Raw genomic sequence first — 56,026 nt, 5'->3', positions numbered from 1 at the left:
AGAATAGAAGAGGAGAAGCGGCTATGCCCCGACGTGTCCCCCGTCTCCGGCCGCTTCCCCTCAACTAGTTTTCCCCCAAGGGCGTCGCCTTCGTCCCTGCGACGTGAGTCCATAGTGCCCGGTGTCGGCGTAGCGCAATACCGACTTTGGTCTAGTCGGTTACCCCGAAATCGAGTGACGGACGTCCCCCTCGGCCCGGATCGCGCGGCTGAGGAGCCCCGATCCGGCCGTGCGTCGCGCCTGTTGCGCCCTGTTGCTTCCCGTTGCCCGAGTTGTGCCCGTGACCGGCGATTTTCGGTCACCCGGTCCCCGGCGGGGAGCGGGTCGCAGTCCGTACCCTTGCAGGAGCCGAACTGCGCTGCCGACGACCAGAACGGATGTCCATGATCGAGTGGCTGAACACGATCCCGTCCGGGGTGATCTACCTGGTGGTCGCGGGCATCATCGGGCTGGAGAGCGTGGGGATCCCGCTGCCCGGTGAGATCCTGCTGGTCAGCTCGGGTGTTGCCGCTTCGCACGGGGTGATCAACCCGGTGCTGCTGGCGACCTTCGCGGCGACGGGCGCGATCATCGGCGACTCGATCGGCTACGCGATCGGCAAGCGCTACGGCCGCAAGCTGCTGACCTGGCTGGGCACGAAGCTGCCGAAGCACTTCGGGCCCAAACCGCTGGCCCAGGCGGAAGGGCTCTTCGAGCGCTGGGGCGCCTGGACGGTCTTCGGCGGCCGCTTCGTGGCGCTGCTGCGGATCCTCGCCGGGCCGCTGGCGGGCAGCCTCGGCATGCCCTACCGCAAGTTCCTGTTCGCCAACGCCACCGGCGGTATCGCGTGGGCGGGCCTGGTCACCGCCCTGTCCTACGCGTTCGGCCTGGTCGCGGGGCAGTGGTTCCACCGCTTCTCGTGGATCGGCCTGGTCATCGCGGTGGCCTTCGCCTGGTGGAGCACCCGCATCATCCAGAAGCGCGTCGAGCGCGCCGAGGCAGAAGAACCAGAACCCGCCCAGTCCGCCTGACAGGACTATTAGGGCATTTCAGTGTGCGGCGGTAGCCGCTGTTTCAGGTGTGGGACTCAGCCGGCACCGCCGCGGGTTCTGACACGTCGTCTGGGTGAGGACGCCACGACGCCGTGTATTGGCATACATCAGTCGTGGTGCCCGGAGGCCAGACGACGTGTCAGGTTCCGCTACCCGCACCGCCAAGCAAGCCGACTTCTGGGAGGGCTGCTCAGCGGGCTGCGCGGTTGGCGGCTGAGACGACTGCGTTGAGCATCGCCGCGATGGTCGAGGTGTCCACGCCAACGCCCCAGAAGACGTCGTCGCCCACGGCGCACTCCAGGTAGGCGGCTGCGCGCGCGTCGTCGCCCGAGGTGAGCGCGTGCTGGTGGTAGTCCAGGACGCGGATGTCGTAGCCGACCGTGCTCAGGGCGTCGACGAACGCCGACACCGGGCCGTTGCCGCGACCGGTGACCTCGCGCCGCTCGCCGTCCACGACCACCGTGGCGGTGATCGACTCGTCGCCGGACTCGCCGGACGAGCTCTGCCGGACCAGGTGCAGCGGTGCGTCGGTTTCCAGGTACTCGGCGGAGAACGCCGTCCACATGTCGGCCGGGCTGACCTCGCCGCCCTCGCCGTCGGTGTGCGCCTGCACCGCCTTGGAGAACTCGATCTGCAGCTTGCGCGGCAGCTCCAGCTGGTGCTCGGTCTTCATCACGTAGGCCACGCCGCCCTTGCCGGACTGCGAGTTGACCCGGATGACGGCCTCGTAGCTGCGGCCCACGTCCTTGGGATCGATGGGCAGGTAGGGAACCTCCCACGGGTGCTCGTCGACCGAGGTTCCCGCCCTCTCGGCCTCGACGCGCAGCGCGTCCAGGCCCTTGTTGATGGCGTCCTGGTGGCTGCCGGAGAACGCGGTGTAGACGAGCTCGCCGCCCCACGGGTGGCGCTCGCCGACCGGCAGCTGGTTGCAGTGCTCGACGGTGCGCTTGACGTAGTCGATGTCGGAGAAGTCGATCTGCGGGTCGATGCCCTGGCTGAACAGGTTCATGCCCAGCGCGACCAGGTCGACGTTGCCGGTGCGCTCACCGTTGCCGAACAGGCAGCCCTCGATCCGGTCGGCGCCGGCCTGGTATCCCAGCTCAGCTGCGGCGATGCCGGTTCCGCGGTCGTTGTGCGGGTGCAGCGACAGCAGCACCGAGTCCCGGCGGGCCAGGTTGCGGTGCATCCACTCGATGGAGTCCGCGTAGACGTTCGGGGTGGCCATCTCGACGGTCGCGGGCAGGTTCAGGATGACCGGCCGCTCCGGGGTGGGCTGCCAGATCTCGGTGACCGCGTCGCAGACCTCGACGGCGTAGTCCAGCTCGGTCCCGGTGTAGGACTCGGGCGAGTACTGGAAGCGGAAGTCGGTGTCCGGGTACTTGCCCGCCATCTCCAGGGCCAGCTCGGCGCCCATCTTGGCGATCTTCTTGATGCCCTCGCGCTCCTCGCGGAACACCACGCGGCGCTGCAGGATCGACGTCGAGTTGTAGACGTGCACGACGGCCTTCGCCACGCCCTCCAGGGCCTGGAAGGTGCGCTCGATCAGCTCCGGGCGGCACTGGGTCAGCACCTGGATGCGCACGTCATCGGGTACCGCGCCGTCTTCGATGATCTCGCGGACGAAGTCGAAGTCGGTCTGGCTGGCGGCCGGGAACCCGACCTCGATCTCCTTGTAGCCCATCTGCACGAGCAGCTCGAACATGCGTCGCTTGCGCGCGGGCGACATCGGATCGATCAGCGCCTGGTTGCCGTCGCGCAGGTCGACCGCGCACCACAGCGGCGCGCGCTCGATGCGCTTGTCCGGCCAGGTGCGGTCCGGCAGCGACACGTCTTCGACGAGCTCGTGGAAGGGCTTGTACCGGTGGAAGGGCATCGAACTGCCCTGCTGGGGGTTCCACGACGGCTGATCGGTCGGGGCGGCCTTGGCTGGCTTGCGCACGCGACCTGCGAAGGGGGCCTGCGGATCGGGGGTGTTGCTGCTCATGAGAGACGTTCTCCTGATCGCTTACCGGGTCTCGGGCTTGGCTGGAGACCGGCGCGTTCGTACCCCGCGACGAGGGGCCGGTCTAGGAGACCCCGTCGCGGCGGCGAAGCAGGAGAACGCGAGCCACGGAGCAAGGCTAACCGCAACGGGGGCCTGCAGTGCAAGCCGCCTTCCCAGATCGTGAGAGCTCCCGGTGGTTCGGCGGGCGAAGAACCCTGCCGAAATCGCCGGTTCTCGTGCAACACTGTGATCGTGACTGAGGATGTTCGTGCGGGCGCCCACGAGGGCGGAGTTCGGCGCGCTGACCTGCGACGCGGCTGGAGCCGCTTCGTCGACGTGCTGATCCAGGTGGTGCGTTGGGCGGGTCTGGTGTGCGCCGCGCTGCTGGCGATCCATGTGATCCTCACCATCGGCAACGCGAACCCGGACAACGGCATCACCCAGTTCGTCGCGTCCGTCGCCGATCCGCTGGCGCTGGGCTTCCAGGACCTGTTCACCCCGGAGGACCCGCAGCTGGCGGTGCTGCTCAACTACGGGATCGCGGCCCTGTTCTGGCTGATCATCACCTCGATCGCCAGGCGAATCCTCGTCGCCCTGCGCTGAGCCGTCGGAGGCCTCTGAGGGTCAACCGATCTCGTGGAGGGTGGCGTGCAGGCGCTCTGCGGCCTGCCAGACGTCGACGTAGCTGAGCCAGGCCGGCGCGAAGTTGAAGCGCAGCAGCCCGGGTTCGGCGTACTCGACCAGCACGCTGCGGTCCGACAGCAGGTCGGCGATCCGCTGCGCCTGCTCGTGCCGGAGGCAGACCTGCGCGCCGCGCTGCTCATCGGCGGCGCGCACCTCGATCGCGGCCTCCGGGCAGAACTCGGCGATGCGCTCCAGGAACAGCCCCACGAGCCCGGCCGTCTTCGCCGCGAGCTCGCCGACCGGGACTCCGTCGAGGATGGCCAGCACATCGCGCAGCTCGGTCGCCGCGAGCGTCGCGGCCGGTCCGGCGAAGCCCTCCGCCAGCGGATGCCGCAGACCGCCGGTCGGCGACGACTCGAGGTGCCGTTCGGCCACGAAGCCGAACGACGGAGCGGTCGCGCTGCCGCCGAGGTACTTGTGCCCGCAGCCGATGGCGAAGTCCGCGTTCCAGCCGTGCAGGTCCACGTCCAGCGCTCCCGCCGAGTGGCTGAGGTCCCACAGCGTCAGCGCGCCGCTGCCGTGGATCTGCGCGGTGATCGATTCAGCGTCGCGCACGGCACCGGATCGCAGGTCGACGTGCGACAGCGCGACCACCGCCACCTGACCCATCGGCAGCGCGGCGAGGCCTCCGACGCCGTCGATCAGCTGCAACCTGCCGCCGATGTGGTCGGCGGCGGACTGGGCCAGGCAGCGGTCGGTGGCGAAGCAGTCGCGCCCGACGGCGAGAATCGGCCGCCCGGTCCGGAGCTTGGCCGCGGCGACCAGGGTCTTGAACAGGTTGATCGAGGTCGACTCGGCGATGGTGAGCTCGCCGGCGGCCGATCCGACCAGCGGGGCCAGCGCGTCGGCGGCGAGCCGCGCTTCGCGGGCCCAGTCCGGCTCGCCGGAGGTGCGACCGCTGCGCGGTTCCCAGCGGTGCTGGACGAACCGGCGCAGGCGCGCGGGGGAGGTGCGGGGCATCGGTCCGCCGCTGTGGCCGTCGAGGCGGATGACTCCGGGGACGAGGTCGTAGCGCAGGCGCAGTCCGGCTAGCACGTCGGCGTCATCGAGCGCTTCCGCAGGAGTCCTGATACTCGTCCACACGAGTGAAGTCTTACCTCATGAATGAACCACATGTAACCAATGCGGTGATCATTTGCGGAAAATGGAAGTGGACCTGATGCGACCGGACCACTCGTCTGGTCCGTTCAGAGCTGGTGCGTTGCGGTGAGCGAGGAATCCCGCCGGTTCTCATCCGGGTCCGGATGATTCATCCGCGGTTCACCAGGCTTGCGCCGCGCATTCACGGCAGGTCTTCGCCGAGTTGGCCAGCGCCGAATGCGCCGCGAGCGTGCCAGCGGCGATGATCAGCAGCAACGGCCAGTTGTCGGCCAGCGGTAGCGCGGTGGCCACGGCGATCGTGGTCAGCGGCATCGCGATGCTCGCGGCGGTGCCGGTCCACGCCATGACGATCGGGAGGCCGTCGGGCACCGAGAGCCGTCTGGTGATCAGCAGCGCGGCGCAGCCCATCACCGCGGCGGTGCCCGCGATGGCCGCCAGCAGCTGCGCGGTCTGCGAGGGAGGGATTCCCTGGTCCCGGCCGATGGTCCAGGCCAGGCGCCAGCAGCCGAGCAGCACGGGCACCGTCACCAGCAGCGCGAACGCGGTGTGGCGGGTCTGGGCGACGGTCAGCTCCCGCTGGCAGCTGGGCGCGACCTCCGCGGGCGTGCCGAACTCGCGCACCGCGTCCCGCGCGGCAGCCTCCGGCGGCAGTCCGGCCTCCAGGCGTGCGTCGAGGGTGTCGGCCAGTCCGTCGCGGATCTCCCGGATCATGCGCGCTTTGATGCGTGCGGGTCCGCGCAGGTCGGCTTCGAGCTCGTCGACGTAGCTCTCGATCGGGTTCACGCCTTGCTCCCGGGGTTGAGCACGGCGCCGATGGCGGCGGTGAAGTCCCGCCAGTCGGCGCGTTCCCCGGCCAGGCTGCGCCTGCCGAAGTCGGTGAGCCGGTAGCAACGCCGACGCCGTCGTTCACCGACCGATTCCCATCTGCTGGCGAGCATTCCGAGTCGTTCGAGTCGCTTGAGCGCGGGGTAGATCGTCCCGGTGCGCAGTTCGAGCGCTCCGCCGCTGCGGCTCATGACCGAGGTGATGATCGCGTAGCCGTGCAGCGGTCCGGGTTCGAGCACGGCGAGCAGCAGTCCGTCCAGGTGCCCTCGCACCGCGTCCGCCTTCATGCGGCTCATCCTAACGAGTCAGTAGCTGGCCAATGCATTGGTCACGTATATATTGCCTGCCAACCTATATGTCGGAGGTCCCTCGATGACCGCGCTGCTGCTGTCGGTCCACGTCCTGGCCGCGATCGTGCTGATCGGGCCGATCGCGGTCGCCGCCTCGCTGTTCCCCCGCTACGCCCGCACCGAACCGGACTCGGGCGCGCCTCGGCTGCTGCACCGGATCTGCCGGGGCTACGCGCTGGCCGGCCTCGCGGTCCCGGTGTTCGGCCTGGCCACCGCGCTGCAGATGGGAGTCGTGGCCGATCCCTGGCTGCTGATCTCGATCGGGCTGACGCTGATCGCGGCCGCGCTGCTGGCGCTCGTGATCCTCCCCGCGCAGTCCGCGATGCTCACCGAGCCCGTCGCGGCGACCGCCAAGCGGCTGACGATGACCACCGAGATCTTCAACCTGATCTGGGCCGCCGTGGTGGTCCTCATGATCGTGCGCCCCGGCTCGTCCACGGGGGCCTGACCGTGCGCGCGCTCAAGATCGCCGCGATCGCGGAAGCGCTGACGCTGGCGCTGCTGCTGGTCAACCTCGTCACGATCCACGTGCCCGCGATCAGCTCACTGCTGGGCCCGCTGCACGGCACGGCCTACCTGATCACGATCGCGGCAGCGCTCACCGCGATCCCGGCCCGAGCCCGCTGGCTCGCCCTCATCCCGGGAGTCGGAGGCGTTGCGGCCCTCGCACGACACCAGGCCGAGTGAGGGGTTCGAATTTCGCGCGAAATTCGAACCCTGCGGGAGGTGATGGTCAGAAGCGGGGAGCACCCCAGGATTCGGTGAAGACGAGGTCGCTGAGCGGCTTGCGGGAGCGGGGCCGGAGCTCCTTCTCGACGAGCCGTTCCGGCATGTCGTCGAGGTTGCCGAGGTCGCCGATGGCGATCGCGACCAGCGGCTCGAAGTCGTCCGGGATGGCGAACTCCACGCGGGCCGCCGCGCGGTCGAAACCGGCCATCTGGTGCGCGTGGAAGCCCTCGGCGACGGCCTGCAGGACGAGGTTCTGCGCGGCCAGCCCCAGCCCGTACTCGCCGTAGGGCATCGGCTCGCCCTCCTCGTTGACCGACTGCGCGACGCCGATCGCCAGCGCCGCCGCGTCGCCGGCCCAGCCCTTGTTCCCTCGGGAGAGCGTGCCGTGGATCCGGTCGAAGGCCGGTTCGCCTCGTCGGGCGGCGATGAACCGCGCGGGCTGCGTGTTCCCCCAGGACGGGGCCCACCTGGCCGCCTCGAACAGCGCGGTGAACTGCGCGTCGCCGATCGTCGCCGCGGGGTCCAGCGCGCGCGGGCTCCAGCGCTCGGCCAGCAGCGGGTGCAGCGGGACGGAGGAGTCCGCCGTCTTGTCCGGTCCGGTCACCGAAACCTCCAGAGTCGTTCAGCGAGCCCGTCTCAGATGGCGTAATCCCATGCGGTCAGCGAGTAGGCGCCGAGCCAGGAGCCGAAGAACACGAGCAGCACCGCCGTCGTCACGGCCGTCGCCGGAGTGCGCTTGCTCAACCCGATCGCCACCGGGATGAGCAGCGGGAACGCCGGCAACATCAACCGCACCTTGGAGTACATCAGCCCGTCCGAGCCGAGGTCCAGCACCAGGACGGCCGCGGCGAACAACACCAGCGGCCACGGCAGCCGGTGCCAGACGCACAGCGCCAGCAGCACGACCGCCGCCAGCACCACCCAGACCGTGAACGTCTCGAAGACCGACTTGTCCTCGGTCAGCGCTTCCACCACGAACTGCGCGGTCTTGGCGCCGCCGTCGAACGCGGACGACCAGCCGCGCGCCTGGAGCTCGAAGTAGCCGGTGAGCTTGTGGGTCTGCAGTCCGACCCAGCCGATGTAGGCGAGCATTCCCATCGGGGCCACCAGGACCGCCACCCACGGCCGCCAGGAGTCCTTGCGCTGCACGATCGCGATCACCGCGGCCAGCCCGACCACGCCGATCAGCGCGGCGGCGGTCGGCCGGATCAGGCCGGCGGCCGTGCAGCAGAGCCCGGCCAGCGGCCAGTTGCGCTCGACCACGCCGATCAGCGCCCAGATGGACAGCGCGCAGAACAGGGCCTCCGAGTAGGCCATCGACAGCACGACCGACATGGGTGCCGCGGCGAACAGCACCACCAGCAGCAGGCCGACCCGGCGGGTCCCGCCGAGACGCTCGCCCAGCCGCGCCAGGCCGTAAGCGGCGACCACACCGCAGATGAGGCTCGCGATGATCGCCGCGCCGAGGGTGGTCACGCCCGGGAGCAGCTCGACGGCCATGATCAGCAGCGGATATCCGGGGAAGAACGCCAGCGGGGTCTCCGGGTTCCGGTTCCCGAAGCCGTCCACCATGCTCCGGTTCACGCCGCCGTAACCGTGGGCCGCGATCTCGGTGTACCACTGCCCGTCCCAGGCGTTGAGGTTGTCCAGCAGCGAGTCGTCGTTGACCGCGGAGAGCCAGGACAGCACCAGCAGTCCCACGAGCCGGATTGCGAGGTAGACCACAGCCGGGGTCAGCGCGATGATCAAACGGCGTTGCTGCGGTGTGCCCAGCGAAGCGCGACCACTCGTCGTCGAAGTCCGTTGTTTCCGCTGCGTAGCCGCAGTGTTTCCGGTATCACCCAGGGGTGGTTCCAGCGCGCCTCGCGTGGTGGACAACCCTACGCTCCGCTCTTGTCGACAATCGCGTCCAACAGGGTAGACGTGACGTTCGTGATTGGGGTTCACCCCCGGTGGTCGGTAGGCTAGTCCGGCAGCGGAGCGACCTGGTAGAAGGCCGTTTCGGTCGTGATCGACCGACGCTGCCTCCCGCCGGTCGCGGGGCGGAGGGCGCATCCCACACCGGGTGTCCCGATGCTCTTCGTCCACCCGGTGTCAGCGCGGGGACAACCCGTGCCCGGGACGGCCGCAGCGGTCGAGGAGGTTTGTTTCACGTGGCGCTCGTCGTCCAGAAGTACGGCGGTTCCTCACTCGAGAGTGCTGATCGCATCAAGCGGGTTGCCGAACGCATCGTCGAGACCCGCAAAGCGGGCAACGACGTCGTGGTCGTCTGCTCCGCGATGGGTGACACCACTGACGAGCTGCTCGACCTCGCCAAACAGGTCAACCCGGCACCGCCGGAGCGGGAACTCGACATGCTGCTGACCGCGGGGGAGAGGATCTCCAACGCGCTGGTCGCGATGGCTGTCGAGTCGCTCGGCGTGGAAGCCCAGTCGTTCACCGGCTCGCAGGCCGGCATGGTCACCACCTCGGCGCACCAGAACGCCCGGATCGTCGACGTCACGCCCGGCCGCATCCAGGAGGCGCTGGCCGAGGGCCAGGTCGCGCTCGTCGCCGGGTTCCAGGGCGTGTCGCAGGACACCAAGGACATCACCACGCTGGGTCGTGGCGGTTCGGACACCACCGCGGTCGCGGTGGCCGCTGCCATGAACGCCGACGTGTGCGAGATCTACACCGACGTGGACGGCGTCTACACGGCGGATCCGCGCATCGTGCCCGACGCGAAGCACCTCGACCACATCACCTTCGAGGAGATGCTGGAGATGGCTGCCACCGGCGCGAAGGTGCTGCACCTGCGCGCGGTGGAGTACGCCCGCCGCTACGGCGTGCCGCTGCACGTCCGCTCGTCTTACTCGCCCAAGCCCGGCACGACAGTGTCCGGTTCAGTGGAGGACCTTTCCGTGGAACAGGCGATGATCACCGGCGTCTCGCACGACCGGTCGGAGGCCAAGGTCACCGTGCGCGGTGTGCCGGACAACCCGGGCGTCGCGGGCCGCATCTTCCGCGTGGTCGCCGACGCCGAGATCGACATCGACATGGTGCTGCAGAACGTCTCCGGCACCGCGTCCGGCAAGACCGACATCACCTTCACGGTGGCGCGCAGCAACGGTGAGCTCGCCGTCGCCGAGCTCGAGAAGATCTCCTCCGAGGTCGGTTTCGAGGAGGTCGTCTACGACGACCAGGTCGGCAAGGTCTCGCTGGTCGGCGCGGGCATGCGCTCGCACCCGGGCGTGACGGCGACCTTCTGCGAGGCGCTGTCCAACGCGGGCGTGAACATCAACATCATCAACACCTCGGAGATCCGCATCTCGGTGCTGATCCAGGACACCCAGCTCGACACCGCCGTGAGCGCGCTGCACTCGGCGTTCGGGCTCGGCGGCGACGAGGAAGCGGTCGTGTACGCGGGGAGTGGTCGCTGATGAGTTCCGGTCCCACGCTCGCGATCGTCGGCGCCACCGGTGCCGTCGGCACCGTCATGATCGACATCATCAACAACCGCGGCTCGGTGCCGTGGGGCGAGATCCGGCTGATCGCCTCGCCGCGCTCGGCGGGCAAGAAGATCACCGTCCGCGGTGAGGACAACACCGTGGTCGCCCTGGCCCCGGAGGCGTTCGACGGCGTGGACATCGCGCTGTTCGACGTGCCGGACGAGGTCTCCGCCGAGTGGGCACCGATCGCGCACTCGCGCGGTGCCATCGCCGTGGACAACTCCGGCGCCTTCCGGATGGACCCCGAGGTGCCGCTGGTGGTGCCCGAGGTCAACCCCGAGAAGGTGCACGAGCGCCCCAAGGGCATCATCGCCAACCCCAACTGCACGACGCTGTCGATGATGGCGGCGCTGGGCGCGCTGCACCGCGAGTTCGGTCTGCGCGAACTGGTCGTCTCCTCCTACCAGGCCGCTTCCGGCGCTGGTCAGGATGGCATCGACCGGCTGTACGCGGAGCTCGAAGCGGTGGCGGGCAAGCAGGTCGGCGTCCGCGGCGGGGACGTCGCCGACGCCCTGGCCGCGGCAGGTCTGTCCGCCGAGACCCCGTTCAAGGCGCCGCTCGCGCTCAACGTGGTCCCGTGGGCGGGTTCGCGCAAGGACGACGGCTGGACCTCCGAGGAGCTCAAGGTCCGCAACGAGTCCCGCAAGATCCTGGGCATCCCGGAGCTGAAGGTCTCCGCGACCTGCGTCCGCGTCCCGGTGCTGACCACGCACTCGCTGGCGGTGCACGCCACCTTCGAGCGCGAGGTGTCGGTCGAGAAGGCGCACAAGTTGTTCTCCGACCAGCCGACGATCGTGCTGGACGACGACCACGACAACGAGGTGTTCCCGACCCCGGCGGCCGTCGTCGGCGGCGACCCGACCCACGTCGGTCGCGTCCGCCAGGCGCTGGACTTCCCGAACACGCTCGACTTCTTCGTCTGCGGGGACAACCTCCGCAAGGGCGCGGCGCTCAACACCTACGAGATCGCCGAAACCCTCGCCAAGTGACCTGATCACTTTCGCCGATAAGGGCGCCTTCTCCCTGGCCGCAGGGGGTGGGCGCCCTTATTGTTGCTGTGCGGTGGATTCAAAGAGCACTCGAACGTGCGTTCGTTCTCCGCGGAGCTTGGAGCGCGTGATCGGCGCGGTTATTAGTGGAGGCATGTCCGTGATGACCTGGCCCGACCACCTGATGACCTTGGCGGAGTTCGACGTGCTCCCCGAGGACAACTCGCGGCGCTACGAGCTCCAGGAAGGCGTCCTCCAAGCGACCCCGAAAGCCATCAGTTACCACCAACTCGCCATCAAACGTCTCACCCATGCCCTCGACCAGGTCTTGCCTGAGGGCTGGACTTCCCTCCCCGAGGCGGAAATCGTGCTCACGGAAAGGTATCCGCCAACCGTGCGGATTCCGGATGTGGTTGTCATGAGCGAGGACCGGGCGGAGGAGGGAATCAAGCTGTACGGGCAGGACGTGGCGCTGGCAGTAGAGGTGCTTTCGCCCGGAACTCAGCGGGTCGACAATCTCGTCAAACGTGCCGAGTACGCGGAGGCAGGCATTCCGGCGTACTGGATCCTCGACGTCGAATCGCGTCCGAAGCTGACGGCGAACGTACTCGTCGACGGTGTGTACAAGGAGATCTTCAACGGTACGGGTGTGTTCATGACGGAGCGGCCTTTCGACCTGCGGGTCGATCTTGATGTGCTCCGAAAGCGGGCCGGGTCGTCGAAGCGGGAGTGATCCTGGGCACCCTGCCTGGGCTGAGCTGGTGCGATCTGGGCGGATAGGTTCGTGGCATGAGCTCTGTCCCGGTCGTGCTGGGTGTCGATCTCGGCACCACCGCCACCAAGGTCGTCGCCGCGGGAACCGATGCGCGGGTCCTGCACACCACCGAGCGCGGGTATCCGCTGCGCACCGACGAACAGGGTGAGGCCACCCAGGATGCCGCCGAGGTGCTGAGGGCCGCGATCGAGGCGCTGACCGAGTGCGTGGCGTGGGCCCGGGAGCAGGGGCACGAGGTCGCCGGGCTGTCGTTCAGCAGCGCGATGCACACCTTGGTCGGGCTGGATTCCCGTGGCGAGCCCGCCACGCGCGCGTTCAACTGGGCCGACACGCGCTCTTCCGAGGTCGCCGCGCGACTGCGCGCCGAGCCGGAGACGTCCTCCGCGCTGCACCGGGCGACCGGAACTCCCGTGCACACCCAGTCGGTCATGGTGAAGCTGGCCTGGCTGACCTCGGGCGGGGGTGAGATCGGCGAGGTCGAACGCTGGTGCGCGCTCAAGGATTTCGTGGTCACCGCGTTCACCGGCGAATTCGTCACCGAGCACTCGCTGAGCTCCGGCAGCGGTCTTCAGGACATGCGGTCGTTGACCTGGCACGAGCCTGCGCTGCAGGTCGCCGGGATCCGCGCCGAGCAGCTGCCCGAACTGCGCGATCCGACCGCGTCCGTCCCGCTCGGATCGCAGGTCGCCGAGGCCGTCGGACTCCCGGCCGGACTGCCGGTGGTGCTCGGCGGCGGTGACGGTCCGCTGGCCAACCTCGGTGTGGGCGCGGTGTCGCCCGGCGTGGCCGCGCTGTCGCTGGGCACCAGCGGCGCGCTGCGGGTGACCAGGGAGAAGCCGGGCGTGGACGAGCGCTGCCGCACCTTCAGCTACGCGCTGGCCGACGGCCTGTGGGTGATCGGCGGCGCGGTGAGCAACGGCGCCGTCGTCGGCCAGTGGGCCGCGGAGACGTTCGGTGTGGACGTCGCGGACCTGCTCGACGAAGCCGCCGGGGTCCCGGCGGGCGCTGACGGGTTGATGGCCCTGCCGTACCTGCTCGGCGAGCGCGCCCCCTGGTGGGAACCGGGTCTGACCGGTGGTTTCCTCGGTCTTCGTCGCTCGCACGGTCGCGCTGAGATGACCCGTGCCGTCATCGAGGGAGTCGCCCAGCAGCTCGCCCTGGTTCGCGACGCGGTGATCGACACCGGCGCCGAGGTCAGCGCGGTCCGCGCCACCGGCGGTGGCTTCCGCAGTCCGGTCTGGGCCGAGACCATCGCCTCGGCCCTGAACATGGACGTCGACCTGGCGGAGGGCAGCGGAGGATCGGGTCTCGGCGCGGTGCTCCTCGCATGGCGCGCCCTGGGCGAGATCGATTCCCTCGCGCACGCCGCCGAACTCGTCGCCGCGGACTCCCAGGTCGCCCCCGACCCCGCGGCCGCGGACCTGCTCGCACGCCGCCGGCCCCTCATCGACCAGCTCCACCGAACCCTCAGGGACCTACCCCTCTAGGGACTGTTGATGGGTTGTTTTGCGTGGCGGTGCGGGTAGCGGAACCTGATCGCCTTCGTGGACTCCGTGCGCCGCTCCTTGAGTATTCCGCTTACCCAGGGGGCGGACATACGCGTCCCGGCGTACTCGCCACGAAGGCGATCAGAACCCGCGGCGGTGCGGGCTGAGTCCCACACCTGAAACGGCGGCTCTGCCGCATTCCTCAACAGCCCCTAGACCGCTTCGGAACCGTGGGTTCAGTTCCGGGAGTGCCGGCCTGAGGGGGTCGGGTCGACGTGGTGGGAGGGCGCGTCGGGGTCCGGTTTGGCGTGGCTGCCCGTGGGTTGGTTGACGCTGGAGCGGGACCGGCCGGCCCGCTCGTCGGGCTCGGGGGCCCGCCGTCGGCCGCCCGTGCTGGTCGCGTTGCTCGCGCCTTCGCGGAGTGCGCGGCGTCCCGTCGGGCGGTCGTGCTGCTGCAGGAACTGGGTGGCCGGGGTCCTGCTGGGGTCGTCCGCGCTGCGGGACTGGTTCGCCCACTCGGCGGCTTGGCGTGCCTGCTCCGCTTCCGCCGCCTGGCGAGCGCGCTCGGCTTCGGCGGCTCGGCGGGACTGTTCGGCCTGACGGGCCTGTTCGGCCTCTGCTGCTTGGCGGGCCTGCTCCGCTTGACGCGCGCGTTCGGCTTCGGCGGCCTGACGCGCCCGCTCCGCTTCGGCGGCCTGGCGGGCCTGTTCGGCTTCCGCAGCGCGCCGCGCCTGCTCGGCCTCCGCGGCCTGGCGGGCGCGCTCCGCCTCGGCCTGCTGCTGCGCTTGTGCCTGTTGGGCCTGTGCCTGCTGGCCTCGGTGGGCGGTGTGGGGTTGCGGCTGGCCCTGGTTCTGGATCTGGTGCAGGATCACGCGTTCCGCGCTGCGCAGGACGGTCCGGACGGCGTCGCGGTGCGCGCGGTCCAGGAGCGGGTTGACCGCCTGTTCGCGCCAGCGCGACAACGTGGTGGTGGCCTCGTCGGCGAGGTCCGCGCCCATCGCCGACCCGTCCAGGCCGAGGCGGGCTTGCGCCGAATGCCCCGAGGCGCCGAGCAGCCGTTTGGCCTCGGCCTGCAACGGGCGGGAGAACCTGACCTGCCCCGAGTCCAGCGCCGACAGGACGCGCAGCTCGTTCCACTCGTGGGCGTTGCTGAGCACCCGCTCGAACTCGCCGAGCAGCTGTTGCACGCCGGGCCGCGGGTTGGCGCGCAGCACCATGTCCACCGCCAGCAGCGCGGACCGGGCGCGCAGCGCGTCCTGGCGTTCCACGAACTGCGAGTGCACCGTCTCCTGCAGGGTCGTGAGCCCGCTGATCTCCAGCAGCTCCTGCTGCAGCTGCTGCGCCGTGTCGGCGCCACCGCGCACCAGTTCCAGCGAGCGGGCGATGCCGAAGTGACCGAAGCGTTCCAGCAGCCGCTGCCGGATCTCCGACGGCACGGCCTCGAGGCCGGCCTTGATGAACCGCTCCGCCGACAGCAGCAGCGTGTCCCGGTCGTTGTCGGACAGCCGGGCCAGGTAGGCGAGGACCTTGAAGTCGTCCTCGGTCATCGTCGACGACGCCTGGCCCAGCAGGCCGACCACCGGGATGAAGTGCTGCGCGAACGCGCTCAAGGTCGGGTCGGTGCGGTAGCGCTCGGCGATCCGCTGGGCCGCCGCGAGCGCGTCGCTGCCACCGTCGCCGGTCTCGTCGGCGCGTGAGAACGCGACGACGGTGTTGATCGGAACGCTGCGGGCGGTCTGCAGCTCGTTGACCGATTGCAGGAACTGCAGGTCGGTCTGCCGCGGGTAGCGGGTCAGGTAGAGGACGGCGTCGGACTCGGAGAGGATCTGCGCGAGCGCGGAGCGACCGGTCTCCTGCACCGCGGCGGAGGCGACACCGGGCGTCTCGATCAGCGTGATCGCCTGCAGCCCCGGGGTCGGGGACTCGATGACCAGCCGGGAGACCTCGTCCGGCCGCCAGTGCTGCAGGTCCCTGATCGTCGTGGAGTCCAGTGTGGACACCGGGATGTTCTGCACCGCGCCGTGCGGCGTGTGCACCATGATCTTCGGTTCCGGGCCGTACTGGTAGAACGTCGTGACCTGGGTGCGCTCCTCGGCGTCGGTCGGTGCCAGGTCCGTGCCGATCAGGGCGTTGATCAGCGTCGACTTGCCCGACTTCACCCGCCCGCTCACCGCGATCCGCAGCGGTTGGTCGAGCCGTTCCAGCCTGTCGCGCAGCCACGTCGACGTGCGCGGGTCGTCGCGGTAGAACGTCATCGTCCGCAGCAGCAGGCCCTTCGCCCGCTCCAGCAGTGCTTCAGCGCTCATGCGGCGGTGATCCGGTTCTGCGTCAGCTGGGTGACCCGCCGGCGCAGCACCGTGATCTCCTCCAGCTTCTGCTTGATCTCGCGCGCCCGCTGGTCGCGATCGACCGCGCTGCGCTCGGCGGACCGCTTGATCGCCTGGATGGACTGGCTGATGTCCATCTGGGCGTCCTCGGTGATCCGGGTGAAGTGCTTGTGGAGAGTCTTGTGGATCGCGCGGATGGTGTCCTTCGAGTCCTTGTTGACCTGGAAGATCACCTGCTCGATGTGCCGCTGCACGTTGCTCCTGGCCTCGGTCTGGCGGCGGCGCAACCGCATGTCCTTCTCTTCCTTGAGGCTCTTGCTGCCCAGCAGGACACCGGCCGAGATCGACACGACGTTCACCAGCGGGAGGTTCGCCGCGGTGGTGATCAGCCCGAACATCAGCACGCCGCCGTAGGAACCGCGCAGACCCGTGAGGGCCTGGTCGAACTTCTTGTAATCGGCGCCGGTCGGCAGCTTCGGTTCGGGGATGTCGTCGAACGGGTCCGGGGGGAGCACCTGGTTCAGGTCGGGCGGACCGCTCTGCTGCTGCGGTGGCATCTGATCGGCCACGGTCTCGGCGAGCCGCAGCTGCCGCTGCTCCAGCCAGCCGAAGGATTCGGTGATCGCGTCGGTGAGCCGGGCTTGCAGCCAGCGGGTGAAGTCGTCCCAGATCGTCACCGGGTCGGCGACCTCGAAGATCTCGTTGACCTCGTGCAGCACCGCCCAGGTGCGCTCGCGGAAGTCGTACTCGATGTCGGTGAACAGCTCGGAGATGCCGTCGTTGAGCGTCTTCTGCCAGTGCTGCGAGATGCGGCGCAGGTCCTCGGCCCTGCGCTGCGCGGTTTCCAGCTCGACCAGCGTTTCGGCGGCGGTGCGCGGGTTCTGGGCCGCGAGTTCGGCCCGCAGCGAGTCGTTGATCTGCGTCAACGCCTCGGAGACGTTGTGCGCCACCAGTCGTCGGGTGAACTGCTCGTGCTGGCCGGCGAGCTCGGTCTGCAGGAACTCCAGCAGCTGCGGGAAACCGGACTCGGCGTTGAGGTTGGTGTTGCGCGACTGCATCGCGCGCATCCGGATGTCCGCCGAGACCGGGAAGAGCTTCGCCGAGACGCCCGCGTTGCTCAGGTGCTTCCGGTTGACCTCCAGCACCTTTCGCCAGTGCGGGGTCCGGTCGATCTTGGGCATCACCAGCGCGATGTTCGGGCACAGCGCGGTGGCCTGCTTGAGGAACGCGAGCTCGTTGGTGGTCAGTTCCTGGGTGGAGTCCGACACCATCAGCAGCGCGTCGGCCTCGGCGACCACGGAGAGTGTTGTGCTGGTGAGGAACGATGAGATGCTGCCCACACCTGGCGTGTCCATCAGCGCCAGACCGTTCTGCAGCACCGCGCGGGGGATGCCGATCTCGCCGCGGGTCACCGGCCGGCCGTTCGCGGCGGCGCGCTCCATGTGCTCGCGGACCTGGTCGATCGGCACCGGAGTGCGGTCCAGGGCCAGCGGGCCGCGCGCGGGTTCCTGCTCGATCAGCTGCGCGGTGGGCTCGTCGGAATAGCGCACGAGCGTGGGCACCGTGGTGGTGACGTCGTCGCCCGACGGGCAGACGGGCGCGTTCACGACGGCGTTGACCAGCGCGGACTTTCCCTGCTTCGACTCGCCGACGACCAGCACCAGCTGGGTCGGGTCGAGGACTCTGGTCCTGATCTGGCGCAGGCGGCCGTGCAGATCGGCGCGCTGCTGCTCGGCGCACTCGGCAGTAGCGCGATCGATCAGTTCCACCAACGCCGTCTCGATCACGGCGGCCATTGTGTCGTGCCGGGGCAGTTAGAGAAACCCAATAGGTTGAACTCGCATGGTTATCGAGCACTCGGCGTGTTGTTGAGAACCCGAAATGTGTCGGAATGTGAAAAATGCCGGGATCCGCTCAAGGGGGCGGATCCCGGCATTCTCAAGGCTCAGTCGCGGAGAGCGATCAGAGCAGGCCGTCCAGCGGCAGCGCGTCCGTGGCGGTGTTGGTCAGGTCCTCGAGCGGCTCGCCGACGATCGGACCCGCGACCGGCAGGTCGCTCGGGGCCGGCAGGTGCGAGACCACGTCGCCGACCGGGGCCAGCGGAGCGGCGTCGCCCAGCGGCAGGGCCGAGGTGACGTCCTCGACCGGCAGCGCGTCGGTGGGCAGCGCGGAGCCGAGGTCGTCGACCGGCAGCGCGGAGACGTCGCCACCGGCGACCGTGTCGGTCACGGAGCTGGCGAGGTCGCCGGCGACCGGGACGTTGGCCACGGCGTCGGTGACCGTGCCGGTGACGCCGCCGAGGGCGTCGCCGCCGAGGGCGTCGCCCGCGACCGGCAGGTTGTTGACCAGGTCGCCGCCCGCGGCACCCGCGGCCACGTCACCCACGACCGGGACGCCGCCCAGCGTGCCGGTGGCGGTGTCGGCGACCTCGCCGACGACCGGGACGTTGCTCACGGCACCGGTGACGTCGCCCGAGGTGACGTCACCCAGCGCGTCGCCCACGAGCGGGACGTTCTGGCCGGCGTCGGTCAGCGTGCCCGCAACGCCCGCGGCGTCGCCGGAGGTCACGTCGCCCACGACGTCGCCCACGACCGGGACGGAGCCGACGGTGCTGGTGGCGGTGGACACGACGTCGCCCACGACCGGGACGCCGGCCACGACGCCCAGCGGGTCACCGCTGGTGGCGGCACCGGTGGCGGCACCGGCCAGGTCGCCCACGACCGGGACGTCGCCCACGGCGCCGGTCACGTTGCCCACGACGTCGCCCACGACCGGAGCGTCGGAGACGGTGGAGGTGAGGTCGCCGGCGATGCCGGTGACGTCGCCCGAGGCCACGTTGCCGACCACGTCGCCCACGACCGGAGCGTCGGAGACGGTGGAGGTGAGGTCGCCGGCGATGCCGGTGACGTCGCCCGAGGCCACGTTGCCGACCACGTCGCCCACGACCGGAGCGTCGGAGACGGTGGAGGTCAGGTTGCCGGCGATGCCGGTGATGTCGCCGGAGGTCACGTCGCCCACGACGTCGCCCACGACCGGGGCGTCGCCCACGGCCTGGGTCACGTTGGCGGCCACGTCGCCCACGATCGGCGCGTTGTTGACCACGTCGGTGACGTCGCCGGAGGTCACGTCGCCCACCACGTCGGTGACGTTGCCCGAGGCCACGTCGCCCACGACGTTGGTGGCGTTGCCGACCACGTCGACCGAGCCGTCGAAGACGTGGGTCGCCGTGCTGGTGACCGAGCCGACGGTCGAGGACAGGTCGAGGCTGTCGCCGATGTTGATGTTGTTGCCCGACAGGATCTCGTTGCCCGAGAGCACGTCGTGCACGTTGACGACGTTGTGCGAGTCGACGTCGTTGTGCTCGATGTCGACGTTGGTGTCGCCGCTCGGAGCGGGGGCCGGGGCAGGCAGCTGGGCGTCGACGTCGCCGCCGGGGCCGAAGTCGTCAGAGGGGGTGTTCTGCAGCATGCTGAGTTCTTCCTGCTCGTGTGGATGTGCGGGATGCATTTCAGTGATCGCGACGTGCTGGTTGCTCGCGGCGTACTTCTCGACGCTGCTCGAAAGTGAGCGGTCGTACGCGTTGACCACCTCGACCGGCGCGTAGTCGAGGACCAGCGACGTGGCTTGAAGCACGTCTGTCGCGCTCATTTCCCCGAGTCCGACCTGGTCCAGCGTGGATTGCGGATCAGCGTCGAAGGCCGACCGTGCGGCCGGGTCGCTGACGAGGCGCGTGAGGAACTCGTGCAGCGTCGGTTCCGCGGACAGGCCGGAGTTGGAGTGCGTCCCGGGGTCGGAGATGGGGGACTCGGCTTGACCAGAGGGGTGCTGAGGGTTCGCCATCGTCGGACCTCCCGATGCTCAGCGGTACTCGGCTAGGTGGACCGAGTGAGGTCGTGCCGTTCCCTCACTCCTGTGTTGATCACCGTAGGGACGACCGGCCCCCTAGCCATCGGGTACGACTCCTAGTCATCGAAATCTCTATTAGGGGATCGGTTGGGTAGCCCGTTGGGGGGTAGTGAGGGGAGTCAGGAACCGCTCCGTAATCGGATGCGGCTAAATTGTGTACACCCCAGCCGTGCGCTAGACCCTCGATCGGGGAACCTGGCACGCGGCCAGCCGGTGATACGAAGGGATTGCATGCCTTACGTCCTGGGCGTTCACCTGGGCGCGACGGTGACGACCGCTGCAACCGCCAGGCGCAACGGTGGTCGCTGGACGGCCACGGCGCCCGTGCCCCTGGCGACCAGCGGTCCGGTGGTGCCCACCGTGCTGTGCAAGGTCCAGGACGGATCTTTCGTGGCAGGGGAGGCCGCCGCCCGGCAGGAGGTCAGCCACCACGAGTGGGTCGCCCGCGGTTTCACCGGCCGGCTCGGCGACGACCTGCCGCTGGTGGTCGGCAGCGACTTCGTGCCGGCCCAGCGCCTGGTCGCCGCGATGATCGAGTGGGTCTCGGACACCGTCACCCAGCGGCAGGGGCACCCGCCCGAGCACATCGCCGTCGCCCACAGCTCGACCTGGGGTCCCCACCGCGTGCACCTGGTGCAGCAGGCGCTGGCCCAGCTCGGGCTCACCGACGTCACGCTGATCCCCGAGCCGACGGCGGTCGCCCTCGACTACGCGAGCAAGCAGCGCGTGGAGGAGCAGCACCCGCTCGTCGTCGCCAACATCGGTGGCAGCGGCTTCGACGCGACCGTGCTGCGCCGCCGTCAGCGGACGTTCGAGGTGGTCGGCTCGCCGCTGACCAGCGACCACCCCTCCGGCCAGGACCTCGACGACGCCCTGTTCGAGCTGGTCGGCGAGCAGTTCTCGACGCAGCTCGGCGCTCTGGACGCCTCCGACGTCAACCAACGGGCAACGCTGGCCCAGCTGCGCGCCGAGTGCGTGCGGGCGAAGGAGGCGCTCTCGCACCAGGCCGGGGTGTCGATGTGGGTGGACCTGCCCGGCGTCCGCACCGAGTTCGCCATTTCCCGAGCCCGGTACGAGCAGCTGGCCCGTCCGCACCTGGAGCGGGTTCCGGAGCTGATCTCGCAGGCCGTGCAGTCGGCGTCGCTGCGCCCGGACGACGTCGACACCGTGCTCCTGGCGGGCGGAACCGCGCGCACCCCGCTGCTCAAGGAGCTGGTCTCCGATCGGCTGCAGGCTCCGCCGTTGGTCGACGTGGCGCCCGAGCTGACCGCCGCGGGCGGTGCCGCGCTGGCCGCGCAGCAGGTGCTGTCCACCGACACCGATCGGGGCGCGGTCGCGGAGACGAGCGTGCTGATGCGCGTCGAGGGCTTCGACGCCGTCGACGACGTCGATGACGAACCCGAGCCCGTCGAACGTCCGCCCATCGAGGTCGAGCCGCTGCCGATCGAGCCGCCCGACGAAGCGCGGGCGAAGCGCATGAAGATCATCAAGCTGGTGGTCGCCGTCCTGCTGGTCGCCGTCGGCATCGTGATCACCGTCATGACCAAGGACCACTCCATCACCGGTGTGGTGGAACTCTTCAAGTAGCTCCAGCTCCGCGAACTCGTTAACGGAACGGCATACCGCGCAACCTGATCCGACCTCGCCACCGTCAGCCCATTGATCAGGACCGCCAGACCAGGTGACCGGACGACAAGGAAGGCAGGCGTGAATCACTCGACGACATCCCGCGCCGCCCTGGTCCCGGACGGGCACGCGGCAGGATTGCGGTCGGCCATCGAGTCCTCCCCGGATTCGCCGGTCGTGGCGGGGATCCAGGGCGCGGGCGGGTTCGGCAAGACCGCGTCGCTCGACGCGATCGCCGCCGCCTACCGCGAGGCGGGCGTGCCGGTGCTGGGCGTTCGGGACCTCGACAGGGCCGGGGAGGGCGCGGTGCTCGTCGACGACGCGCACCGGCTCGACGACGAGCTGCTGCTGCGGCTCGCCGACATCGCCCGCAGGCCCGGCGTCCGGCTGGTGGTCGCCTATCGTCCGGGTCCTCGCAGCGCGGCCCTGGGTGAGCTGATCGGTGAGCTCGGCGCTCCCGTGCTGCTCGCCGCCCTCGGGCTGGAGGAGATCGCCGAGCGCACCGGGGGCAGCGCGCTGGACTGGGTCGGGTGGGTGCAGACCCAGACCGGCGGAGTCCCGCGCTACGTCACCCGCCTGCTGGCCGAGGCGGTCCCCGGACGTGCCGAACTGCCTGCTCGCGCGCTCGACCACTTCCAGCACGACCTGGACCAGCTAGGCGAGACCGGCTGGGCGTGCGCCACGGCGATGGCCGTCGGCGCCGCCGCGCACCCCGACCTGCTCGCGGCCGTGGTCGGCGCGGAGAGCCCGCAGGTCGGCGCGGTGCTGGCCGCGATGCGATCCGGAGCGATGCTCGGCGCCGAGGACGTGCTGCTGCCGATCGTGCGCGCCGCGGTGCTCAGGTTGACGCCGTGGGAACTCCGGCTGCGCATCACGCGAAAACTGGTGGAAATCCAGCTCTCCCGGGGCGGCCCGGTGCTCCCGCTGGTCGCGCCGCTGCTGGAGGCTCCGATGGCGTTGCTGCCGGAAGCCACGCTGGCCAAGGCGTTCGAGCGCGCCGGTGACGAGGCCGTGCAGGTCGCCCCGAACCTGGCCGGGAGGCTGCTCGCGGCCGCGGTGTCGGCCGGAGTTCCGGCCGACTCGGTGATCGCCCGTCAGGCCAGGGCGGCGGCCGTGGCGGGTGATCTGGACGAGGCGCTGCGGCTGGCCGATCGGGTGATCGTCGACGAGAACGCGCCGGACCGCGAGCTGGGAGTGCAGGTCGCGGCGGGTGTGCTCGCCCACCGCGGACTCCTGGAGCGCTCGGCGGAGCTGTGCCGGTGGTCGGCGGCGAAGCTGCGGTGGTCCGGTGACAAGGCGTTCGCCGCCGTCGGTCTGATCGGCGCCGGCCGGTTGGCCGAGGCCGAGGAACTGCTCCGGGCGGGCGACGACGCGGGGCCGCCGACCTCGATGACGGGTGCCGCCACCCAGATGGCCGCGGGCGTGCGCGAATCCGTCGTGGGCTCGGCCACCACCGCGCTGTCCACGCTGGTCCGCGCGGCGTCGCTGTCCGATCCGCTGGGTCGCGGCGTCATGGTTCCCGACACCCCGGCGGCGGTCGCCGCGCTGGTGGCCCTGCACTGCGGCGAGCTCGAGGTGGCTCAGTCCACGTTGGACCGCGCGGTGGAGACCGGGACCGGCGGCGCTCTGCTGCACAACCGGCACCGGTTGCTCGCCGCGTGGCTCCCGCTGGTCAAGGGCGACACCGTCACCGCTCGCGCGAAGATCCCGGAAACGGGCGAGATGGCGGCCCGCGACCGGCTGATGGCGACTGCGATCGAAGCCGGAATCGCCAGCCGGGACAACGACATGACCGCCCTCGCCCACGCCCGCGCGCAGGCCAGGCAGGTCGCCGCCGAGCACTCGGTGGACCTGTTCTCGCTGCTGCCCCTGGGCGAGCTGGTGGTCGCCGCGGCCCGGTTGCGGGATCAGGAGTGGATCACTCCGTACCTGAACGAGGCCGAGGCGCTGCTGGACCGGCTCGGCAACCCTCCACTGTGGACTTCGATGCTGGTCTGGAAGCGGTTGCAGGCGGCGATCGTCCTGGAGGAGATCGACGCGGCACACCGCTTCGCCGACCGGCTCGACGCCCTCGCGCACCACAACGCGCTCGCCGGCGCCATGGCCGAGGCCGCTCGCATGTGGCTGCGGGTGCTCGGCGGCGAGGTCGACCAGGAGGAGGTCGAGCGCATCGCCCGCGGTCTCCACGGAGCCGGACTCGCCTGGGACGGGGCTCGCCTCGCCGGGCAGGCCGCGATCCGCACCCAGGACCGCCGCGCCATGCTCGCGCTGCTGGAGTGCGCCCGCGCTCTGCAGGGCAAACCGCCGCGACCGCGCGCCGTCAACGCCACCGGTTCCGACTCGGAGATGCTCAGCGAGCGGGAGAAGGAAGTGGCCGAGCTGGTGGTGGCGGGCCTGACCTACAAGCAGGTCGGCAAGCGCCTGTTCATCTCGGCGAAGACGGTCGAGCACCACATCAGCCGGATCAAGCAGCGCCTCGGCTCCACGAGCCGCGAAGACCTCCTAGCCCGCCTCAAAGACCTCCTGGCCCAACCCGACTGACGCCCGTCGATCCCTCACCAGTTCCCAGTTTTAGTCATAACTGAGCCGACATTTCGGACATGATCATGGCTCGGTTTGGACTAAAACTGGGAACGCGGCACCCGCCGACGCCCCGCGAGGCTTCGGCGAGTGCCGGGAGGGTCAGACCTTGCGCAGGTCCAGGGCTGCCCTGACGGTGCCGACGATCTCGAAGAGGGCTTCTTCGAAGCGGTTCCCGACCGGGCGGATGTTGGTGAACCCGTGGATGAGGTCCGGGAAGCGCCGGGCCACGACGGGAACGCCCGCGTCCGACAGCGCCTTCGCGTAGGCCTCGCCCTCATCGCGCAGCGGATCGAACCCGCAGGTCACCACGTACGCGGTCGGCAGGTCCGCGAGGTCGTCGGCGAGCAGCACCGACAGCCTCGGGTCGTGGCGGTGCGCCTCGTCCGGCGAGTACTGCGCCAAGAACCAGTCCATGTCGTGGTCGGTGAGCAGGAACCCGTCGCTGAACAGCTCCCGCGAGCGGCGCCGCTGGGTCGCGTCCACCGCCGGGTAGAGCAGCAGCTGCAGCACCGGCTTCTGCCCGCCCGATCGGGTCGTCTGCTGCGCCACCGCCGCGGCGAGGTTGCCGCCCGCGGAATCGCCGCCGACGGCGATCGCGTCGCCCGCCGAGCCGAGCTCGGCGGCGTTGTCCACGGCGTAGGAGTAGGCCGCGAGCGCGTCGTCGAGCGCCGCGGGGAACTGGTGTTCCGGCGCCAGCCGGTAGTCCACCGACAGCACCCTGATCCCCGCGTGCTTCGCGAGGAATCGGCACAGGTCGTCGTGGCTGTCCAGGTCGCCGATCACCCAGCCGCCGCCGTGGTAGTAGACCAGCAGCGGACTCGTTTCGGTGAGGTCCTTGGGGCGGTAGAGGCGGGCGGGCAGAGCGCCGTCGCCGGTCGGGATGCTCCGTTCGGCGACGACTACGCCGGGCAGCGGAGCGCCCGAGGTGATCTTCGTCGCGTGGGCCATTCCGGCGCGGGCCTTCTCCGCCGTCGCGGCGGCCAGCCCGTTCTGGCCGGTCAGCTTCTGCAGTTTCAGCAGCAGTTGCGCGTCGAGCGCGAGTTCCTGGCCGTCGAGCTGGATCGGACGGCCGGCGATCAGCCGACGAAGGGGCTGGGGAAGAGCGAAAACGGCGCGCATCGCGGCGCCTTCGAGCGTGGGTTGCAGCGCTTCGATGACGTTGGGCATGAGCGTGGCCTTCCCGGGAAGGTGGTGGACGTGTCTTACGTTACCCGCAAGTAGCCAAGTCGCCGATCCTCGTTCGCCGATCTTGACCTCCAGCGGACTGGAGGTTCTAGCGTGACCCCGGACAGGCGCAACGGGGCGACACATCCCAGGTTCGGGTGAAAGGATCGGCACATGACGGTGACCGTGGTGGGGGTCGGTGGCTCGGTCCGTCCCGACTCGCAGTCCGAGCGCGTGCTGCACGCCGCGCTGGAGGGCGCGAGGGAAGCGGGTGCGAAGGTCCGGGCGATCACCGGTGCTGACCTGGTGCTGCCGTTCTACGACCCGCACATGACCGAGCGCACCGCTCAGGCGGCCGAGCTGGTCGAGGCCCTGCGCGCGGCCGACGGGGTGCTGATCGCCTCTCCCGGCTACCACGGAACGGTGTCCGGCCTGGTCAAGAACGCCCTCGACTACGTCGAAGACCTCCGCGACGACGACCGGCCCTACCTCGACGGGCGAGCCGTCGGCTGCATCGGCGTCGCCTACGGCTGGCAGGCGTCCGTGACCACGCTGCAGGCGCTGCGCTCGGTCGTGCACGCGCTGCGCGGCTGGCCGACGCCGCTGGGCGGAGCCGTGAACTCCGCGGAGACCCGCTTCGGCCCCGGAGGGGCCTGCGAGGACGAGAAGGTCGCCGCCACCCTGCGCACCATCGGGCGACAGGTGGTGGAGTTCACCGCGCAGCGGGTGTAATCGCCCGAAGTGCGCGGGTACCTCAGGACAAGCACCCTGATGCGGGTCTGCACGTTTCTGAGGAGGTTGTGCGAACCCATGGCCCAGAAGAGCGCATCCAAGGCCGATTCGAAGAAGAGCCCGGCGAAGAAGAGTGCTGCGAAGAACGCGGGGCCGATCACCAGCCCGCTCAACGACTCGGACAGCGACATCACCGGGCGGGCCCTGCAGGACACCCTGCTCGATCTGATCGATCTGCACCTGGTCGCCAAGCAGGCGCACTGGAACGTCGTGGGCAAGTTCTTCCGCGACGTTCACCTGCAGCTCGACGAGCTGGTCACCGCCGCTCGCGGATTCGCCGACGACGTCGCCGAGCGCGCCGTGACGATCGGCGTGTCCCCGGACGGACGGGCTTCGACCGTCGCCAAGGGATCGGGACTGCCGGACTTCCCGTCCGGGTGGCGCACCGACGGCCAGGTGATCGAGGCGGTCGTGGGCTGCTTGGGCGAGGTCATCGCGCGCCTGCGCAAGCGCATCGACGAGACCGACAAGACCGACCTGGTCAGTCAGGACCTGCTCATCGCCATCGCCAGCGACCTGGAGAAGTCGCACTGGATGTGGCAGGCCCAGCTCGCGTGAACGGGAGGTGGGGAAGTTTTCATGAGAACTTCCCCACCTCGCGCTTCAGCGTGCTCGCTCGTACTGCACCGGCCAGACGCTGTCCCCGCGAAGCCGGTCGGCGGCGTGGATGGGCCAGTGCGGGTCGCGCAGCAGCTCGCGGCCGAGCAGCACCGCGTCGGCCGAACCGGAGGCGACGATCTCCTCGGCCTGCTCCGGTGCGGTGATCAAGCCGACCGAGGCGGTGGGGACCTCGGCGTCCAGCTTGATCTGCCGCGCGAACGGGACCTGGTAGCCCGAGCGCACCGGGATCTTCGCGTCCGGGATCGCACCACCGGTCGAAGCGTCGATCAGGTCGACACCGCGCTGGGCGAGCAGGCGCGAGAGGCGCACGGAGTCGTCGCCGGTCCAGCCGCCCTCGGCCCAGTCGGTGGCCGACAGGCGGGCGAACAGCGGTTTCGACTCCGGCCAGACCTCGCGCACCGCATCGGTGATCTCCAGCAGCACCCGGACCCGGTTCTCGAAATCGCCGCCGTAGGCGTCGGTGCGGTCGTTGACCAGCGGCGAGTAGAACTGGTGCGCCAGGTAGCCGTGCGCGAAGTGCAGCTCGATGACGTCGAAGTCGGCTTCGTCGGCGCGACGCGCGGCGGCGGCGAACTGGCCGGGCAGCTCGCCGACTTCCTCGGTGGTGAGGGCGCGGGGAGCGGTCAGGTCGCCGAAGGCGTTCGCGGTGGAGCTGACGGTCTGCCAGCCGCCCTGGGACTCGTCAACGCTGGTGCCGCCGTCCCACGGCCGGCCGGTGGAGGCCTTGCGCCCGGCGTGCGCGAGCTGGATGCCGGTGGCGGCGCCCTGCGCGTGCACGAAGTCGTTGATCCGGCGCCAGGCGGCGACCTGCTCGTCGTTGTAGATACCGGTGTCGTTCGGGCTGATGCGGCCTTCCGGCACGACGCCCGAGGCCTCGGCGATGACCAGGCCGGCGCCACCGATGGCGAACTGGCCCAGGTGCACCAGGTGCCAGTCGTTGGGCACGCCGTCGGTGGCCGAGTACTGGCACATCGGCGAGACCCACGCGCGGTTGCGGACGGTCAGATCACGCAGCTTGATCGGTTCGAAGAGGTGGCTCACACCCGGAACGACAGCCGCTCGGAACGAGATATTCCGACCCCGGACCGAGACCGATACCACTACTTGTGGGCAGCCCCCGGTTTTAGTCCGAACCGAGCCATGATCATGTCCGAAATGTCGGCTCAGTTAGGGCTAAAGCCGGGGGCGGCTGGTCAGGCGAGGCCGACTGCGCGGCGGGCGAAGTCGATCTCGGTCGCGACCTGGCGCAGGGTCTCCGCGACGACCAGCGATCCGTGCCCCGCGTCGTAGCGGTAGAACTCGAACGGGACCTCCCGCTCGCCCAGCCGGTCCAGGTAGTTGAGGATCTGCTGGATCGGGCAGCGCGGGTCGTTGTCGCCGGCCAGCACCAGGACGGGTGCGCGGACCTGGTCGACGTAGGTGATCGGCGACGCCTTCTCGTAGACCTCCGGGATCTCCTCCGGGGAGCCGCCGAACAGCGCCCGGTCGTAGGCGCGCAGCGGTTCCATCTCGTCCGCGAACGCCGAGACGTAGTCGGCCACCGGAACGCCGGCGACGCCGCCGGCCCAGCGTTCCGGCTGGGTGCCCAGGGCCAGCAACGTCAGGTAGCCGCCCCACGACGCGCCCGCGACGGCGCTCAGCGCGGGAGTGGTCAGCCCGGTCTCGATCGCCCAGTCGTGCACCTTGGCGACGTCTTCCAGCTCGGTGGTGCCGGGACGGCCCTCGATCGCGTCGCGCCACGCCGACCCGTACCCGGTGGAGCCCCGGTAGTTGATCTCCACGACGGCGAAACCCGCGTCCAGCCAGGCCGCGCGGTAGGCGGAGAACCGGTCCTCGTCAGCCGCGTGCGGGCCGCCGTGCAAGTTGAAGACGGTCGGCATCGGACCGTCCCCGGCTCCTTCCGGCCGCGCGACCAGCGCGTGCACCGACTCGTTCGGGCCGTCCGGGATCTCGACGAACACGTCCGACACGGCCTCCGTGCCGGGCGGCCGCTCGCCGGGCGGGGTGAGCAGCACCCGGTCCTCACCGGTCGCGGAGACGGTGCGCACCAGGGACGGGGTGGCGGCCGAGGACCACACGTACTCGACCGCGTGGTCGGGCCGCACGGAAGCGCCCGCGACCGTGCCCGGAGGGGTGGCGAGTTCGGTGAGCTCGCCGGACTCCAGGTCGTAGCGGTGCATGGTGGTGCGCGCGTGCTGGGTGTGCGCGATGAGCAGCGCCTTGCCGTCGGGGAACCAGTCCGCGGAGACCTCGCCGGGCAGGTCCAGCCGGATCTCGGTCTCGGTGTCGGTGACGACGTCCCAGATCAGCAGTTCTTCCTTGCCGCGGCGCTCGTGCAGCACCAGCAGCCGCGGGTCGCCCGCGACCGGAGCGAACGACAGCGCGTCGAGGGCCTTGCCGGAGCCGTCCCACTTCTCGGCAACGGGGGAGCGGTCGGTGCGCAGCACCCGCAGCGCGGGGTGCCGGGAGTCGCCGTGCTCGGAGTGCGAGAGGACGAGCATGGTCTCGTCCCAGGACATCGCGGCGAGCCCGCCGTCCTGCTCGTGCTCGTAGAGCACCTCGGGCGCGCCGCCGTCGCGTGCCACCCACACCGTGACGCCGTCGTCGGTGGACATGCCGAGCGCGGTCACCGAGCTGCCGAGCTCCAGCCCCGCCGGGTATCCGGGGTGCGTGCCGGGCATCGCGGGCTCAGCGCTCCCGGACTCGAAGGGCTCCGCGATCCAGCTGCCGAACTCGTCGCCGTCGGTGTCGTCGAACCACCAGATCTTGTCGCCGCCGACCGAGAGCGTTCCGTGGAAAGTCCCCTGTGGACGGTCGGTGACCTGTCGGTGCTCGTCGGAGTCGCGGTCCCAGGCGTAGATCTCCCAGGTTCCGCTGTAGTTCGACACGTACAGGCTGCGCTGCGGCGCGTCCCGGGCCCAGTCGGGCAGGGACACCCGCGGAGCCGTGAATCGCGCGCGCCACCGGGCCTCGCGCTCCGGGTCGTCGAACAGGGTGCTGGGGATCTTCGCCTCGGGATAGCTGCTCACGCCCCCGATACTGCCCGATCGTGTCGGCCGATGCGCGCACCCGGTCTGATCAGCGCTTCTTGCTCCTCGCCCGGTAGGCGGCGACGGCGTTCCGGTTGGCGCAGGCGGTGCTGCAGAAGCGGCGGGAGCGGTTGCGGGTGAGGTCGATGACCACGCCCTCGCAGTTCTCGTCGGCGCACACCGACAGCCGCGACATCTCGTCGAGGCGCACCAGGTCGACCATCGCCATCGCGACCTCCACAGTCACGCGGCGGGCCACCGAGGCGTCGGAGCCGACCGCGTGCAGGTGCCAGTCCTCGCCGCCGTGCCGCACGAGCCGGGGGAGGGCGTTGGCCTCGGTGAGCATCTCGTTGACCAGGTGCGCCGCGCGGTCGCGGTCGGTGGTGAGCAGGTCGCGCAGGACCGGGCGCAGGGCGCGGAGCTCGTCCAGCTCGGCCTCGTCGCGGTCGCGCCGCCCGGTGAAGCGGTGCTCGGCGTACCAGGAGTCGACGGCCTGGACTGTGGTCAGCGAATCGGGCTCGCCCGCGGTGTTGATCAGTGCGACGGCGGCCTGCAGCGCCTCCTCCGTGTCATGGCCAAAAATCATGTTGACATATTACAGGGTCGTCCATAGCGTCATCTGCCATGACTCGGTTAGGAGATGACAGCGCTGGTGTGCGCGCTCCGTCGAGGCTCGGGAGCGGGCTGCTGCTCGCACTGCTCTCGGCGGCCTCGTTCGGGATGGCGGGTGCGCTGGCGCGCGGTCTGCTCGAAGCCGGGTGGAGTCCGGGCGCGGTGGTGCTGGCGCGGTTGAGCGTGGGCGCGCTGGCGCTGTCCCCGTTCGCGCTGATCGCGCTGCGCGGCAGGTGGTGGTTGCTGCGCGCGCAGCTCCGCCCGGTGCTGATCTACGGCGCGCTGGGCATGGCGGGCACGCAGTTCTGCTACTTCTCCGCGGTGAGCACGATGGACGTGGCTCCCGCGCTGCTCATCGAGTTCACGGCACCGGTGGCGATCGTGGGCTGGTTGTGGCTGCGGCGAGGTCAACGGCCGCGACCGCTGACGGTCCTGGGCGCGTGCTCGGCCATCGTCGGACTGGTGTTCGCGCTGGACCTGGCCTCGGGCGCGGATATCGCGTGGGCGGGCGCGGCGTGGGCGTTCGCGGCGATGATCGGCAACGCTGCGTACTTCCTGGTCTCGGGCGAGACCGACGGGGTCCTCCCGCCGATCACCCTGGCGGGTGCGGGCCTCGTGCTGTCCACGATCATCCTGGCGCTCCTCGGCGTGACCGGAATCCTGCCCATGCGCGCGAACCTCGACCCCGCTGTCTACGCGATCGGCGAAACTCCCTGGTGGGCACCGCTCGTGGCGCTCGGCGTGATCGCCGCGGCCATCGCCTACACGACGGGAACGGCCGCCACTCGACGCCTCGGATCCCGCTTGGCCTCCTTCGTCGCGCTCATCGAGGTCGTCACCAGCGCGCTGTTCGCCTGGCTCCTCCTGGACCAGCAACCCGGTCCGGCCGTGGTGCTCGGCGGCGTCCTGATCATCACCGGCGTCGTCCTCGTCCGCCTCGCGGACCGGGAACCCGCCTGATCAGCGGCGTCGCACCTCGAAGAGGAAGCACCCGAACTCGACCGCGCGAACGTGCACGACCTCCACGGCCGGGTCCAGGAGCAAGTCGGACGCGGTCCGCTCGGCGAGTCCGGTGTTCCCGTCGAGCAGGGATCCGCCGAGGATCCGGCCATCGGCCGAGTAGCTGCGCAGGACCCGTCGCGTTCCTCGCAGCGGTTCCGGCCACCCGGGGTCGTCCGGGCCGGGGCAGGTCCGGGCGTGGATGAAGACCGGCCCGACCTCGTCGTAGGCGCCGGGTTTCGCGGCCCACCGCCGCAGCGGGGCGTAGCTCACCAGCGCGATGCGCTCTCCGGGGCGGCTCCGGCGCAGGCAGCAGCGCAGCGGTGCGTCCCCGACCTCGTCGACGTACGACTCGCTCCGGTGACCTGCGTCGTCGACGTCGCGCAGCGCGTCGAGCACATCAGGGGCGATCGGCAGCACGTGGAAGTCCATGAACCGATCGTGGGCGGTGGGTGCGCTCGGTTCCGGCGGGAATCGGCCATCACCGTCAGGGGTTCCGCTGGGCGATGGCGGCGGAGAGGGTGGTCGCGAACGCCGACCACGCCACGTACGGCACGAGAGCCGTTGCCGCCCCTGGGCTCACCTTGGCGGTGCGCGCGACCAGGTCGGCCGAGCTCGCGGTCAGCAGCGCGGCTTCGGCCGTGGCCGCGCGGGGGTTCTTCGCTCCCCAGAAGATCCAGGTCCACGCGGCGTTGAGCGCCAGGTTCCCGGCGAGCGCCCTGGTGTAGCCCGAACGCGCGGGCAGTCGGGACAGCGCGACGGCCGAGGTGACCGCGATGTCGAGGTACAACGCCGTCCAGACCGGCGCGAACGCCTGGGGAGGAGGTTGCCAGTCGGGTGTGCGGAGCCGCCGGAACCAGGATCCCTCGGCGTCCACGCCGCTCGCGCCGATGACCGCGGTCGCCGTGACCGCAGCGCTGGTGCAGGCCAGAACCTTCCATCGCATGCGCCGATTGTCTCCCCGCGACCGGCGAATCGCCGGGATCAGTCGGGACGGCTCACGGCCATCCTGGCGGCGAACAGTCCCAGCAGCGTGCCGGACGCGAGGCGCTGAGCCTGGAGCACGCGCGGGTGCCGGGCGAGGTAGCCGGCGAGCGCGGCGGCCACGATCACGACGAGGCCGTTCACCGCGACGCCGACCGCGATCTGAGCGATTCCGAGCTGGAGGAACTGCCACCAGGCCGCGCCCAGCGCGGGATCGACGAACTGCGGGATCAGCGCCGCGTACAGGAGCGCGATCTTGGGGTTGAGGAGGTTCGTCAGCAGTCCTGTCCCGAACAGCCGCGCCGAGGAGTGCGGCACCAGCTCGCGCGGTTCGAACGGCGAAGCACCGCTGGGACGCAGGATCTGCCACGCCATCCAGGCGAGGTAGGCGGCTCCGAGGAGCTTCACCACGTGGAACGCCTCGGGCACGGCGACGAAGAGCGCGGACAGCCCTGCCGCCGCCGCGACGAGGTACGCGACGAACCCCAGCGCGACCCCGGCGAGCGACACGAACCCGGCTCGCCGTCCCTGCGAGATCGAGCGCGACGCCAGGTGGACCATGTTCGGCCCCGGGCTGAGCGCCATGCCCAGCTCGATCAGCGCAACCCCGACCAGAGAACCCACGGCGACGAATCCCACGCGGAGAACCTACCGGGTGCCGCGCTGCCGGATCACCTCTCGCCGGTCGCGTCGGCCATGAACGGGGTCCGCAGCGGGCGCAAGGCGTCCTCGTCGCGGGCCGCTCGCCGGAGATCGGTCGCGGGAGTCTCGCGGGGCGTCACGGGGTCGAGGAACACGACGGGGGCCACCGGAGCGTTCGTGCGCGAGGCGGACGCCTCGTGACGCTGCGGGACCCTGGGCCGGTCGACGTGCGCGGCGCCGGTGCGAATCTCGTTGCTGATCCTGGGGGGAGTGAAGGTTGTCATGCGAAGTCCTTTCGGAGAAGTGCAGGTCCGCGGGAGTGCCGCGGTGGTGTCAGGTGTGTCGTTCAGTCGGCGTCGGTGAGGAACACGTGCCCTCCGCCGTAGGCGGCGAGCTGGTCGTGCGCGTGGGCGATCGCGTCCTGCTCGCTGCCGGTGATCCGCGCGGTGTGCTGGCCTTCGGCGTCGGTGATCTGCCAGGCCTCTTCGGACAGCGTCGGGGCGACGTGGCGGGAGTGCTGCATCGACTCGTCGCGGTGTCCTGGCGGAGACGTGCGGTCGTCCGATGTGCCCTCGGTGGGCGGGGTCGTGTTCGGGTCTTCTTCAGCCCGCATCGGGCTCCAATGCACGTAGGGGACGGCCTGGCGCGACGCGGAGCGTTGCGGCCTCAGGCGCATCGAGGTTCCCCGGGAACCAGGACCCGTCGGAACGGGCGGCTCAACCGGAGGGGAGAGGAAGTGGTGCCGCAGCAGCTGTTTCGGCGGGCGCCGGGTGTCGGCGTCGTCGCGGCGAGCGGGCTGCTTCAGATGGGTCGGTTCGGCACGCCTCGACCGCACCGCAAGGGGGCGCGGGAGCTGTACCAGGGGGCACCGCGGTTCCCGGCCCGCGCGAGGCGCGGGCCGGGACGAAGCTAGCGGGGTCTCAGACCACGCGAACCGAGTCGGCCTGCGGGCCCTTGGGGCCCTGGCTGACGTCGTAGGTGACCTGCTGGTCTTCCTCGAGGGTGCGGAAGCCGGCCGCGTCGATGGCCGAGTAGTGCACGAACACGTCCGGGCCACCCTCGTTGGGCGCGATGAAACCGAAGCCCTTCTCCGAGTTGAACCACTTCACGGTTCCCTGTGCCATGTCAATCTCCTTCAGGAGCTGGGGGTATGACGGACATCCGCACCGCGCGGAGGCCCGGGCCGTGGGGATCTCAGACGGCGGCTAACTCCAGCTACGACCAAAGAAAGAAGCTCGCCCGCATCAACATCCTGCGAGCATGTGACGAACACGAACCCAGAAATTCAACGACCGCCACCCACCCTACACGTCGAAGCGCATCCGTCCAGCGTCGTTGACGAAGCGCCCGCGTTCGATGCGGGGAACGCGGCGACCGGCCTACCCTGATCAGGATGCGGCCGGCGGGAGTTCGGGAAAGGATCGCACAGCTGAAGGAAGAGGAGCGGCAGTACGCCGGTGCACGCCCGGAGCAGGCGCTGCAGCGGGCGCTGACCTGGTTCATTCACGGTTGCGCGTTGCTGAGCTACGCCGACCTGCCCACTAGCGCCGTCGTGGAGTCCTTCCGGTCCGTGCTGGGTTGCTTGGACGATCCGCACCAACGCCGGGGCACCAGCAGGTGGGAGCAGGCGGGTGTGGAGTGCATCGCCCAGCTCCGGGACCCGCTGGCCGAGGTCGCCGCGGATCCGCAGCGGCACGCCACGCGCGACGATGAGATCGCCGGGCCGCCGCTGCTGCGGATCCCGCCCCTCGTTCTGGTCGGTCGCACCACGCATCACGCGTTCTTCCCGATGGCCTGCCTCAACGCCGCGGGATCGCTGCAGGAGGAGGCCATCCCCCCGTACCTGGCGGTCACCATGATCTGCAGCGTCGGCTACTTCGAGCCGGCGGAAGAACGCGATCTGCTCACCGAGACGCGCAGCCTCCGCACCCGTTACGAGGACCAACCGAGCGAACGCAGCTCCCTCGACGACGAGATCCGCCGCAGGCTCCGAACCTGGGAGCAGGCATACCGCAACGACGGCAGTCGGTAGCCCCGCCGAGCGGTGAGACGCGGTGGCGGAGGCACCCGGAGGCATTTGCCGGGCACCGCCTCAGACCGCTGTCTTGACCGCCTTGAGCAGGCCGGTTTCCGGGTGGCAGCCGAGGTATTCGAAGTGCTGTTCATCGGCTGCTGCGACGGTGACCTCGTGGTGGAGGCGCAGACGCGCGGCTGGGCCGAGGGTGGACAGGTATCGCATCGCCGCGCCGAAGATGGCTTTGTGGGTCGGGTGCTCGCGGGCCCAGTCGTCGAGTTCGGCCATGCTGTGCCACCAGCTCATGCCGAAGCTCTTGTCGAGAGCCGCTCCGTCGTCATCGAGGAGGCGCAGGTAGCGGTTGTCGTAGCAGCCGATGGTGCCGCCTTCGTCGCGCAGGAAATCCATGCCGGTGCGCAGCGAGGGCTCGACCTCGTCGAGGTACATGTGCCGCTCGTCGCCGTCGGTGTCGCTCCAGTCCTGGCCCGAGCGGATCAGGCAGAGGTTGTGCTGGGCGCGAACTCGTTGCCGGGCACCGTCGTCGATGAGGGTGGGCGGTTCGCCAGGTGCGAGCGGATCCGTTTGGGTCAGCGGCATGCGGTCACGTGCTCCGCCCCAGTACCCGTGCTCGGCCACTTCGCCGCTGAGCTCGTCCGCGAGGAGGGCGACGCCCTCGGGGCGGTCGTTCGAGAGCAGCGTCTCGAACCTCGTCGTCGCGGGACGCACGGCTTCGATGAAGAAGCCGGCATCGGGGGTCGCGCGGTGGTCGCCGAGCCACATCTCGCGGGTGGCGGGGAACCATCGATCGTAGGAGTCGGGCTGGTCCCAGTAGGCGATCGCGATGACGGTCGTGCAGCCGTTCTCATCGACGTAGCCGGCACGGTCCACGTGCCGGGGGCCGTCGGGGAGTTCACAGGCAGCGGCGAGGTCGGTCAGCGCCGTGCGGACGACCGCGGGCGGCTCGGCAGCCGCTCGGTACTGCACCCCGAGGTAGGCCATGGCCACGCGAGTGACCGAGGGCGCGAACCGCGCCACGTAGCCCGGGTAGGGCGGCTGCCAACCCGGTCTGAGCGTGGCAGGCTGCGTGCGCTCGGTCGCCAGGTGCTGCGGGATTGCCGACTCCATCGTGCCTACCTCCGGTCAGCCCCAGCACCGGTGCGGCTCCGCGGAAGACCGAAAAGCTGGGCCAGGGGCCAACGTGCATGTCGATCAACGAGCGCGAACACAACCGAGTATCAAGCCATCGAGCCGAAAGATCCAGACAACGAGCAATGGCAGCACCGAAACGCCCTGGGTGGCCGCTGCTCCGCGGCGACAGTTTCCCCGGCTACAAGCCCGGTGCGGGCGGACGCCGAACACGACTTTGACTCCCAGAATGACTCCCAAACGGGGTTTGGGGCATAGGAAAAGGGCCTGGTCGGAACTCCTTGTGGAGTCCTGACCAGGCCCTTTGCCTTGTCGGGGTGGCGGGATTTGAACCCACGACCTCTTCGACCCGAACGAAGCGCGCTTCCAAGCTGCGCCACACCCCGATCTTCAACTCTGAGACATCTCGGGTGCTCGCCTCAGTGCTGGATACAGCTTAGCGGATGCTCTCGCCCGCTCCGTACGGGGCCCTGATTTTGGCGTTTTCCCTGCTCGCAGCGGACTTCTCGGTCCTCGGCAGCAAGGTCAGCAGCGTGGCCTCCGGTGGGCACGCGAAGCGGACCGGGGCGTACGGAGAGGTGCCCAGACCGGCCGAGACGTGCAGGTGCATCCGCTCGCCCCAGGTCGACGCGCCGCGGCAGCGGGAGCGGTCCAGCTCGCAGTTCGTCGTCAGCGCGCCGTAGCCCGGCACGCGCAACTGGCCGCCGTGCGTGTGCCCGGCCATCACCAGGTCGTAGCCGTCCTCGGCGAAGCAGTCCAGCACGCGCGGCTCGGGCGAGTGCGTGATGCCGAGCTTGAGGCCGGCGTCGGCCGGCGGCTGACCCGCGATCTCCTCGTAGCGGTCCAGGTGCAGGTGCGGGTCGTCGAGGCCCGCGACGTGGACCTTCGTGCCGTTGACGTCGATGTCGTGCTGGCGGTGAGTGGCGTCGAGCCAGCCGTGCTCGGTCATCGCCGCGCGCAGGTCCCGCCACGGCAGCGACTCGCCGTGGATGCGCTTCGTCTTCGTCGACGGCAGCAGGTAGCGGGCCGGGTTCTTCGGCTTCGGGCCGTAGTAGTCGTTGCTGCCGAAGATGAAGACGCCGGGCTTGCTCAGCAGCGGCCCCATCGCGCGCAGCGCCGCGGGCACCGCCTGCGGGTGTGCCAGGTTGTCGCCGGTGTTGACCACGAAATCCGGGTCGAGGTCGGCGAGCTCGGCGACCCAGCGCTGCTTCGACCGCTGGTTCGGCGTCATGTGCAGATCAGAGATGTGCAGCACCCGCAGCGGAGGCGTGCCCTCGGTGAGGGCCGGAACCGTGGCCTGGCGCAACGTCCAGTGCCGTCGTTCGATCGCCGCCGAGTAGGTGAGCGTCGCGGCGCCGACCGCGCCCGCGCTGAGCAGAATCCGCCCGAACTTGTTCACCTTCACAAGCCTACGTCTCGACCGGGGTCGGTGGCCCGCCACCCGCGTGCCTGGCGCGATAATCACCGCATGGCTGAGCTCAAGGAGAAGCTGCGGGCGGACCTGTCCGCAGCGATGAAGCAACGCGACACCGCCGTCACCGGAGTCCTGCGCATGGCGCTGGCCGCAGTCGGCAAGGAGGAGGTGTCCGGCAAGCAGCAGCGGGAGCTCTCCGACGACGAGGTCCTCAAGGTGCTCGGCAAGGAGGCCAAGAAGCGCGACGAGGCCGCTGAGGCGTTCCGCTCGGCAGGCCGCGACGAGCAGGCCGACTCCGAGCTGTCCGAGGCCGAGATCCTGCGCCGCTACCTGCCCGCGCAGCTCTCCGACGACGAGCTGTCCGCGCTGGTCACCGAGGCCATCGCCGAGGTCGAGGCCGAGCTGGGCGAGCGTCCCGGCATGAAGCAGATGGGCCAGGTCATGAAGGCCGCCAACGCCAAGGCCGCGGGCCGCGCCGAAGGCGGCAAGGTCGCCGGCGCCGTCAAGGCCCAGCTCCAGGCCTGACGAAGGAACCTCGTCGAACTTCGCGCGAAATTCGAGTCCGAACTTCCGTCCTCGAACTTCGCGCGAAATTCGAACAACCCTGGGCGCTCAGTCGTCCGGGGTGTTCTGGCGCCAGTAGGCGAGGGCGTAGAGGTGGCGGCGGTCCAGGCCGAGTTCGCCCTGGCAGTGCTCGCGGAGGTGGTGGACCACGTCGGCCTCGGCGCCGATCCAGACGTAGGGGTCCTGGCCCAGCTCGGTGCTGCGGAGGGCGTCCAGGAGCAGTCCGCTCCGGCCCGCCGGGATGCCGTCGCGGTGGAGCCAGCGCCAGGTGACCTCGGCGGCCGACTCGGCCTCCAGCCGCTCGGCCTCATCGGCGATCTCGGCGAAGACGCGCACCCGCGCTTCGGCGGGAAGCTCCTCGAGGATCGCCGCGATCGCCGGCAGCGCGGTCTCGTCGCCGATCAGCACGAGCGGGTCAGCCGCTGCCGGAGGCCGGTACGCGGGGCTGGGGCCGACGGTGACGATCTGATCGCCGGGCGCGGCCTCCGCAGCCCACTCGCTGCCGGGACCGTGGTGGTCGTGGACCACGAAGTCGATCGCCAGCTCCAGGCGCTCGGCGTCGAACCAGCGAACCGTGTAGGTGCGCTGCCGGGGCTGCTCGTCGCGGGGGAGGGCGAAGACCTCCTCGCGGGTGCGGCCCAGCGGCATCGGCTTGCCGGGCTGCGGCAGGCAGAGCTTGATCCGCTGATCGCTGCCGTTGCTGACGAAGTCGGCCAGTTCGTCCCCGCCGAGGACCACCCGCACCATGCGCGGAGTGATCCGCTCGGTCGACCGCACCTGCACCAGGCGGTAGCGGGACCGAGCACGTCGGGTGCTCGCCTGCGCTCTCGTCACGCAGGCGAGTCTAGGAAGAACCCGACAGGCCCGGTCACCGGCCCGGTGGTGAACCCGGTGGGCCGTCCGGCTGCTGCCCCGGCGGGACCTCCGGTGGGCCGGGTTGTTCCGGCTGCTGCCCCGGAGGCTGCCCGGCGACGGGCGGCGGAGCCTGCGGCGGCGGGCGCTCCGGCGACGGCGGCGGGACGTAACCGGTGCTCACCGACACCGTCACCGTCTCGCCGGGCAGCGCGAACCCGCGCGGCGTCTGGCTGGTCACCGAGCCCTTCTTGCGCTGGCTGTTGACCGAGCGCTCCACAACCTTGTACCCGGCCTGCTCCAGGCGCTCCTTGGCCTTGTCGCTGGTCAGGCCGACGACGTTGGGCACCTGGAACTCGTCGCCGCCGTTCTCGTACCGGTCCGTGGTGTCCGGTAGCGGTTCGACCGGCAGGCCCTCGTGGATCACCTTCATCGCGTTGAACCAGGTCCGCGCCGGGACCTTGCCGCCGTAGATGTTGCCGCCGTTGGCCCCGCAGAGCGTCGGCGGATCCGAGTCGCAGATGCCCTGCGGCGAGGTGCCGTCGCTGAAGGTCAGGACCGAACCGGCGTACTGCGGCGTCGCGCCGAGGAACCCGGCCGACTGGTGCGCTTCGGTGGTACCGGTCTTGGACGCGACCGGACGGCTCCAGCCCGCTCCGCTGGCCGCCTGCTCCGCCGTGCCGCCGCCTTGGTCGTCCTTGCTCATGCCGATGGCCATCGCGTTGGCCAGCGGCTCGTCCACCGCCTGCTCGCACGGGTCCTCGGTGATCGACACCGGGTTGCCGTTGCGGTCCAGGATCTGCTCGATCGGCGTCGGCGGGCACCAGGTTCCGCCGCTCATGATCGTGGCGCCGACGTTGCTCAGCTCCAGGGGGCTGGTCGGGGCGAACCCGAGCGTGAACGCACCGATGTTCTTCTGCTTGACGTCCTCGGCCTGCGACAGCCCGTTGGAGTTGTTGGGGGTGACGGGATCACCGGCCGAGGTGTTGTGCAGCAGCGTCTGCCGCATGCCCAGCCGGACGGCCATGTCGACCGTCGGGTCCAGCCCGACCCGCTCCTGCAGCGCCACGAACGCGGTGTTCGGCGAGGTCGCCAGCGCCTTCTGGAGGGTCCGCGGCCCGGGAGCGACGCCTTCGGCGTTGCCGACCGTGTACGGCTTGGAACCGTTGCGGTAGACCTGCGAGGTGTAGGAACCGGGCGACTGGATCGTGTTGTAGATCCCCATGCCCTTCTCCAGCGCCGCCGCTGCGGTGAACACCTTGTAGATCGACCCGGCGCCGAACTTCGCGATGCCGCTGGGCAGCGCGTAGGACGTCTGGCCCTTCGAGGCGTCGATGCCGAAGTCGCGGTTGGCGACCAGCGCTCGCACGCGGTGCTTGTCCTTGCCGGGCTCGACGATGCTCATCACGTTCGCGATGCCCTTGGTCGTCTTCGGCACGCCGCGCTCGGCGGCCTCCTTGGCGGCGTCGGTGGCGCGCTTGTCCATCGAGGTGCGGATGTTGTACCCGCCCGACTTGAGCTGCTCCTCGGTGAACCCGGCGCGTTCCAGGTAGTCGATGACGTAGCGGCAGAAGAACCCGTCGGACGGTCCTGCGCCGACGCAGCCGTTGGGGATGTTCTGCAGCGGGTCGACCAGGCCGAGCGGCGCGTTGCGGGCCTCGTCGGCGGCTTCCGGGGTGATCCGGCGCTGGTCCTGCATCGCCTGGATCACCAGGTTGCGCCTGTTGATCGCCTCGTCGGGGCTGGTCTCCGGGTTCAGCGCGCTGGGGCTGTTGACCATGCCCGCGAGCAGCGCCGACTGCGCGATCGTCAGCTTGTCCGGCGTGGTGCCGAAGTAGGTGCGCGCCGCGGCGGAGATCCCGTACGCCTGGTTGCCGTAGGGCACGACGTTGAGGTAGCGGGCGAGGATCTGCTCTTTGTTGATCTGCTTCTCGACCTGCAGCGCGATGCGGATCTCCCGCAGCTTGCGGCCCGGGGTCTGCTCGATCGCCTTGGCCTGCTTGACCGGGTCGTCGGCGGCGACCACGTGCACCAGGTAGTTCTTCACGTACTGCTGGGTGAGCGTGGAGCCGCCCTGCGCGATCTCACCGGACATCTGGTTGGTCACGGCGGCGCGCGCGGTCCCCGCCCAGTCCACGCCCTGGTGGTCGAAGAACCGCCGGTCCTCGATGGCCACGATCGCCGCCTTCATGGTGTCGGCGATCTGGTCCGGAGCGGCCGGCGTCCTGTCTTGGTTGAACAGGTAGGCGATCGGCCGCCCGTCCTTATCTGTGATGGTCGTCACAAGGGGCGGTTCTTTGGTCATCATGTCCGTGGAAATGCTGTTCACGGCGTCCCCGGCGCGGTTGGAAACCACTCCGAGTGACCCCGCCGCCGGGAAGAGCAATCCCGCGACCAGCACCCCAGCCAGCACACACAGACCGAAAAGCTTCAACAAGCCGTCTCGGACACGCACTCCGCCAGCCTAGAACGTACACGCGCTGTGACGGTCTGTTATGGCCGAAGTCCAACCGATGTAGTGAGTGTGAAAGATAACGGGACGACAACCGTCGGTTGGTTGTGGAACCGCTGGGCTCTACAGTCCGTCTACGTCCAGCGACAGCACTGTTGCGGTTCGGCTCCCGACTTCCGAACCGCGGCATCCGGTGCCGGGGGGCTCCGGACGAAATACAGTCGCCGACGATCCAGTGAGGAGCTGGGGGAACTCTATGTTCGAGCAGGGGGACTGGCGGGTAACCGCCGCGTGTCGAGACCAGAACCCGGATCAATTGTTCGTCCGCGGGGCTGAGCAGCGCAAAGCACGGATGGTTTGTTTTGGCTGCCCAGTGCGGACGGAGTGCCTCAGCGAGGCGCTCGACAACAAGATCGAATTCGGCGTGTGGGGTGGAATGACCGAACGCGAGCGCCGGGCGCTGCTGCGCCGACGTCCGGACGTTCGTAACTGGCGCGAATTGCTTGAGGCAGCGCGTCAGGATTACTCCGATATCGCCGAGTTTCAGGTGAGCTGATCCCCGAGAAATGATCAGGCCGGGTGTTGAACGTTGAAAACGTTAATACCCGGCCTGATTCATCTGCTATTCACCGGCGAGCCTTCTGCCGATCTCGCGGAGGCCGGTCAGATCGTGCACATCGGACGGTAGAGCCGGGACACCGACGAGTGACACTTCCGGGTGCGCTCGGGTGAAACGTGCGAGCATCCGCTTTTCCCGCTCGGCGATCGCGACCCGGTCCGCGTGCACTCGCAGGACCGCTGCCGCCAGCGGTGCCGAACCGGACTCATCGAGCTGCTCGGCCACGGCGGTCGCTCTGGTGCCGGCGAGCTCGGCGACGACCGGGTGGGTCCGGTTCGCGACCAGGCCGACCAGCGGCATCTTCTCCCCGGCCAGTCGCTCCACGAAGTAGGACGCCTCGCGCAGCGCGTCCGGCTCCGGCGCGGCGACCACCAGGAACGCCGTGCCCGGCGAGCGCAGCAGCCGGTAGGTCTGCTCGGCGCGCTGCCGGAACCCGCCGAAGGTCGAGTCGAAGGCCTGCACGAAGCTGGCGGCGTCGTTGAGCAGCTGCCCGCCGATGATCGTCGACACGGCCTTGGCGAACATGCCGAACGAGGCGCCGACGATCTTGCGGATCCCGCGCCCGCCCGCGCGGGCCGGGCTCGACAGCATCCTGATCAGTCGTCCGTCGAGCACGGTCGACAGCCGCTGCGGCGCGTCGAGGAAGTCCAGCGCGGAGCGGCTGGGCGGGGTGTCGACGACGATCAGGTCCCACTCGCCGGAGGCGGCGAGCTGGCCGAGCTTCTCCATCGCCATGTACTCCTGCGTTCCGGAGAACGAGGTCGAAATGGTCTGGTAGAAGGGGTTGTTCAGGATCTGCTCGGCGCGCTCGGGGCCGGCGTGCATCTGCACCATGTCGTCGAAGGTGCGGCGCATGTCCAGCATCATCGCGTTCAGGTCGCCCGCGGGCTCGAAGCCCTCCAGGGACACCTGCTTCGGCGTGTTGCCGAGTTCTCGCAGGCCCAACGCCTGAGCGAGCCGCCGCGCGGGGTCGATGGTGAGCACGACGGTCTTGCGCCCGCGCTCGGCGGCGCGCACCGCCAGCGCCGCCGCCGTGGTGGTCTTGCCGACGCCGCCGGAGCCGCAGCAGACCAGGACGTGGGTCTCGGGATCGTCCAGCAGCGCGTCGACGTCGACCTGAGACGGTCGCAGCGTTTCGCTCATCGGGGGCTCCGGATGCCGTGTTCGGTGAAGATCTCGGCGAGCTCGTAGAGCTCGGCGACGTCGATCCCGGCCGTGAGGTCGGGCAGCGAGACCGTGGGCAGGTCCGTGGCGGCGAGCTGATCCCGCGCGGCGTCCTCCGCCCGGTGCCGGATCGCGTGCTCGATGGTCTCGTGGACCAGGCCGTCGAGCGTGCTGTCGTTGACCCGCAGCCCGGCGGCTTCGAGGCCGCCGCGCACCCGCTCGGCGTCGACGCGGCCCTCGGCGGCGGCGGGCACCGATCGCGCCGGGAGCCTGCCCGGCCGGACCCGGTTGAGCACGACGGCCCCGGGGCGCAGGTCCGCGGCGTCGAGCTCCTCAACGGCTTCGAGGGTTTCCCGCACCGGGAGCTCTTCGAGCAGCGTGACGAGGTGGACCACGGTGTTGCTGGAGTGCACGAGGCGCACCACGCCGTCGCTGTGGTCGCGGATCGGCCCGGACTTGGCGAGGTCGGCCATGGCACGGGTGACGTCGAGGAACTTCACCACCCGGCCGGTCGGAGGGGCGTCCACGACGACCGCGTCGTAGACGTAGCGACCGCGCTCGTCGGTCCGGCCGACGCACTCCTTGATCTTGCCGGTGAACAGCACGTCCCGGAGTCCCGGCGCGAGCGTGGTGGCGAACTCGATGGCGCCCATCTTGCGCAGCGTCCGGCCGGCGAACCCGAGGTTGTAGAACATCGACAGGTACTCCAGCAGCGCGGGCTCGGCGTCGATGGCCAGCGCGCGCAGCTCACCCCCGCCGGGTGCGGCGGCGATCCACTCCTCGGAGTAGGGCAGCGGTGCGCTGTCGAAGAGCTGCGCGATGCCCTGCCGCCCCTCGACCTCGATGAGCAGCACCTTCTTGCCGCCGGTGGCCAGGGCAAGTGCGAGCGAGGCCGCGACCGTGGTCTTGCCGGTCCCGCCCTTGCCGCTGACCACGTGCAACCTGGCCTGTTCCAGCTCCCCGTCCCATGAGGTCACGCGATCAGGGTAAGGGGTCTTTGCCGTATCACCTTGCTTGGCGGTGCGGGTTGAGTCCCACACCTGAAACAGCGGCTCCGCCGCACTCTGAAGGGACTCCTCAGTCCCCGATTCCGGTGTTGAGATGCGGCGGTGGCCAATTCGTCCCCGCAACGATCGGATTCGGTCGCCGGCAACGCCGAGCGGGACGACCACCTGGGCGAAAAGTAGGCTCCGCTGTATGCAGAAGTGGGAGTACGCCACCGTTCCGTTGTTGAGCCACGCGACCAAGCAGATCCTCGACCAGTGGGGAGAGGACGGCTGGGAGCTCGTCGCCGTGCTGCCGGGGCCGACCGGCGAGCAGATGGTGGCCTACTTGAAGCGGCCGAAGGAGGCCTGACATGGGTCGGTGGACGGATCGCTTGGCGGAGCTCGGTCTTCCGCTGCCCGAGGTGGTCAAGCCCGTGGCCGCTTACGTGCCCGCCGTGCGCACCGGCTCGCTGGTGTTCACCGCGGGCCAGATCCCGATGGTCGCCGGTTCTCCGGCCGGCCTCGGCAAGGTCGGTTCCGAGGTCAGCGCGGAGGAGGCCCAGCAGTACGCCCGGATCTGCGCGCTCAACGCGCTCGCGGCCGTGGACTCGCTGGTCGGGCTGGACTCGATCGTCCGGGTCGTCAAGGTCGTGGGCTTCGTGGCGTCGGCGGAGGGCTTCACCGGTCAGCCGGGTGTCGTGAACGGCGCTTCCGAGCTGCTCGGCGAGGTCTTCGGCGAGGCGGGGCAGCACGCCCGCTCGGCAGTGGGTGTCGCGGAGCTGCCGCTCGGCGTGCCCGTTGAGGTGGAGCTGGTCGTCGAGGTCGAGTGACAGCGGACCTCTCGGTCCGAGATGCGCGGCGTCGCCCTACGCGGGGTGACGCCGCGTTTTGCTTTCGTGCGCACAGCGTGTTCCTCGTCGCGGAGCCGTGATTTTTTCGGTGTCGGGGCTCCGAAGGTCAACTACGACAAGTACGCTGCGGTCATCCTCGATCTTCGTTCACCAGCTCTGGTGTAACCCAGATGGGGGATGTTGATTCCAACGCGTTGCGTTTGGGTCGTGCAAGGGCTTGCTCGATCCTGTCAGTAGCACCAAAGTTCACCTGGAAGGGTGCAGCTGTGTTCGGGGGAGCAGCGGCTGGGCCCAGAACCGGAGTACTAGGCATGGAGGGGCGCCGTGGCAGTGCGTGAAACCGATCTGCTGTGCCACGAACTGTTGCTTCGGTTGGCAGGCAGGTTGCCCGACCGGCACCTGTGGCGATACCGGGACTGGCTGGCCGGTGGCGCGGCCGAGGTCGTGGCGCGACTGCTGCCCGGCACGCTGATGCGCGAGCGGATCGCGCTCGATGACGAGGAGCACCGGCTGCTCTCCGACGCGCTGCTGCCGCTGGGCGCGGACCCGGCGGTGGTCAACGCCGTCCTGCCGGCAGTCGTGGACACCACGCCGCACTACTCGTTCACCACCGAACCTCCGGCGGAGAACGTCGGCGACTCGGCGGTGCTCGTGCTCGGCGCGACTCTGCGCGGGCGCGCCGGGGTGCGCGAGGTGCGCAACACCTGGCGCCGCCGCGACTCCGGCAGCGCGAAGCTCGTCGTGCTGGTGTCCGCATCGGACGACTACGCCGAGCTGACCGGCGAGATCCAGCGCGTGCTGCGCGCGCTCGGCGATTCCGCGCCGTGCGTCGAGGTCGTGCCCAAGGACCTGGAACCGACCCCGTACCACCGGATGGCGATCGAAGAATCGGCGCTGGTGTGCGCGGGAGCCGAAGAATTCGCCGGTCGCCGCGGCTGAGCGGCCGGTAGTCGAAGGAGGCATTCGTGGTGGACGTTGCAGAGGCCGCCGGGCCGGTCGACCGGCTGCACAGCCTCTTGCTGGCCGTGACCGGACGCGTGGATGACGACGGCATCGACGGCGCTCGCGAGCTGCTCGGCATGGGCCAGCCCGACGCCGGCGCCGAATACCTCGCGGGGTGCTTGCTGGCCGGGCGGATCGAGGTGACCGCGGCCGAGCAGTACCACCTGCGCCGCGTGCTCGACGAGACGCGCTCGAACCGCCAGCTGGCCGACCGCCTCAAGGTGGTCGAGTCGCTGCTGCCGGAGAACCACAAGTTCAACGCCCCCGACACCGACGACACCGGTCTTGAGCTCGCGCTCAAGCAGATCGGTGGACGTCTCGCGGGGCTGCGCGGCCTGTGGATCACCAGCCGGACCACGCCCGCGGGCACCAGCTACGGCGCGGTGCCGCAGGGCGTGCTGCTGGCCGAGGTCGGTCCCGACGGCTCCGGGCCGGCGGTCGCCTTCCAGCTCGTCTCCGCCCTGCGCCGGGCGGGTCTCCGCTACTCCGTCGACGTCTTCTCCACCGGGGCCGACCTGCCCGAGTACCACCGCGATGCGCTCTCGAGCGCGCGGCGGGTGCGGTTAGAGGTCGCGCCCGCGGAGAGGACGGCTCCACCCGTGGTGCCTCGCCCCGAGCAGGTCGTGGAGCGCAGGCAGCCCGAAGAGCCCCCCGCACCTGCACCTGCGCCGCCGCCCGCTCAGCAGGCACCGGTGGAGGAGTCCAGGCCGGAGGGGGTGTCGCACGCTGTGGCCGAGCCGCAGCACGAGTTTCCCGGTGAGCCAACCCAGGATGCACAACCCGAGACAGCGGCCGAGCAGACGGGTGTGATGATGCGCGTTCCCGCCGCGGTCGACGCCAAGCTGACCGACCGGGAGCGCAACCTGCTGCGCAAGCTGCACGAGGAACTCGCGCACCGCGAGCAGGACGGACCGGCCAAGCGGCAGCCCAAGGCCGACAACGGCGAAGAGGGCTGGACCTCCACCATGCCGGGCGGCACCGGTGGCTTCCCGCCGATAGCGGCCAACCAGCAGCAGGCCTACACCCCGCAGCAGCGCTGATCCTTCCGACGCTGTTCGGCGCTCCGTCGGAGACATAGGGTGGCGGGCATGGATCGTTCGCTGCCAACGGGATTCGCGCCCGAGGACCGGCCGGACACGCCTGTGCGCCCGAAGGACGCCGCAACCGTGGTGCTGCTGCGCGACGGCGCTTCGGGGCCCGAGGTGTTCCTGCAGCGCAGGGTGAAGGGCATGGCGTTCGCCGGCGGGATGACGGTGTTCCCCGGTGGCGGTGTCGATCCGCGCGACGCGGACGCGTCGGTCGCCTGGAGCGGACCGGATCCGGAGTGGTGGGCGCAGCGCTTCGGTTGCACCCCGGAGGTCGCGCGGGCGCTGGTGTGCGCGGCCGTCCGCGAGACGTTCGAGGAGTCCGGCGTGCTGCTGGCCGGACCCGATTCCTCGACGGTCGTCGAGGACACCGGTGGTTTCTCAGCGGCTCGGCAAGCCTTGGTGACCAGGGACGTCTCGCTGGCGGGCTTCCTCGCGGAGGAAGAGCTGGTGCTGCGAGCCGACCTGCTGCGCCCGTGGGCGAACTGGGTGACGCCGGAGCCCGAACCGCGCCGCTACGACACCCGGTTCTTCCTCGCCGCCATGCCCGCGGGCCAGCGAGCCGACGCCGTCACCACCGAGGCCGCCGAGGCCTACTGGTCGACCCCGGAGCAGGCCCTGGCCGATTTCCGCGAGGGCCGCTGCCGCCTGCTCCCGCCGACCGAGGTCACGTTGACCGAGGTCGCCGAGTTCGCGGCGCTCACCGAGGCCCTGAACGCCGAGCGAGCGCTGAACAAGATCATGCCGAAGCTGATCGAGCGCGATGGTCGTTGGCACGCCGTGCTGCCTGGTGAGCCCGGCTTCGAGGAGGCCTGATGCAGCACCCCGCCTACGGCGAGCTCCGCCCGGTCACCTCGTACGCGTCGGTGCTGCTGGCCGAGAACCCGAACCCGATGACCCTCGACGGCACCAACACGTGGGTGCTGCGCGATCCGGACTCCCGCGAGTGCGTGGTGATCGACCCGGGACCCGGCGACGCCGAGCACCTGAGCCGGGTCGCCGACCACGGGCCCGTGTCGCTGGTGCTGCTCACCCACCACCACGAGGACCACACCGCCGGTGTGGCCGACTTCGTGCAGCGCACCGGGGCTCCCGTCCGGGCGCTCGACCCCGTGCTGTGCCGCGATGCCGAGCCGCTCGCCGACGGCGAGCCGATCAGCGCGGCCGGTCTGGAACTGCGCGTCCTCGCCACGGCGGGGCACACGGCGGACTCGATCTGCTTCGTCGCCGAGCACGACGAACCGGCGGTGTTCACCGGCGACAGCATCCTCGGGCGCGGCACGACGGTCGTGGCCCACCCGGACGGCCACCTCGGCTCCTACCTGGACTCGCTGCGCAAGATCGCCGCCCTGCCCCCGGGCGTCCGCGCCCTCCCGGGGCACGGTCCGGAGCTCGACGACGTCCGCGCGGTGGCCGAGCACTACCTGGATCACCGCACGCAGCGCCTCCACCAGGTCCGCGAAGCCCTCGCCTCCCTGGGCAGCGGGGCGACTCCGCGCCAGGTCGTCGAGCTCGTCTACGCGGACGTCGACCGCTCGGTCTGGCCCGCAGCGGACCTCACGGTCCAAGCCCAACTCGCCTACCTCCACGAGCACGGCGAGCTCTGACCTCGGCAATCCCCAGTTTTAGTCCAAACCGAGGACCCTTCGCGCCCGAAATGTCCGCTCAGTTATGACTAAAACTGGGACCGGCCTAGTTGCTGGCGAGTGTTAGTGCTCCGGTTGCTCGGTCTGGGGTGAGGGTGTTGCGGCGGAGGTAGAGGGCTGCGGCGAGGGTGGCTCCGGCCGCGCCGGCGACGAGGAACGCCACGGGTGGGCCGGAGGACTCGACGAGCTGTCCGCTGACCGACTGGCCGACGGCCGAGCCCAGGGTCACCGAGGTGACGACCCAGCCGAACGCCTCCGCGGCGGTGCCGGGCGGGGCGGCGAACTCGACCGCCACCGAGTGGGCCGTGGACTGCGGGGTGATCAGGCAGCCCGCGAGCAGCAGCATGAGGGCCAGTCCCAGCAGCGTGGTCGGCAGCGACAGCAAGGCGACCAGGCCCGCGAAGCCCACCAGCAGTGCGGGAAGCCGCAGGTGCATCGGGCGAGGCCAGGGATGCACGCCGTAGAGCACGCCGACCACGACCGAGCTCACCGAGGCGAGGCTCATCAGCAGGCCGCCCATCGTCGGCTCGCCGGCCGCGACAGCCGCGGCCGGGACCGCGACCTCGATGAAGCCGATCACCACGCCGAAGCCCAGCGCCGCCAGCGCCACCGTGCGCATGCCCGGAGCTGCGATCGCGCCCAGCAGGGCGCCCGCGTGCTCGCCGGGCTCGGGCCGCTGCGTGCGAGCTGCCCGCGTCGCCGCGAAGCCGACGCTGCCCAGCACCATGCAGGTCGCGCCCACGACCACGCCGGTGCCCGCCCACGGTGTCGCGACCAGCAGGCCGGCCAGGCCCGGGCCGAGGATGAAGAAGACCTCCAGGCTGATCGCCTCGTAGGAGAAGGCGGCTTCGCGCACCCGGCCGGGAGGCAGCAGGTTGCCCCACAGCGCGCGGGAGGCCGAGGCGATGTTCGGTTGCAGCACGCCCATCGCGAACGCGCCCGCCACCATCAGCGGCGTCGTGGCGCCCAGCTCGATCGCGGTCAGGGTCGCCACGACCGCGGCGGTGAACAGCGCCGACGCCACGTACAGCGGTGTCGACGGGCCCACGCGGTCCACGATCCTGCCCTGCACGACAGAGCCCGCCGCCACCCCGGTCAGCTCGGCGGCCGAGACGGCGCCTGCGATGGCGAAGGACGAGGTCTCCCGCTGCACGTAGAGCAGCAGCGCCATGCCGATCATCGCGATCGGCAGCCTGCCCAGCAGGGAGGTGACGACCGGGGTGCGGGCGCCTGGAGTGGTCAGGGCGGAGCGGTAGTCGTTCAGCGACGTGGATGTGGACACGCGTACCAGTATGCCGATTATGGTACGCAGGTACCAACCTGTTTTCCGCCCGCTCGGCGGGTGGTCAGTGAGGTTGATTACTCAGAACGGGTGATGTGTGCAACCGTCCCCTCGGGACGCACGTCTTGGTTGGTGAAAGGGGGTTGCTGGACGGTACGAACTTCCAGCATCTTCGAATAGGGACAACTCAAACCCACAAGCCTCCTCCGATGTCGAGGATTCGGGGCCGAAGCATCGGAGGGCCGGGGGAGCGTGGTTAGTCGTCGGGGGACGAACCACGCGAATGTGAAAGGGCTGGAGCGCCACGTCGGGGGTGGCGCCCAGCCCTTTCACATGCATCGTGGGTGTGCGGTCGTGCCGCTCGGCGGTGCGGGCTGCTCAGGTGCGGCGGAGAAGCCGCCTCAGCCGGTTGTCGAGGGGGTCAGGAGCCCCCGCCGCCTCCGCCATCACCGCCGCCGGAACCGCCACCGTCGAAGCCTCCCCAGCCCCCGTCGTGGTGGCCGCCCACGCCCGAGTCGACGAACGAATGGCCGACGGCCCGGTTGCGGCGGCGGTCGTCGATCCGGTTCGACTTGCCCATGGCCGCGCGCACCGTCGCCAGGAAAACGATCGCCAGGACCATCGCCACCAGCGCGATCATCATCGTGGAGTTCATCCACAGACCCCTTTCACATCTGCGTCCGGTCCTGGGACGTGACAGGGGTTACGCGCGTTGCAGCTGTGGTCCAACGGGAAATTCACGGAAGCGGCATCAACCCGCCTGCGAGCACGCAAAGGACGCGCGTCGGCTGAAGAACTCGGGAAGGAAGCCCCGAACTCTTCGGCCGACGCGCGTCGTCTTCGCGCGTTATGTGTGCGACGTCCCCGCTCAGCGAGCGCGGCGGGCCAGGCGCTCCGGATCCAGGATCAGGACGCTCTTGCCCTCGAGACGCAGCCAGCCGCGGTGTGCGAAGTCCGCGAGCGCCTTGTTCACGGTCTCCCGCGAGGCGCCGACGTACTGCGCGATCTCTTCCTGCGTCAGGTCGTGGGTGACCCGCAGCAGGCCCGCTTCTTGGCTGCCGAAGCGCTGTGCGAGCTGCAGCAACGCCTTGGCGACACGTCCCGGAACGTCGGTGAAGATCAGGTCGGCGAGCATGCCGTTCGTGCGGCGCAGGCGGCGGGCCACCACGCGCAGCAGCTGCTCGGCGATCTCCGGGCGCGTGGCGATCCACTGCCGTAGAGCGCCGCGGTCCATGCTCAACGCGCGCACCTCGGTGACCGTGGTCGCGGTGGAAGTCCGCGGGCCAGGGTCGAAAATGGACAGCTCGCCGAACATGTCCGACGGCCCCATGATCGCCAGCAGGTTCTCCCTGCCGTCCGGGGATTTGCGTCCGAGCTTCACCTTGCCGGACTGAATGATGTAGAGCCGGTCGCCCGGCTCGCCCTCGGCGAAGATCACGTGTCCGCGCGGGAACTCGATCGGTTCCAGCGACTGTGCCAGTGCCTCCGCCGCAGCCGGTTCAACGCCTTGGAAGATGCCGGCCCGGGCCAGGGTCTCGTCCACCTCGTCCCTCCATGTTGAGACGCGGCGGCTGTCTGTGGTGCCGGACCCGCGTCAGCGCGTCTGGCGGTGTGCCGCCGATCACTACCAGTGATTCTAAGACTGGTCGCGCGAACGGCGAGTACGTAGCCTACCGGCGCGTCCCACCCTGCGTAGCTGGAAGAGCTCCAGCGCACGTCCAATACCTTGCCGGAACAGCGCCCGCACCTCGTCGGGCCGGGCGTTCTCCAGCAACTCTTCTACCTCGTTCTCTTGCACCGCCACATGCCGCAGGCGGGCTTCCACACGCTCCATGAAGAGCGTGAAGAACATGATCACGAGCGGTACGACGATGACGAACCAGGCAGCCATCATGCTGTGAATCCTCGCTCATACCTTCGACGCCGGTTCAACCGGGGGTCCGTTCGCTGGGCCGGTGACAATACCGCCACTTTCCGTGTCCGTGCTCCTCCGTAGTCTGGTGGGGTGCCGGAGCCTGCCCGAAACACCCGCGCCAAGTCCGCCGGAACCTCCCCTGACCAGGTCAAGACCCGATCTGGGAAGAAGAAGGAGGAGACCCGGTTGGGACTCGTCCGACGTGCGAGGCGCATGCTGCGCGCCCTCGACGAAGCCTATCCGGACGCGCATTGCGAGCTGGACTTCAACACGCCCCTCGAACTCGCGGTGGCGACGATCTTGTCGGCCCAGTGCACCGACAAGCGGGTCAACGAGGTCACGCCCGCGCTGTTCCGCCGGTACCCGACCGCCGAGGCGTACGCCGGAGCGGACCGGACCGAGCTGGAGGAGATGATCCGCTCCACCGGCTTCTACCGGAACAAGACCGCGTCGCTGATGGGGCTCGGTGCCGCGCTGGTCGAGAAGTACGACGGCGAGGTCCCGGCCGAGCTCGACCAGCTGGTGAAGCTGCCCGGCATCGGGCGCAAGACCGCCAACGTCATCCTCGGCAACGCCTTCGACGTTCCGGGGATCACCGTGGACACCCACTTCGGACGTCTGGTGCGCCGGTGGGGCTGGACCGACCTGGAGGACGCGGTCAAGGTCGAGCACGCCATCGGCGAGCTGATCCCGCGCAAGGAGTGGACGATGCTCTCCCACCGGGTGATCTTCCACGGCCGCCGGGTGTGCCACTCCCGCAAGCCGGCCTGCGGTGCCTGCCTGCTGGCCAAGGACTGCCCGTCCTACGGCGCCGGACCGACCGACCACGTCGAGGCGGCGAAGCTGGTCCGGGGACCTGAGACGCCTCGACTGCTGGAGCTGGCGGGCATCGTCGACGAGGTGCCGGACAAGACCGTGGAGCAGCAGGCGGCCAAGGAGCCGGTGGCGTGAACCTCCGCGCTTTCCGGTCCGAGATCCAGTGGACCGTCGTGGTCGTCGTGCTCGCGGTCCTGGCCGCGGTCGCCCTCTGGCCGCGCGATCACGAGAGCAGCGGTCCGGCCGCCGCGCCGCCCCCGCCCGCCGAGCGGATCGACCCGCAGCAGCGCGCGGCCGCCGCCCTGCAGCCGTGCCCGGCCGGGACCGGCGGACCCGCCGAGCTGACCGGCATCGCCTTGCAGTGCCTCGCCGACGGCCGGCCTGCGGACCTCGCCGGTGCCGTCTCGGGCGGTCCGACGCTGGTCAACCTCTGGGCGACCTGGTGCGTGCCGTGCCGCGCGGAGCTGCCCGCGCTGCAGGCCTACAGCGCGGAGCCCGGGGCGATCCGCGTGCTGGGCGTGCAGGTCGACAGCGGTCCGGCGGAAGGCCTTGACCTGGTGCGCGCGCTCGGCGTTCACTTCCCGAACGTGCATGACGGCGACAACCGGGCCCGAGCCGCGCTGCGGGCCCCCAACGTGCTGCCGATCAGCTACGTGGTGACCGCCTCCGGCGAGGTGCGGCGCATCGATCCACCGGTCGCGTTCGAATCTCCGCAAGAGGTTCGGGCGGCCGTCGAACGGACCCTGGGGGGCCAGTGAGCGAGAACGGACCGCTGGTCGATCCCGCCGACCTGCCGGAGTGGATGCGGACGCTGGTCAAGCGCACCGCCGACCTCGACCCCGGGCACTTCGGCTGGCCGAAGGACCCGCCGCCCGCCTCGGCCCGTCCCGCGGCGGTGCTGATCCTGCTCGGCGAGGGCGAGCGCGGTCCGGAGGTGCTGCTGCTGCGCCGCGCCGACGGGCTCAACTCGCACCCCGGTCAGGTCGCCTTCCCCGGGGGATCGCTCGACGATGTCGACTCCGGTCCGGTGGAGGCCGCGCTGCGCGAGGCAGTGGAGGAAGTGGGGGTGCGCCTCGACGGCATCCGGCCGGTGGCGACCCTTCCGGAACTGCACGTTCCGCACAGCGGCTTCCGGGTGACCCCGGTGCTCGCGCACTGGACCCGCCCGTCGCCCGTCGCACCGGTCGACCCGGGCGAGACCGCCGCCGTGGCCCGCGTGCCGATCTCGTGGCTCACCGATCCCGAGAACCGGGTGCGGGTGCGTTTGACCAGCGGATTCGCCGGTCCCGCGTTCCTGGTTCCGGGGATGCTCGTCTGGGGCTTCACCGGCGGTCTGCTGGCCGGGCTGCTGGAGCTGGCCGGGTGGTCGCGCAGCTGGGACCGGTCCGACGTCCGCGGGCTGGACGAGGCATGGCACGCCGCGGAGGAAGCGGACGACATCGGTCTCGGACGCTCCTGACGGGGTGGCGAAGACCTCCTTGGCAGCAAGGCTTGGCCGTTCTGTTGTTGAACCATGAGACGGTGGTGCGATTGATCGTCCATCGCGAGGGGTGAGTGGGTGAACTGGGTCGACCTGCTGGTGGTGCTGCTGGCACTGCTCGCCGCGGTCTCCGGGGCTCGGAGCGGTCTGGTCACCGCCCTGCTGTCCTTCGTGGGCGTGTTCGTGGGAGCCGTGGTGGGGCTGAAGGTCGCGCCGCTGCTGCTGGACACGCTGGACAGCCCGGTCGCCCGCCTGGCCTTCGGCGTCGGCATCGTGGTCCTGCTGGTCGCCTTCGGCGAGACCTTCGGGATGTGGGCGGGCCGCGAGCTGCGGGACCGGATCACCTCGCCCCGGATCGCTGGCGTCGACAACGCGCTGGGCTCGGTGCTGCAGTTCATCGCCGTGCTGGTGGTGGCCTGGCTCGTGGCGCTGCCGTTCACCTCGGCGACGGCGCTGCCCGGCCTGGCGTCGGCGCTGAGCCGGTCGCAGGTGCTCGGCGCGGTCAACTCGGTGATGCCCCCGCAGGCGAGGGCGCTGCCCAACGACCTGCGCCGGATGCTCGGGATGTCGGGTTTCCCGGAAGCCCTGGAGCCGTTCTCGGAGACGCCCGTCGCCGAAATAGCGCCCCCTGACCCGGCGCTGGCGAGCAACCCCGCGGTCAGCAAGGCGCAGATGAGCGTGGTCAAGGTCCGGGGCAGGGCCACCTCCTGCGCCCGCGCGCTGGAGGGCACCGGCTTCGTCGTGGCGCCGCACCGGGTGATGACCAACGCGCACGTCGTGGCGGGAACCGACCGGGTCGCCATCGAGATCGGTCGAGGCGAGTTCGATGCCGAGGTCGTGATGTACAAGCCGGACGTGGACCTGGCGATCCTGGACGTGCCGGACCTCGACGCCGAGGCGATGACGTTCGCATCGAAGTCGGCGCACCCGGGCAACGACACGATCGCGCTCGGCTACCCGCTGGACGGCCCCTACACGTCGTCGCCCGGCCGGATCCGGGAGCGCATCAGGTTGCGCGGACCGGACATCTACGACAGCGCGACCGTGGTCCGCGACGTCTACACGGTCCGCGGCCGGGTGCAGAGCGGCAACTCCGGTGGACCGCTGATCACCCCGGACGGGAAGGTGGTCGGTGTCGTCTTCGGTGCCGCCGTGGACGATCCGGAGACGGGTTTCGCGCTCACCGCGGACGAGGTCGCCGACGAGGTCGAGGCCGCTCCGAACCTGGACAACCCGGTCCCCACGGGCAACTGCACGAACTGACACCCGGGCGGGCCGTCCTCCCGGGACGCGTCCTCACCGGGGCGGGTGTGGTCCGAATTGCCCATGATCAATGTCCATTTCGTCCGGTCAGTTCAGACCAGAACCGCCCGTTGCCGAGCTCTCCGCACGATGGGCGCCGGGGGCCGAGGGCATGAAAAACCGCGGCGGACCTGGTGTGGTCCGCCGCGGTTCTCGCTGGATGTGAACGCCCGGTCCGGTCAGCTCGCGGTCGGCTCCTCGGACTTCTGGCGCTTGGTGATGTTCTTGGTTTCCTTGAGGGTCTCCATCGTGCGCTTGGGGGCGCCGATCTTGCGGACCTTCAGGTAGCCGAGCAGCCCGAACAGGCCCGCGACCAGCAGCATCGCCAGGAAGACGATCCCGAAAGCGGCCCAGCGCCACAGGCCGAGCGCGTGCAGGCCCTCGGCGGCGGTGAAGAAGAGGAAGAACAGGCTGAAGCCCAGCACGCACAGCGCCAGGATGAAGTAGACGCTGCCGCGCAGCCCCTTCTTGATCTCACCGGCGATCTCGGTCTTGGCGAGCTCCACTTCGGAGCGGACCAGGGTCGACAGGTGCGTCGTTGCGTCTTTGACCAAGGCGCCGATGGACTGCCCGTCAGGCGCGGTGCGCTCTTCGGACAACGGGATGGAGTTGACCGAACCCCACTCCGCACCCTCACGGCTGCCGTTGGTGCTGTTCTGGGCGCTGTTCACAGCGACCATCGTGCCACGGGAGATCAGACCCTTGCTC

56 protein-coding genes and 1 tRNA gene are annotated in these 56,026 nt (G+C 70.1%); 26 read left to right on the top strand and 31 right to left on the bottom strand.

Translation table 11 applies throughout. From position 1 onward, the window contains the following. Positions 1-377 precede the first annotated feature (377 nt). The gene (locus FHU35_RS15410; protein ID WP_145740200.1) at positions 378-1,010 is read left to right on the top strand and encodes a DedA family protein; all 633 of its coding nucleotides are present in this window, start codon (positions 378-380) and stop codon (positions 1,008-1,010) included. Between the two features lie 211 nt (positions 1,011-1,221). Here FHU35_RS15410 and leuA read toward each other — a convergent pair whose 3' ends face one another. Next, positions 1,222-3,015 (bottom strand): 2-isopropylmalate synthase, encoded by a 1,794-nt coding sequence (gene leuA, locus FHU35_RS15405; RefSeq protein ID WP_145740197.1) that lies wholly within the window; start codon positions 3,013-3,015, stop codon positions 1,222-1,224. 249 nt (positions 3,016-3,264) lie between these two features. Between leuA and FHU35_RS15400 the strand changes: the two genes are divergently transcribed. Further along, complete coding sequence (locus tag FHU35_RS15400; protein ID WP_425474155.1) at positions 3,265-3,618, top strand: hypothetical protein; 354 nt, start codon at positions 3,265-3,267, stop codon at positions 3,616-3,618. A 21-nt stretch (positions 3,619-3,639) separates the two neighbouring features. Here FHU35_RS15400 and FHU35_RS15395 read toward each other — a convergent pair whose 3' ends face one another. The 3 genes from FHU35_RS15395 to FHU35_RS15385 form a co-directional block, all read right to left on the bottom strand. Continuing rightward, the gene (locus FHU35_RS15395) at positions 3,640-4,782 is read right to left on the bottom strand and encodes an aminotransferase class V-fold PLP-dependent enzyme (protein ID WP_145740191.1); all 1,143 of its coding nucleotides are present in this window, start codon (positions 4,780-4,782) and stop codon (positions 3,640-3,642) included. Positions 4,783-4,959: 177 nt separating this feature from the next. Beyond that, entirely contained in the window at positions 4,960-5,583 is a 624-nt protein-coding gene (locus tag FHU35_RS15390) for a permease prefix domain 1-containing protein (protein WP_145740189.1), read from the bottom strand. Further along, complete coding sequence (locus FHU35_RS15385; protein WP_145740187.1) at positions 5,580-5,912, bottom strand: PadR family transcriptional regulator; 333 nt, start codon at positions 5,910-5,912, stop codon at positions 5,580-5,582. Before FHU35_RS15385 ends, FHU35_RS15390 begins: the two co-directional genes overlap by 4 nt. 85 nt (positions 5,913-5,997) lie before the next feature. Between FHU35_RS15385 and FHU35_RS15380 the strand changes: the two genes are divergently transcribed. After that, positions 5,998-6,423, top strand: coding sequence for a hypothetical protein (locus FHU35_RS15380; protein ID WP_145740185.1), 426 nt, complete (start codon positions 5,998-6,000; stop codon positions 6,421-6,423). 2 nt (positions 6,424-6,425) lie between these two features. Then, positions 6,426-6,662 carry a DUF3817 domain-containing protein gene (locus tag FHU35_RS15375; RefSeq protein WP_246110340.1) on the top strand — a complete coding sequence of 79 codons (237 nt, stop codon included), beginning with the start codon at positions 6,426-6,428 and terminating at the stop codon, positions 6,660-6,662. A 46-nt stretch (positions 6,663-6,708) separates the two neighbouring features. On the opposite strand, the gene FHU35_RS15370 is transcribed toward FHU35_RS15375, so the two are convergent. Together FHU35_RS15370 and FHU35_RS15365 are read right to left on the bottom strand one after the other, a co-directional pair. After that, positions 6,709-7,308 carry a nitroreductase family protein gene (locus FHU35_RS15370; RefSeq protein WP_246110339.1) on the bottom strand — a complete coding sequence of 200 codons (600 nt, stop codon included), beginning with the start codon at positions 7,306-7,308 and terminating at the stop codon, positions 6,709-6,711. A 32-nt stretch (positions 7,309-7,340) separates the two neighbouring features. Continuing rightward, positions 7,341-8,453: a hypothetical protein gene (locus FHU35_RS15365; protein ID WP_246110338.1), complete on the bottom strand. Its 1,113-nt coding sequence runs from the start codon at positions 8,451-8,453 to the stop codon at positions 7,341-7,343. A gap of 404 nt (positions 8,454-8,857) precedes the next feature. Between FHU35_RS15365 and FHU35_RS15360 the strand changes: the two genes are divergently transcribed. From FHU35_RS15360 to FHU35_RS15345, 4 genes are all read left to right on the top strand, one after another. Beyond that, a complete protein-coding gene (locus FHU35_RS15360) occupies positions 8,858-10,123 on the top strand; it encodes an aspartate kinase (protein ID WP_145740179.1) in 1,266 nt (421 codons plus the stop codon). Further along, positions 10,123-11,181, top strand: coding sequence for an aspartate-semialdehyde dehydrogenase (locus FHU35_RS15355; RefSeq protein WP_145740177.1), 1,059 nt, complete (start codon positions 10,123-10,125; stop codon positions 11,179-11,181). The genes FHU35_RS15360 and FHU35_RS15355 overlap by 1 nt, the downstream gene beginning before the upstream one ends. A gap of 127 nt (positions 11,182-11,308) precedes the next feature. Then, a complete protein-coding gene (locus tag FHU35_RS15350) occupies positions 11,309-11,914 on the top strand; it encodes a Uma2 family endonuclease (RefSeq protein ID WP_246110337.1) in 606 nt (201 codons plus the stop codon). Positions 11,915-11,970: 56 nt separating this feature from the next. Beyond that, positions 11,971-13,443 (top strand): gluconokinase, encoded by a 1,473-nt coding sequence (locus tag FHU35_RS15345; RefSeq protein ID WP_145740173.1) that lies wholly within the window; start codon positions 11,971-11,973, stop codon positions 13,441-13,443. Positions 13,444-13,679: 236 nt separating this feature from the next. Here FHU35_RS15345 and FHU35_RS15340 read toward each other — a convergent pair whose 3' ends face one another. The 3 genes from FHU35_RS15340 to FHU35_RS15330 all read right to left on the bottom strand — a co-directional run bounded on the left by FHU35_RS15340 (position 13,680) and on the right by FHU35_RS15330 (position 19,610). Continuing rightward, positions 13,680-15,749 (bottom strand): dynamin family protein, encoded by a 2,070-nt coding sequence (locus tag FHU35_RS15340; protein ID WP_145740171.1) that lies wholly within the window; start codon positions 15,747-15,749, stop codon positions 13,680-13,682. Then, a complete protein-coding gene (locus tag FHU35_RS15335) occupies positions 15,746-17,566 on the bottom strand; it encodes a dynamin family protein (protein WP_246110336.1) in 1,821 nt (606 codons plus the stop codon). The genes FHU35_RS15340 and FHU35_RS15335 overlap by 4 nt, the downstream gene beginning before the upstream one ends. Before the next feature lie 166 nt (positions 17,567-17,732). Further along, positions 17,733-19,610 (bottom strand): IniB N-terminal domain-containing protein, encoded by a 1,878-nt coding sequence (locus tag FHU35_RS15330; RefSeq protein WP_145740167.1) that lies wholly within the window; start codon positions 19,608-19,610, stop codon positions 17,733-17,735. 297 nt (positions 19,611-19,907) lie between these two features. On the opposite strand from FHU35_RS15330, the gene FHU35_RS15325 reads away from it, so the two are divergent. Both FHU35_RS15325 and FHU35_RS15320 read left to right on the top strand, forming a co-directional pair. Further along, on the top strand, positions 19,908-21,263 hold the full coding sequence (locus FHU35_RS15325; protein WP_145740165.1) for an Hsp70 family protein: 1,356 nt from the start codon (positions 19,908-19,910) through the stop codon (positions 21,261-21,263). 120 nt (positions 21,264-21,383) lie between these two features. Beyond that, entirely contained in the window at positions 21,384-23,843 is a 2,460-nt protein-coding gene (locus FHU35_RS15320; protein ID WP_145740163.1) for a helix-turn-helix transcriptional regulator, read from the top strand. A gap of 141 nt (positions 23,844-23,984) precedes the next feature. Here FHU35_RS15320 and FHU35_RS15315 read toward each other — a convergent pair whose 3' ends face one another. Beyond that, the gene (locus FHU35_RS15315; protein ID WP_145740161.1) at positions 23,985-25,052 is read right to left on the bottom strand and encodes an alpha/beta hydrolase; all 1,068 of its coding nucleotides are present in this window, start codon (positions 25,050-25,052) and stop codon (positions 23,985-23,987) included. A gap of 171 nt (positions 25,053-25,223) precedes the next feature. Between FHU35_RS15315 and FHU35_RS15310 the strand changes: the two genes are divergently transcribed. After that, positions 25,224-25,781, top strand: a complete 558-nt coding sequence (locus tag FHU35_RS15310) for an NADPH-dependent FMN reductase (protein ID WP_145740158.1) — start codon at positions 25,224-25,226, stop codon at positions 25,779-25,781. 78 nt (positions 25,782-25,859) lie between these two features. Then, complete coding sequence (locus FHU35_RS15305; RefSeq protein WP_145740156.1) at positions 25,860-26,399, top strand: Dps family protein; 540 nt, start codon at positions 25,860-25,862, stop codon at positions 26,397-26,399. 45 nt (positions 26,400-26,444) lie between these two features. Here the strand turns inward: FHU35_RS15305 and FHU35_RS15300 are convergent, their stop codons facing one another. The 3 genes from FHU35_RS15300 to FHU35_RS15290 form a co-directional block, all read right to left on the bottom strand. Next, positions 26,445-27,503 (bottom strand): NADH:flavin oxidoreductase/NADH oxidase, encoded by a 1,059-nt coding sequence (locus FHU35_RS15300; protein WP_145740153.1) that lies wholly within the window; start codon positions 27,501-27,503, stop codon positions 26,445-26,447. A 152-nt stretch (positions 27,504-27,655) separates the two neighbouring features. Beyond that, the gene (locus FHU35_RS15295; RefSeq protein ID WP_145740150.1) at positions 27,656-29,491 is read right to left on the bottom strand and encodes a S9 family peptidase; all 1,836 of its coding nucleotides are present in this window, start codon (positions 29,489-29,491) and stop codon (positions 27,656-27,658) included. A 49-nt stretch (positions 29,492-29,540) separates the two neighbouring features. Continuing rightward, positions 29,541-30,077 (bottom strand): CGNR zinc finger domain-containing protein, encoded by a 537-nt coding sequence (locus tag FHU35_RS15290; RefSeq protein ID WP_145740148.1) that lies wholly within the window; start codon positions 30,075-30,077, stop codon positions 29,541-29,543. Positions 30,078-30,115: 38 nt separating this feature from the next. Between FHU35_RS15290 and FHU35_RS15285 the strand changes: the two genes are divergently transcribed. Further along, positions 30,116-31,063 carry an EamA family transporter gene (locus FHU35_RS15285; protein ID WP_145740146.1) on the top strand — a complete coding sequence of 316 codons (948 nt, stop codon included), beginning with the start codon at positions 30,116-30,118 and terminating at the stop codon, positions 31,061-31,063. Here FHU35_RS15285 and FHU35_RS15280 read toward each other — a convergent pair whose 3' ends face one another. The 6 genes from FHU35_RS15280 to FHU35_RS15255 all read right to left on the bottom strand — a co-directional run bounded on the left by FHU35_RS15280 (position 31,064) and on the right by FHU35_RS15255 (position 33,852). Continuing rightward, the gene (locus FHU35_RS15280) at positions 31,064-31,534 is read right to left on the bottom strand and encodes a DUF1203 domain-containing protein (RefSeq protein WP_145740144.1); all 471 of its coding nucleotides are present in this window, start codon (positions 31,532-31,534) and stop codon (positions 31,064-31,066) included. It abuts the gene before it with no gap. Positions 31,535-31,589: 55 nt separating this feature from the next. After that, the gene (locus FHU35_RS15275) at positions 31,590-32,048 is read right to left on the bottom strand and encodes a TspO/MBR family protein (RefSeq protein ID WP_145740141.1); all 459 of its coding nucleotides are present in this window, start codon (positions 32,046-32,048) and stop codon (positions 31,590-31,592) included. Between the two features lie 38 nt (positions 32,049-32,086). Continuing rightward, on the bottom strand, positions 32,087-32,725 hold the full coding sequence (locus FHU35_RS15270; RefSeq protein WP_246110335.1) for a LysE family translocator: 639 nt from the start codon (positions 32,723-32,725) through the stop codon (positions 32,087-32,089). A gap of 32 nt (positions 32,726-32,757) precedes the next feature. Beyond that, positions 32,758-33,012: a hypothetical protein gene (locus FHU35_RS15265; protein WP_145740138.1), complete on the bottom strand. Its 255-nt coding sequence runs from the start codon at positions 33,010-33,012 to the stop codon at positions 32,758-32,760. A gap of 62 nt (positions 33,013-33,074) precedes the next feature. Next, entirely contained in the window at positions 33,075-33,341 is a 267-nt protein-coding gene (locus tag FHU35_RS15260) for a hypothetical protein (RefSeq protein WP_145740135.1), read from the bottom strand. Between the two features lie 307 nt (positions 33,342-33,648). Then, entirely contained in the window at positions 33,649-33,852 is a 204-nt protein-coding gene (locus FHU35_RS15255; RefSeq protein WP_145740133.1) for a cold-shock protein, read from the bottom strand. A gap of 269 nt (positions 33,853-34,121) precedes the next feature. Between FHU35_RS15255 and FHU35_RS15250 the strand changes: the two genes are divergently transcribed. Next, a complete protein-coding gene (locus FHU35_RS15250; RefSeq protein WP_145740131.1) occupies positions 34,122-34,760 on the top strand; it encodes a hypothetical protein in 639 nt (212 codons plus the stop codon). A 60-nt stretch (positions 34,761-34,820) separates the two neighbouring features. On the opposite strand, the gene FHU35_RS15245 is transcribed toward FHU35_RS15250, so the two are convergent. From FHU35_RS15245 to FHU35_RS15235, 3 genes are all read right to left on the bottom strand, one after another. Further along, a complete protein-coding gene (locus FHU35_RS15245; protein WP_145740129.1) occupies positions 34,821-35,867 on the bottom strand; it encodes a phenylacetaldoxime dehydratase family protein in 1,047 nt (348 codons plus the stop codon). 333 nt (positions 35,868-36,200) lie between these two features. Continuing rightward, a tRNA-Pro gene (locus tag FHU35_RS15240) sits at positions 36,201-36,274 on the bottom strand. 50 nt (positions 36,275-36,324) lie between these two features. Further along, positions 36,325-37,287, bottom strand: a complete 963-nt coding sequence (locus tag FHU35_RS15235) for a metallophosphoesterase (RefSeq protein ID WP_145740127.1) — start codon at positions 37,285-37,287, stop codon at positions 36,325-36,327. A 69-nt stretch (positions 37,288-37,356) separates the two neighbouring features. Here FHU35_RS15235 and FHU35_RS15230 point away from each other — a divergent pair, with 69 nt between their 5' ends. After that, a complete protein-coding gene (locus FHU35_RS15230) occupies positions 37,357-37,827 on the top strand; it encodes a GatB/YqeY domain-containing protein (protein ID WP_145740125.1) in 471 nt (156 codons plus the stop codon). Positions 37,828-37,914: 87 nt separating this feature from the next. Here the strand turns inward: FHU35_RS15230 and FHU35_RS15225 are convergent, their stop codons facing one another. Continuing rightward, complete coding sequence (locus FHU35_RS15225) at positions 37,915-38,700, bottom strand: siderophore-interacting protein (RefSeq protein WP_246110334.1); 786 nt, start codon at positions 38,698-38,700, stop codon at positions 37,915-37,917. Positions 38,701-38,734: 34 nt separating this feature from the next. Next, positions 38,735-41,002: a transglycosylase domain-containing protein gene (locus tag FHU35_RS15220; protein ID WP_425474141.1), complete on the bottom strand. Its 2,268-nt coding sequence runs from the start codon at positions 41,000-41,002 to the stop codon at positions 38,735-38,737. Between the two features lie 424 nt (positions 41,003-41,426). On the opposite strand from FHU35_RS15220, the gene FHU35_RS15215 reads away from it, so the two are divergent. Then, a complete protein-coding gene (locus FHU35_RS15215; RefSeq protein ID WP_145740121.1) occupies positions 41,427-41,726 on the top strand; it encodes a WhiB family transcriptional regulator in 300 nt (99 codons plus the stop codon). A 66-nt stretch (positions 41,727-41,792) separates the two neighbouring features. Here FHU35_RS15215 and bagB read toward each other — a convergent pair whose 3' ends face one another. Together bagB and bagA are read right to left on the bottom strand one after the other, a co-directional pair. Beyond that, complete coding sequence (gene bagB, locus FHU35_RS15210; protein ID WP_145740119.1) at positions 41,793-42,932, bottom strand: ATPase BagB; 1,140 nt, start codon at positions 42,930-42,932, stop codon at positions 41,793-41,795. After that, positions 42,929-43,993 (bottom strand): ATPase BagA, encoded by a 1,065-nt coding sequence (gene bagA, locus FHU35_RS15205; protein ID WP_145740116.1) that lies wholly within the window; start codon positions 43,991-43,993, stop codon positions 42,929-42,931. The genes bagB and bagA overlap by 4 nt, the downstream gene beginning before the upstream one ends. A 157-nt stretch (positions 43,994-44,150) precedes the next feature. Here bagA and sp36 point away from each other — a divergent pair, with 157 nt between their 5' ends. The 6 genes from sp36 (at position 44,151) to FHU35_RS15175 (ending at position 48,484) form a co-directional block, all read left to right on the top strand. After that, a complete protein-coding gene (gene sp36 / locus FHU35_RS15200) occupies positions 44,151-44,309 on the top strand; it encodes a Sp36 family protein (RefSeq protein ID WP_132623662.1) in 159 nt (52 codons plus the stop codon). A 1-nt stretch (position 44,310) separates the two neighbouring features. Next, entirely contained in the window at positions 44,311-44,769 is a 459-nt protein-coding gene (locus FHU35_RS15195) for a RidA family protein (RefSeq protein ID WP_145740114.1), read from the top strand. A gap of 345 nt (positions 44,770-45,114) precedes the next feature. After that, on the top strand, positions 45,115-45,729 hold the full coding sequence (locus FHU35_RS15190) for a hypothetical protein (protein ID WP_145740111.1): 615 nt from the start codon (positions 45,115-45,117) through the stop codon (positions 45,727-45,729). A 26-nt stretch (positions 45,730-45,755) separates the two neighbouring features. Then, positions 45,756-46,832: a hypothetical protein gene (locus FHU35_RS15185; RefSeq protein ID WP_246110332.1), complete on the top strand. Its 1,077-nt coding sequence runs from the start codon at positions 45,756-45,758 to the stop codon at positions 46,830-46,832. 48 nt (positions 46,833-46,880) lie between these two features. Then, positions 46,881-47,693 carry an NUDIX hydrolase gene (locus FHU35_RS15180; RefSeq protein ID WP_145740109.1) on the top strand — a complete coding sequence of 271 codons (813 nt, stop codon included), beginning with the start codon at positions 46,881-46,883 and terminating at the stop codon, positions 47,691-47,693. Next, positions 47,693-48,484 carry an MBL fold metallo-hydrolase gene (locus tag FHU35_RS15175; protein WP_145740107.1) on the top strand — a complete coding sequence of 264 codons (792 nt, stop codon included), beginning with the start codon at positions 47,693-47,695 and terminating at the stop codon, positions 48,482-48,484. The genes FHU35_RS15180 and FHU35_RS15175 overlap by 1 nt, the downstream gene beginning before the upstream one ends. 85 nt (positions 48,485-48,569) lie before the next feature. Here FHU35_RS15175 and FHU35_RS15170 read toward each other — a convergent pair whose 3' ends face one another. The 4 genes from FHU35_RS15170 to FHU35_RS15155 form a co-directional block, all read right to left on the bottom strand. Further along, positions 48,570-49,805, bottom strand: a complete 1,236-nt coding sequence (locus tag FHU35_RS15170; RefSeq protein WP_145740105.1) for an MFS transporter — start codon at positions 49,803-49,805, stop codon at positions 48,570-48,572. Positions 49,806-50,226: 421 nt separating this feature from the next. Further along, the gene (locus FHU35_RS29310) at positions 50,227-50,460 is read right to left on the bottom strand and encodes a hypothetical protein (RefSeq protein ID WP_186459442.1); all 234 of its coding nucleotides are present in this window, start codon (positions 50,458-50,460) and stop codon (positions 50,227-50,229) included. Positions 50,461-50,673: 213 nt separating this feature from the next. Continuing rightward, the gene (locus tag FHU35_RS15160; RefSeq protein ID WP_093422841.1) at positions 50,674-51,348 is read right to left on the bottom strand and encodes a Crp/Fnr family transcriptional regulator; all 675 of its coding nucleotides are present in this window, start codon (positions 51,346-51,348) and stop codon (positions 50,674-50,676) included. Between the two features lie 93 nt (positions 51,349-51,441). Beyond that, on the bottom strand, positions 51,442-51,696 hold the full coding sequence (locus FHU35_RS15155) for a hypothetical protein (protein ID WP_029535541.1): 255 nt from the start codon (positions 51,694-51,696) through the stop codon (positions 51,442-51,444). Positions 51,697-51,933: 237 nt separating this feature from the next. On the opposite strand from FHU35_RS15155, the gene nth reads away from it, so the two are divergent. The 4 genes from nth to FHU35_RS15135 all read left to right on the top strand — a co-directional run bounded on the left by nth (position 51,934) and on the right by FHU35_RS15135 (position 55,279). Beyond that, positions 51,934-52,671, top strand: a complete 738-nt coding sequence (gene nth / locus FHU35_RS15150) for an endonuclease III (protein WP_145741395.1) — start codon at positions 51,934-51,936, stop codon at positions 52,669-52,671. Further along, on the top strand, positions 52,668-53,294 hold the full coding sequence (locus FHU35_RS15145; protein WP_145740103.1) for a TlpA family protein disulfide reductase: 627 nt from the start codon (positions 52,668-52,670) through the stop codon (positions 53,292-53,294). Before nth ends, FHU35_RS15145 begins: the two co-directional genes overlap by 4 nt. A gap of 44 nt (positions 53,295-53,338) precedes the next feature. After that, positions 53,339-53,995 (top strand): NUDIX hydrolase, encoded by a 657-nt coding sequence (locus FHU35_RS15140; protein WP_145741393.1) that lies wholly within the window; start codon positions 53,339-53,341, stop codon positions 53,993-53,995. Positions 53,996-54,094: 99 nt separating this feature from the next. Further along, the gene (locus FHU35_RS15135; protein WP_145740101.1) at positions 54,095-55,279 is read left to right on the top strand and encodes a MarP family serine protease; all 1,185 of its coding nucleotides are present in this window, start codon (positions 54,095-54,097) and stop codon (positions 55,277-55,279) included. A gap of 218 nt (positions 55,280-55,497) precedes the next feature. On the opposite strand, the gene FHU35_RS15130 is transcribed toward FHU35_RS15135, so the two are convergent. Then, a complete protein-coding gene (locus FHU35_RS15130) occupies positions 55,498-55,998 on the bottom strand; it encodes a phage holin family protein (protein ID WP_145740098.1) in 501 nt (166 codons plus the stop codon). Between the last annotated feature and the right edge of the window lie 28 nt (positions 55,999-56,026).

This window comes from Saccharopolyspora dendranthemae (genome assembly GCF_007829955.1).
GTDB classification, from domain to species: Bacteria; Actinomycetota; Actinomycetes; order Mycobacteriales; family Pseudonocardiaceae; genus Saccharopolyspora; species Saccharopolyspora dendranthemae.
Note: the sequence above shows the minus strand (reverse complement) of the source record. Positions and strands in the feature narration are given on the sequence as shown.

Coding starts and splice junctions, on each gene's coding strand:
- FHU35_RS15245 (WP_145740129.1), bottom strand. CDS start 35,867: ATGGAGTCGGCAATCCCGCAGCACCTGGCGACCGAGCGCACGCAGCCT.
- FHU35_RS15330 (WP_145740167.1), bottom strand. CDS start 19,610: ATGGCGAACCCTCAGCACCCCTCTGGTCAAGCCGAGTCCCCCATCTCC.
- FHU35_RS15195 (WP_145740114.1), top strand. CDS start 44,311: ATGGGTCGGTGGACGGATCGCTTGGCGGAGCTCGGTCTTCCGCTGCCC.
- FHU35_RS15275 (WP_145740141.1), bottom strand. CDS start 32,048: ATGCGATGGAAGGTTCTGGCCTGCACCAGCGCTGCGGTCACGGCGACC.
- bagB (WP_145740119.1), bottom strand. CDS start 42,932: ATGAGCGAAACGCTGCGACCGTCTCAGGTCGACGTCGACGCGCTGCTG.
- FHU35_RS15345 (WP_145740173.1), top strand. CDS start 11,971: ATGAGCTCTGTCCCGGTCGTGCTGGGTGTCGATCTCGGCACCACCGCC.
- FHU35_RS15335 (WP_246110336.1), bottom strand. CDS start 17,566: ATGGCCGCCGTGATCGAGACGGCGTTGGTGGAACTGATCGATCGCGCT.
- leuA (WP_145740197.1), bottom strand. CDS start 3,015: ATGAGCAGCAACACCCCCGATCCGCAGGCCCCCTTCGCAGGTCGCGTG.
- FHU35_RS15305 (WP_145740156.1), top strand. CDS start 25,860: ATGGCCCAGAAGAGCGCATCCAAGGCCGATTCGAAGAAGAGCCCGGCG.
- FHU35_RS15380 (WP_145740185.1), top strand. CDS start 5,998: ATGACCGCGCTGCTGCTGTCGGTCCACGTCCTGGCCGCGATCGTGCTG.
- FHU35_RS15410 (WP_145740200.1), top strand. CDS start 378: ATGTCCATGATCGAGTGGCTGAACACGATCCCGTCCGGGGTGATCTAC.
- FHU35_RS15140 (WP_145741393.1), top strand. CDS start 53,339: ATGCGGACGCTGGTCAAGCGCACCGCCGACCTCGACCCCGGGCACTTC.
- FHU35_RS15230 (WP_145740125.1), top strand. CDS start 37,357: ATGGCTGAGCTCAAGGAGAAGCTGCGGGCGGACCTGTCCGCAGCGATG.
- FHU35_RS15290 (WP_145740148.1), bottom strand. CDS start 30,077: ATGATTTTTGGCCATGACACGGAGGAGGCGCTGCAGGCCGCCGTCGCA.
- FHU35_RS15175 (WP_145740107.1), top strand. CDS start 47,693: ATGCAGCACCCCGCCTACGGCGAGCTCCGCCCGGTCACCTCGTACGCG.
- FHU35_RS15130 (WP_145740098.1), bottom strand. CDS start 55,998: ATGGTCGCTGTGAACAGCGCCCAGAACAGCACCAACGGCAGCCGTGAG.
- FHU35_RS15355 (WP_145740177.1), top strand. CDS start 10,123: ATGAGTTCCGGTCCCACGCTCGCGATCGTCGGCGCCACCGGTGCCGTC.
- FHU35_RS15310 (WP_145740158.1), top strand. CDS start 25,224: ATGACGGTGACCGTGGTGGGGGTCGGTGGCTCGGTCCGTCCCGACTCG.
- FHU35_RS15155 (WP_029535541.1), bottom strand. CDS start 51,696: ATGGCTGCCTGGTTCGTCATCGTCGTACCGCTCGTGATCATGTTCTTC.
- FHU35_RS15255 (WP_145740133.1), bottom strand. CDS start 33,852: ATGGCACAGGGAACCGTGAAGTGGTTCAACTCGGAGAAGGGCTTCGGT.
- FHU35_RS15215 (WP_145740121.1), top strand. CDS start 41,427: ATGTTCGAGCAGGGGGACTGGCGGGTAACCGCCGCGTGTCGAGACCAG.
- FHU35_RS29310 (WP_186459442.1), bottom strand. CDS start 50,460: ATGAACTCCACGATGATGATCGCGCTGGTGGCGATGGTCCTGGCGATC.
- FHU35_RS15180 (WP_145740109.1), top strand. CDS start 46,881: ATGGATCGTTCGCTGCCAACGGGATTCGCGCCCGAGGACCGGCCGGAC.
- FHU35_RS15340 (WP_145740171.1), bottom strand. CDS start 15,749: ATGAGCGCTGAAGCACTGCTGGAGCGGGCGAAGGGCCTGCTGCTGCGG.
- FHU35_RS15260 (WP_145740135.1), bottom strand. CDS start 33,341: ATGCGGGCTGAAGAAGACCCGAACACGACCCCGCCCACCGAGGGCACA.
- FHU35_RS15265 (WP_145740138.1), bottom strand. CDS start 33,012: ATGACAACCTTCACTCCCCCCAGGATCAGCAACGAGATTCGCACCGGC.
- FHU35_RS15250 (WP_145740131.1), top strand. CDS start 34,122: ATGCGGCCGGCGGGAGTTCGGGAAAGGATCGCACAGCTGAAGGAAGAG.
- FHU35_RS15315 (WP_145740161.1), bottom strand. CDS start 25,052: ATGCCCAACGTCATCGAAGCGCTGCAACCCACGCTCGAAGGCGCCGCG.
- FHU35_RS15385 (WP_145740187.1), bottom strand. CDS start 5,912: ATGAAGGCGGACGCGGTGCGAGGGCACCTGGACGGACTGCTGCTCGCC.
- FHU35_RS15285 (WP_145740146.1), top strand. CDS start 30,116: ATGACTCGGTTAGGAGATGACAGCGCTGGTGTGCGCGCTCCGTCGAGG.
- FHU35_RS15325 (WP_145740165.1), top strand. CDS start 19,908: ATGCCTTACGTCCTGGGCGTTCACCTGGGCGCGACGGTGACGACCGCT.
- sp36 (WP_132623662.1), top strand. CDS start 44,151: ATGCAGAAGTGGGAGTACGCCACCGTTCCGTTGTTGAGCCACGCGACC.
- nth (WP_145741395.1), top strand. CDS start 51,934: ATGCTGCGCGCCCTCGACGAAGCCTATCCGGACGCGCATTGCGAGCTG.
- FHU35_RS15280 (WP_145740144.1), bottom strand. CDS start 31,534: ATGGACTTCCACGTGCTGCCGATCGCCCCTGATGTGCTCGACGCGCTG.